General features: G+C 66.0%; 51 protein-coding genes and 1 riboswitch (2 of these 52 only partly in view). Of the genes, 25 read left to right on the forward strand and 26 right to left on the reverse strand.

The genetic code is table 11. From position 1 onward, the window contains the following. Together U1H99_RS00720 and U1H99_RS00725 are read left to right on the forward strand one after the other, a co-directional pair. Positions 1-862: the 3' portion of an ATP-binding response regulator gene (locus U1H99_RS00720; protein ID WP_323139872.1), read on the forward strand. It extends 155 nt beyond the left edge of the window; only the last 862 of its 1017 coding nucleotides appear in the window; the start codon falls outside the window, past its left edge; its stop codon occupies positions 860-862. A 51-nt stretch (positions 863-913) separates the two neighbouring features. Beyond that, positions 914-3619, forward strand: a complete 2706-nt coding sequence (locus tag U1H99_RS00725; protein ID WP_323139873.1) for a bifunctional diguanylate cyclase/phosphodiesterase — start codon at positions 914-916, stop codon at positions 3617-3619. A 188-nt stretch (positions 3620-3807) separates the two neighbouring features. Here U1H99_RS00725 and U1H99_RS00730 read toward each other — a convergent pair whose 3' ends face one another. Beyond that, positions 3808-4935, reverse strand: coding sequence for a succinylglutamate desuccinylase/aspartoacylase family protein (locus tag U1H99_RS00730; protein WP_323139874.1), 1128 nt, complete (start codon positions 4933-4935; stop codon positions 3808-3810). Between the two features lie 139 nt (positions 4936-5074). On the opposite strand from U1H99_RS00730, the gene trmB reads away from it, so the two are divergent. Continuing rightward, the gene (gene trmB, locus U1H99_RS00735) at positions 5075-5755 is read left to right on the forward strand and encodes a tRNA (guanosine(46)-N7)-methyltransferase TrmB (protein WP_323141186.1); all 681 of its coding nucleotides are present in this window, start codon (positions 5075-5077) and stop codon (positions 5753-5755) included. A gap of 3 nt (positions 5756-5758) precedes the next feature. On the opposite strand, the gene recQ is transcribed toward trmB, so the two are convergent. The 3 genes from recQ to U1H99_RS00750 form a co-directional block, all read right to left on the reverse strand. Then, positions 5759-7576, reverse strand: a complete 1818-nt coding sequence (recQ, locus tag U1H99_RS00740; protein ID WP_323139875.1) for a DNA helicase RecQ — start codon at positions 7574-7576, stop codon at positions 5759-5761. A 35-nt stretch (positions 7577-7611) separates the two neighbouring features. Continuing rightward, positions 7612-8445, reverse strand: coding sequence for an undecaprenyl-diphosphate phosphatase (locus tag U1H99_RS00745; protein WP_323139876.1), 834 nt, complete (start codon positions 8443-8445; stop codon positions 7612-7614). A gap of 140 nt (positions 8446-8585) precedes the next feature. Then, positions 8586-8792: a YkgJ family cysteine cluster protein gene (locus U1H99_RS00750; protein ID WP_323141187.1), complete on the reverse strand. Its 207-nt coding sequence runs from the start codon at positions 8790-8792 to the stop codon at positions 8586-8588. A gap of 201 nt (positions 8793-8993) precedes the next feature. Here U1H99_RS00750 and U1H99_RS00755 point away from each other — a divergent pair, with 201 nt between their 5' ends. From U1H99_RS00755 to U1H99_RS00770, 4 genes are all read left to right on the forward strand, one after another. Next, positions 8994-9662 (forward strand): TetR/AcrR family transcriptional regulator, encoded by a 669-nt coding sequence (locus tag U1H99_RS00755; RefSeq protein ID WP_323139877.1) that lies wholly within the window; start codon positions 8994-8996, stop codon positions 9660-9662. 165 nt (positions 9663-9827) lie between these two features. After that, entirely contained in the window at positions 9828-10481 is a 654-nt protein-coding gene (locus U1H99_RS00760; protein WP_323139878.1) for a protein-L-isoaspartate O-methyltransferase family protein, read from the forward strand. Between the two features lie 18 nt (positions 10482-10499). Beyond that, positions 10500-10823 (forward strand): rhodanese-like domain-containing protein, encoded by a 324-nt coding sequence (locus U1H99_RS00765; protein WP_141831368.1) that lies wholly within the window; start codon positions 10500-10502, stop codon positions 10821-10823. A 43-nt stretch (positions 10824-10866) separates the two neighbouring features. Further along, positions 10867-12225, forward strand: coding sequence for a TolC family outer membrane protein (locus tag U1H99_RS00770; protein ID WP_323139879.1), 1359 nt, complete (start codon positions 10867-10869; stop codon positions 12223-12225). 231 nt (positions 12226-12456) lie between these two features. Here U1H99_RS00770 and ribB read toward each other — a convergent pair whose 3' ends face one another. From ribB to U1H99_RS00795, 5 genes are all read right to left on the reverse strand, one after another. Further along, positions 12457-13113, reverse strand: a complete 657-nt coding sequence (ribB, locus tag U1H99_RS00775; RefSeq protein WP_323139880.1) for a 3,4-dihydroxy-2-butanone-4-phosphate synthase — start codon at positions 13111-13113, stop codon at positions 12457-12459. Between the two features lie 127 nt (positions 13114-13240). After that, positions 13241-13385, reverse strand: a riboswitch (FMN riboswitch). Positions 13386-13483: 98 nt separating this feature from the next. After that, the gene (gloA, locus tag U1H99_RS00780) at positions 13484-13897 is read right to left on the reverse strand and encodes a lactoylglutathione lyase (RefSeq protein ID WP_323139881.1); all 414 of its coding nucleotides are present in this window, start codon (positions 13895-13897) and stop codon (positions 13484-13486) included. A gap of 184 nt (positions 13898-14081) precedes the next feature. Next, positions 14082-14513, reverse strand: coding sequence for an OsmC family protein (locus tag U1H99_RS00785; RefSeq protein WP_323139882.1), 432 nt, complete (start codon positions 14511-14513; stop codon positions 14082-14084). Positions 14514-14543: 30 nt separating this feature from the next. Further along, the gene (locus U1H99_RS00790; RefSeq protein ID WP_323139883.1) at positions 14544-15842 is read right to left on the reverse strand and encodes a PQQ-dependent sugar dehydrogenase; all 1299 of its coding nucleotides are present in this window, start codon (positions 15840-15842) and stop codon (positions 14544-14546) included. Next, entirely contained in the window at positions 15839-16162 is a 324-nt protein-coding gene (locus U1H99_RS00795) for a hypothetical protein (protein WP_323139884.1), read from the reverse strand. Before U1H99_RS00795 ends, U1H99_RS00790 begins: the two co-directional genes overlap by 4 nt. A gap of 204 nt (positions 16163-16366) precedes the next feature. Between U1H99_RS00795 and U1H99_RS00800 the strand changes: the two genes are divergently transcribed. From U1H99_RS00800 to U1H99_RS00840, 9 genes are all read left to right on the forward strand, one after another. Beyond that, a complete protein-coding gene (locus U1H99_RS00800; RefSeq protein ID WP_323139885.1) occupies positions 16367-17359 on the forward strand; it encodes a DUF3667 domain-containing protein in 993 nt (330 codons plus the stop codon). 138 nt (positions 17360-17497) lie between these two features. Continuing rightward, the gene (locus tag U1H99_RS00805; RefSeq protein ID WP_323139886.1) at positions 17498-18400 is read left to right on the forward strand and encodes an NAD kinase; all 903 of its coding nucleotides are present in this window, start codon (positions 17498-17500) and stop codon (positions 18398-18400) included. A gap of 32 nt (positions 18401-18432) precedes the next feature. Beyond that, the gene (gene recN, locus U1H99_RS00810) at positions 18433-20097 is read left to right on the forward strand and encodes a DNA repair protein RecN (RefSeq protein WP_323139887.1); all 1665 of its coding nucleotides are present in this window, start codon (positions 18433-18435) and stop codon (positions 20095-20097) included. Positions 20098-20229: 132 nt separating this feature from the next. Then, positions 20230-21333, forward strand: a complete 1104-nt coding sequence (gene hemH, locus U1H99_RS00815; RefSeq protein ID WP_323139888.1) for a ferrochelatase — start codon at positions 20230-20232, stop codon at positions 21331-21333. 430 nt (positions 21334-21763) lie between these two features. Beyond that, positions 21764-22309: a nucleotide exchange factor GrpE gene (gene grpE, locus U1H99_RS00820; protein ID WP_323139889.1), complete on the forward strand. Its 546-nt coding sequence runs from the start codon at positions 21764-21766 to the stop codon at positions 22307-22309. Positions 22310-22402: 93 nt separating this feature from the next. Beyond that, the gene (dnaK, locus tag U1H99_RS00825) at positions 22403-24349 is read left to right on the forward strand and encodes a molecular chaperone DnaK (protein WP_323139890.1); all 1947 of its coding nucleotides are present in this window, start codon (positions 22403-22405) and stop codon (positions 24347-24349) included. A 162-nt stretch (positions 24350-24511) separates the two neighbouring features. Beyond that, positions 24512-25639: a molecular chaperone DnaJ gene (dnaJ, locus tag U1H99_RS00830; protein ID WP_141831390.1), complete on the forward strand. Its 1128-nt coding sequence runs from the start codon at positions 24512-24514 to the stop codon at positions 25637-25639. Positions 25640-25871: 232 nt separating this feature from the next. Then, positions 25872-26543, forward strand: a complete 672-nt coding sequence (gene can / locus U1H99_RS00835) for a carbonate dehydratase (RefSeq protein ID WP_323139891.1) — start codon at positions 25872-25874, stop codon at positions 26541-26543. Next, positions 26540-26920, forward strand: coding sequence for a nucleotide pyrophosphohydrolase (locus U1H99_RS00840; protein WP_323139892.1), 381 nt, complete (start codon positions 26540-26542; stop codon positions 26918-26920). The genes can and U1H99_RS00840 overlap by 4 nt, the downstream gene beginning before the upstream one ends. Before the next feature lie 39 nt (positions 26921-26959). Here the strand turns inward: U1H99_RS00840 and U1H99_RS00845 are convergent, their stop codons facing one another. Both U1H99_RS00845 and U1H99_RS00850 read right to left on the reverse strand, forming a co-directional pair. Then, on the reverse strand, positions 26960-27325 hold the full coding sequence (locus tag U1H99_RS00845; protein ID WP_323139893.1) for a DUF4844 domain-containing protein: 366 nt from the start codon (positions 27323-27325) through the stop codon (positions 26960-26962). Further along, positions 27325-28779, reverse strand: a complete 1455-nt coding sequence (locus U1H99_RS00850) for an NAD-dependent succinate-semialdehyde dehydrogenase (protein ID WP_323139894.1) — start codon at positions 28777-28779, stop codon at positions 27325-27327. The genes U1H99_RS00845 and U1H99_RS00850 overlap by 1 nt, the downstream gene beginning before the upstream one ends. A 232-nt stretch (positions 28780-29011) precedes the next feature. Between U1H99_RS00850 and U1H99_RS00855 the strand changes: the two genes are divergently transcribed. The 4 genes from U1H99_RS00855 to U1H99_RS00870 all read left to right on the forward strand — a co-directional run bounded on the left by U1H99_RS00855 (position 29012) and on the right by U1H99_RS00870 (position 34773). Continuing rightward, the gene (locus tag U1H99_RS00855) at positions 29012-30661 is read left to right on the forward strand and encodes a S41 family peptidase (RefSeq protein WP_323139895.1); all 1650 of its coding nucleotides are present in this window, start codon (positions 29012-29014) and stop codon (positions 30659-30661) included. 285 nt (positions 30662-30946) lie between these two features. After that, a complete protein-coding gene (locus U1H99_RS00860; RefSeq protein ID WP_323139896.1) occupies positions 30947-31714 on the forward strand; it encodes a gamma-glutamyl-gamma-aminobutyrate hydrolase family protein in 768 nt (255 codons plus the stop codon). A 153-nt stretch (positions 31715-31867) separates the two neighbouring features. Next, positions 31868-33238, forward strand: a complete 1371-nt coding sequence (locus U1H99_RS00865; protein WP_323139897.1) for a glutamine synthetase family protein — start codon at positions 31868-31870, stop codon at positions 33236-33238. A gap of 26 nt (positions 33239-33264) precedes the next feature. After that, complete coding sequence (locus U1H99_RS00870) at positions 33265-34773, forward strand: aspartate aminotransferase family protein (protein WP_323139898.1); 1509 nt, start codon at positions 33265-33267, stop codon at positions 34771-34773. A 186-nt stretch (positions 34774-34959) separates the two neighbouring features. Here the strand turns inward: U1H99_RS00870 and U1H99_RS00875 are convergent, their stop codons facing one another. From U1H99_RS00875 to U1H99_RS00885, 3 genes are all read right to left on the reverse strand, one after another. Next, positions 34960-36417, reverse strand: a complete 1458-nt coding sequence (locus tag U1H99_RS00875; protein ID WP_323139899.1) for a high affinity choline transporter 1 — start codon at positions 36415-36417, stop codon at positions 34960-34962. Between the two features lie 287 nt (positions 36418-36704). Next, positions 36705-37454 carry a LytR/AlgR family response regulator transcription factor gene (locus tag U1H99_RS00880; RefSeq protein ID WP_323139900.1) on the reverse strand — a complete coding sequence of 250 codons (750 nt, stop codon included), beginning with the start codon at positions 37452-37454 and terminating at the stop codon, positions 36705-36707. A 13-nt stretch (positions 37455-37467) separates the two neighbouring features. Further along, the gene (locus U1H99_RS00885) at positions 37468-38493 is read right to left on the reverse strand and encodes a sensor histidine kinase (RefSeq protein ID WP_323139901.1); all 1026 of its coding nucleotides are present in this window, start codon (positions 38491-38493) and stop codon (positions 37468-37470) included. A gap of 186 nt (positions 38494-38679) precedes the next feature. Between U1H99_RS00885 and U1H99_RS00890 the strand changes: the two genes are divergently transcribed. The 3 genes from U1H99_RS00890 to U1H99_RS00900 all read left to right on the forward strand — a co-directional run bounded on the left by U1H99_RS00890 (position 38680) and on the right by U1H99_RS00900 (position 42050). Continuing rightward, on the forward strand, positions 38680-40029 hold the full coding sequence (locus tag U1H99_RS00890; protein ID WP_323139902.1) for a glutamine synthetase family protein: 1350 nt from the start codon (positions 38680-38682) through the stop codon (positions 40027-40029). Between the two features lie 81 nt (positions 40030-40110). Then, a complete protein-coding gene (locus U1H99_RS00895) occupies positions 40111-40890 on the forward strand; it encodes a DeoR/GlpR family DNA-binding transcription regulator (protein WP_323139903.1) in 780 nt (259 codons plus the stop codon). Beyond that, positions 40887-42050: an MFS transporter gene (locus tag U1H99_RS00900; RefSeq protein WP_323139904.1), complete on the forward strand. Its 1164-nt coding sequence runs from the start codon at positions 40887-40889 to the stop codon at positions 42048-42050. The genes U1H99_RS00895 and U1H99_RS00900 overlap by 4 nt, the downstream gene beginning before the upstream one ends. A gap of 78 nt (positions 42051-42128) precedes the next feature. On the opposite strand, the gene thpR is transcribed toward U1H99_RS00900, so the two are convergent. Together thpR and panB are read right to left on the reverse strand one after the other, a co-directional pair. Next, a complete protein-coding gene (gene thpR, locus U1H99_RS00905; protein WP_323139905.1) occupies positions 42129-42638 on the reverse strand; it encodes an RNA 2',3'-cyclic phosphodiesterase in 510 nt (169 codons plus the stop codon). Between the two features lie 18 nt (positions 42639-42656). Continuing rightward, complete coding sequence (panB, locus tag U1H99_RS00910) at positions 42657-43538, reverse strand: 3-methyl-2-oxobutanoate hydroxymethyltransferase (protein WP_323139906.1); 882 nt, start codon at positions 43536-43538, stop codon at positions 42657-42659. Between the two features lie 92 nt (positions 43539-43630). On the opposite strand from panB, the gene U1H99_RS00915 reads away from it, so the two are divergent. Further along, positions 43631-44893, forward strand: coding sequence for an arsenic transporter (locus tag U1H99_RS00915; protein ID WP_323139907.1), 1263 nt, complete (start codon positions 43631-43633; stop codon positions 44891-44893). Here the strand turns inward: U1H99_RS00915 and folK are convergent. Genes folK through hda form a run of 4 tightly spaced genes read right to left on the reverse strand, consistent with a single transcriptional unit; the run spans position 44872 to position 48131 of the window. Further along, positions 44872-45384: a 2-amino-4-hydroxy-6-hydroxymethyldihydropteridine diphosphokinase gene (folK, locus tag U1H99_RS00920; RefSeq protein WP_323139908.1), complete on the reverse strand. Its 513-nt coding sequence runs from the start codon at positions 45382-45384 to the stop codon at positions 44872-44874. The two genes, U1H99_RS00915 and folK, sit on opposite strands and share 22 nt — an antisense overlap. Continuing rightward, positions 45384-46781 (reverse strand): polynucleotide adenylyltransferase PcnB, encoded by a 1398-nt coding sequence (pcnB, locus tag U1H99_RS00925; protein ID WP_323139909.1) that lies wholly within the window; start codon positions 46779-46781, stop codon positions 45384-45386. Before pcnB ends, folK begins: the two co-directional genes overlap by 1 nt. After that, the gene (locus U1H99_RS00930) at positions 46774-47448 is read right to left on the reverse strand and encodes an HAD family hydrolase (protein WP_323139910.1); all 675 of its coding nucleotides are present in this window, start codon (positions 47446-47448) and stop codon (positions 46774-46776) included. Before U1H99_RS00930 ends, pcnB begins: the two co-directional genes overlap by 8 nt. Further along, positions 47445-48131, reverse strand: a complete 687-nt coding sequence (gene hda / locus U1H99_RS00935) for a DnaA regulatory inactivator Hda (protein WP_323141188.1) — start codon at positions 48129-48131, stop codon at positions 47445-47447. The genes U1H99_RS00930 and hda overlap by 4 nt, the downstream gene beginning before the upstream one ends. A gap of 184 nt (positions 48132-48315) precedes the next feature. Here hda and purM point away from each other — a divergent pair, with 184 nt between their 5' ends. Next, positions 48316-49359, forward strand: a complete 1044-nt coding sequence (purM, locus tag U1H99_RS00940; protein ID WP_323139911.1) for a phosphoribosylformylglycinamidine cyclo-ligase — start codon at positions 48316-48318, stop codon at positions 49357-49359. 59 nt (positions 49360-49418) lie between these two features. Here the strand turns inward: purM and U1H99_RS00945 are convergent, their stop codons facing one another. The 6 genes from U1H99_RS00945 to U1H99_RS00970 all read right to left on the reverse strand — a co-directional run. Beyond that, positions 49419-49724 (reverse strand): alpha/beta hydrolase family protein, encoded by a 306-nt coding sequence (locus tag U1H99_RS00945; protein ID WP_323139912.1) that lies wholly within the window; start codon positions 49722-49724, stop codon positions 49419-49421. A gap of 1 nt (position 49725) precedes the next feature. Beyond that, positions 49726-51456 carry a S9 family peptidase gene (locus U1H99_RS00950; RefSeq protein ID WP_323139913.1) on the reverse strand — a complete coding sequence of 577 codons (1731 nt, stop codon included), beginning with the start codon at positions 51454-51456 and terminating at the stop codon, positions 49726-49728. Between the two features lie 23 nt (positions 51457-51479). Further along, entirely contained in the window at positions 51480-53540 is a 2061-nt protein-coding gene (locus U1H99_RS00955) for a sodium:solute symporter family protein (protein ID WP_323139914.1), read from the reverse strand. Beyond that, entirely contained in the window at positions 53537-53869 is a 333-nt protein-coding gene (locus U1H99_RS00960; RefSeq protein WP_323139915.1) for a DUF4212 domain-containing protein, read from the reverse strand. The genes U1H99_RS00955 and U1H99_RS00960 overlap by 4 nt, the downstream gene beginning before the upstream one ends. Beyond that, on the reverse strand, positions 53859-55340 hold the full coding sequence (locus U1H99_RS00965) for a sensor histidine kinase (protein WP_323141189.1): 1482 nt from the start codon (positions 55338-55340) through the stop codon (positions 53859-53861). The genes U1H99_RS00960 and U1H99_RS00965 overlap by 11 nt, the downstream gene beginning before the upstream one ends. A 77-nt stretch (positions 55341-55417) precedes the next feature. Next, positions 55418-55847: the 3' portion of a response regulator gene (locus U1H99_RS00970; protein ID WP_323139916.1), read on the reverse strand. Its footprint extends 290 nt past the window's final position; only the last 430 of its 720 coding nucleotides appear in the window; the start codon falls outside the window, past its right edge — the gene reads right to left on this strand; the stop codon is at positions 55418-55420.

Here is a 55847-nt window from a genome sequence, read left to right on the forward strand (position 1 = left end):
GGTGCGGCCGCTGATCGACGCGCGCCGCCATGCGCTGACCCTGCAGATGTCCGGCCAGCCGGCCCATGTGCAGGGCGACCGCACGCGCCTGGTGCAGGTGATCTCGAATATCCTCAACAACGCCGCCAAGTACACCGCGCCGGGTGGGCGTATCGTGCTGGACGTGGCGGTCGACGCCGACCAGGGCCGGGTGACCGTGACGGTGAGCGACAGCGGGGTCGGCATCGCCCCCGAAATGCTGCCCTACATCTTCGACCTGTTTACCCAGGCCGAACGCACGCCGGACCGTTCGCAGGGCGGCCTCGGGATCGGGCTGGCCCTGGTGAAAAGCCTGATCGCGCTGCATGGCGGCACGGTCCACGTCCACAGCGCCGGCCTCGGGCAAGGCAGCCAGTTCTCGCTGTGCCTGCCCTGCCTGGCGGCGCCGCCCGCACGCCAGCCGGCCGTTGCCGGCGCGCCGGGGCAGGTGGATGCCGGCCACCTGCGCGTGATGGTGGTCGACGACAACACCGACGCCGCCCAGATGCTGGCCGCGCTGCTCGAAATGCAGGGCCATGCGGTGAGCGTCGAATACGACGCCGGCGGCGCGCTGGCGCGGGCGCGCGTGGAGCGGCCGGACGTGCTGCTGCTCGACATCGGCCTGCCCGACATGGACGGCTACGAACTGGCGCGCCGCTTGCGCGACCAGCCCGAAAATGCGGATGCGACGCTGGTGGCGCTGACCGGCTACGGCCAGCACCAGGACCGCGAGCAGGCCGAGCAGGCCGGGTTCGACCATCACCTGGTCAAGCCGGCGGACCTGAACCAGGTCAACGAGGTGCTGGCCCAGGCGCAAGCAAGACGCCACGTCATCAGCCGGTAACGCGCGGCTTTTACACTTCGTTTCTAATCAGAAACTAAGTATAGAGATCGCATGCATCCGTCCCGCGCGCACACCGCTCCGCGTACCCACCGCTTCCTTGCCCTGCTGTGGCCCGCGCTGGCGCTGCTGGCCTGCCTCGCGTTGTGGGGCGCCGCCGTGCTGCGCGCGCAGGCCGAGCAGCAGCGTGCCTTCGACCAGGCGGTCAAGGAAGCCGATGCCTATGCCGAAGCCTACGAGCAGTACGTCACCCGTTCGGTCGCGCAGATGGACCAGATCACGATGCAGCTCAAGCACAGCTGGGAGCATGCGCACAGCCCGGCGCTGATCGAGGACATGCGGCGCGACGGCATGTTCACCGACGCCGCCTTCGTCAACGTCGGCGTGATCGGGCGCGACGGCAGCATCCGCTCGTCCAGCCGCCCCCTCGGGCGCGCCGCCGACCTGTCCGGTGCGCGTTTCTTCGTCCAGCACCGCGACAGCAATTCGACCGCGCTGCGCATCGGCACGCCGCCACCCGAACTGGAAGGGGCACAGGGCGCGATCCTGTTCACCCGGCGCCTCGACAACGCCGACGACGAATTCGACGGCGTCCTGCTGATGGCGGTCGATGCCGCCTATTTCACGGCCTTCGTCAGCTCGCCGACGCTGGGACCGGGCAGCCTGCTGGCGCTGGTCGGCATCGACAACGGCCTGCGCATCGAGCAGGACGGCGACGGCACCGTGCGCACCCGCCGCGCCGGGTCGCTGCTGCCGGCGAATGCCGACCGCTGGCCGGTCGCGCGCGGCGTCCAGCTGGTCGACGGTGCCAAGGGCGCGGGCGGCTTCGCCGACGGCCGCGCGCGCGTGCTGGGCTGGCGCCGCTCGGGTGCTTATCCTTTGGTCGCGCTGGTGGCGCTGTCGCACGAGGCGGCGCTGGCCGGCGCCCAGGCCTACTGGATCGACAGCCGCAACCAGACGCTGGTGGCCAGCGTCGTCCTGCTGGCCTTGGCCGCGGTCGCGACCATCCTGTCGCTGCGCGCCGCCGCCCGGGCGCGCGAGCAGGATGCCGTACAGCGCGCCTACCGTACCGCCACCGAGAGCGGCAACGACGGCTTCTACATGATCGCCCCTGTGCGCGACCGCAAGGGCCAGATGGTCGACTTCCGCATCGTCGACTGCAACGAGCGCGGCGCCTTCTTCTACAGCATGACGCGCGAGGAACTGGTCGGCAGCCTGGTGTCCCAGGTCGACCGCGGCGTCGATGCGCGCGAACTGGTCGCCAACTACCGCCAGGCGATGACGGCCGGTTTCCACCAGGAAGACCGGCGCATGCCCGACGACAACCGGCTCAACATCCGCTGGGGCCACCGGCGCCTGGTGCGGGTCGGCGACGGCCTCGCCGTCACGCTGCAGGACATCAGCCAGCGCAAGGAACACGAAGCGCAGCTGGCGCGCCTGGCCAACGAGGACAGCCTGACCGGCCTGCCGAACCGCCACTGGTTCCTGAACTTCGTGCCGCCGGCGCTGGCGCATGCCAAGGCCCACAACCAGGAAGCGGCGCTGCTGTTCATCGACCTCGACGAATTCAAGCAGGTCAACGATTCGCACGGCCACGCGGTCGGCGACCGCCTGCTGAAGGCCGCGGCGACGCGCCTGCTGACCCAGCTGCGCCCGAGCGACCGGGTGGCACGCTTCGGCGGCGACGAGTTCATCGTGCTGCTCAGCCCCTTCGACAGCGAGCACCAGGTGGCGGCGGTCGCCGCGCGCATCATCCAGGCCTTCGGCAAGCCGTTCACGATCGCGGACGAGCCGCACATGATCGGCGCCTCGGTCGGCATCAGCGTGTTCCCGCGCGACGGCAGCGATGCCGCCACGCTGATCCGCCACAGCGACATCGCCATGTACGCCGGCAAGAACGAGGGCAAGGGCCAGTACCGCTTCTTCGATCCGTCGCAATCGAGCACCCTCAAATCGCGCGCCCAGCTGCGCCAGCGCCTGCTGGAGGCGATCGAGAAAAAGCAGTTCGTGCTGCACTACCAGCCGCGCGTCGACACCCGGACTGGCCGCCTGCTGAGCATGGAAGCGCTGCTGCGCTGGGAGCACCCGCAACTGGGCATGATCCGTCCCGACGAATTCATTCCGCTGGCCGAGGCGAGCGGCCTGATCGTGCCGATCGGCGCCATCGTGATCGACCTCGCCTGCGCCCAGCTGGCGGCCTGGCGCGGCCAGGGGCAGCAGGGCAGCGGATGCGCGGTGCCGGTATCGATCAACGTCTCGCCCAAGCAGTTCCTGCGCGGCGGCGTGCAGCGCGAGCTGGCCGACGCGCTGCTGCGCCATGGCGTGGCGCCCGGCCTGCTGGAAGTCGAGATCACGGAATCGGCCATGATGGGCGACCAGGAAGAGATCCTGGCCGAACTGGCGGCGATCCGCGCGCTCGGCATCAAGCTTCACGTCGACGACTTCGGCACCGGCTACTCGTCGCTGTCGCAGCTGCAGCGCATGAAGATGGACGTGCTGAAGGTCGACCGCTCCTTCACCGCCGAACTGGGACGCTCGAAGGAAGGGCAGGTGTTCTTCCAGGCGATCGTGTCGATGGCCCATGCGCTCGGCATGGAAGTGGTGGCGGAAGGCGTCGAGACCCACGAGCAGCTGCAGATCCTGCGCGCGCTGGGCTGCAACGAGGTGCAGGGCTACCTGGTGGCGCGGCCGATGGCGGCGGAGGCGATCGGGCCGCTGCTGGCGAGGCGGTATTTATTCGAGGATGCACTGGCGGCCTGACGGGCACCAGCATCATTGTGCCCATTGGCCCTGAAACGTCGTCCCCGCGAAGGCAGGGACCCAAGTTTATGTGCGTGGCCGTAACGAATGTAGCGGTGCGCGTCGAAGTTGGACCCCTGACTTCGCAGGGGCGACGTGCGAGTGCAGCGTGTCGTTCTCTTGCGCAGCCTGTATCCCAGCATGTCTTGTTACTGGCCCAGCAGATTCCCGGTCCGGTTCGCGACCTCCCCCGCCACCTTACAGACGTGCATCCCACGCAGCAGGTGCCGGTGCGCCGTACGCGCAAACAGCACGCCCGACTGCGTGCAGCGCAAGGTCGTTACCTGCCCGCTGACCGGATTCACGATATCGGCCACCGCATCGCCGGCCTGCACCCGCTCGCCGAGCTTCTTGAGGAACACCAGCACGCCCGAATGCGGCGCCGCGATCGGCTCCACGCCTTCCAGCGGGGTCGGCTCGGCGATCAATGCCGGCAGCGGTGCGGGTTCGATGTCGAGTACCCCCTGGCACGCCAGGAACTGCAGCAGGGCGCGCGCATCCTGTTCGGCCAGGTCGTAGCGCACGTCCCTCTCGCCGCGCAGCTCCACCGTCACGCCGATGCAGCCCATCGGGATGGCGGCGTCCGGAAAGGCCGCGGCCAGGTCCCACCACAGGCGGCTGCAGGCTTCGTCGAAGGGTTCGCCGCCGGATTCGCGCGCCAGCAGGGTCGCGTGCGCCCCCATCAGCGCGGCCAGCGGCTTGACGTCCTCCGCCAGCGGCGTGCCGGTGTACAGGTGCAGCACCGCTTCGTTATCGCAATGCAGGTCGAGCATGACGTCGGCGTCGATCGCCATCCCGAGCAGGGTCTTTTTGAGGTCCTGGGTCGGGTTGTCGGTGTCCCACGCCGCCACCGAGCGGCGCGCGTGCTCGCGGATCAGGGCCACGTTGGCGGCGGCGTCCGCGCCCAGCCGGTCCGCCAGCGATATCTTGAGGTCGGCGGCGACGTGTTTGTAGGACCGGTTGAAATTGATGCCGTTGGCCAGGTCATAGCGGCCGAACGGCGTGTTGTGGACGACCTGCGACAGCCCGATAGGATTCGCGGCCGGGATCAGGATGATCTCGCCCCGGATGCGGCCTTCGCCGTCCAGCCGCTCGAGTTCGCGCTTGAGCACGTGCGCCACCAGCATCGCCGGCACCTCGTCGGCGTGCAGCGAGGCCTGGATGTAGACCTTTTTACCCTGCCTCCGCTCCCCTGCGGCGCTGCCGAAATGGAAGGACGTGAGCTGGAAGCTGGCGACGTTGTTTTCGGTGGCGATCGGGTGGGACTGCTGGCGCATGGGCGCATCTCCTGTGCTGAATCCACCATTATGTCGGAGAAGACCGGCGCGCGGCGCGGGGTATAATGGCGCCCGTTTTTCTTCCCACATCATTGATCCCATGTCCGCAGATACGCCCACCAACAGCCAAGGCCGTCCGATGCTCTACGACCCGACCGAGCACCGCATCCGCAGTTTCGTCACGCGGGCCGGACGCCTGTCGACCGGGCAGGCGCGCGCGCTCGAGGCATTCGGGCCGCAATTCCTGGTCGAGTACCGCAAGGAACAGTTCGACTTTCACGCGCCCTTCGGCCGCACCGCGCCGCTGATCCTGGAGATCGGCTTCGGCATGGGCGGCACCACCGCCCACATCGCCAAGGTGATGCCGGACAAGGATTTCATCGGCGTCGAAGTGCACACGCCGGGCGTCGGCAGCCTGCTGAAACTGATCGGCGAAGAGGGCATCACGAATTTGCGCCTGATCCAGCACGACGCGGTCGAGGTGCTGAACAACATGATCGCCGGCGGCTCGCTGGCCGGCGTCCATATCTTCTTCCCGGACCCGTGGCATAAGGCGCGCCACAACAAGCGCCGCCTGATCCAGCCGGACTTCGTCAAGCTGTTGTGCAGCAAGCTGCAGGCCGGCGGCTACCTTCACTGCGCCACCGACTGGGAAGACTACGCGGTCCAGATGCTGGAGGTGCTGGGCGCCGAGCCGCAGCTGAAGAACACCGCCGACGGCTATGCGCCGCAGCCGGCCTACCGGCCGCTGACCAAGTTCGAGAACCGCGGCATCAAGCTCGGCCACGGCGTGTGGGACCTGGTGTTCGAGAAGAAGTAAACCTCAGACCATCTCGGCGATGATGGCGACGATCTCGTCGCCATACGACGCCAGCTTCTTGGCGCCCACGCCCGACACCCCGCGCAATTCGTCCAGCGAGGTCGGCTTGGCCTTGCAGATTTCGCGCAGGGTGGCGTCGCCGAAGATGATGAAGGCCGCCACGTTGTGCGCGCGTGCGGTTTCCATGCGCCACCAGCGCAGTTTCTCGAAGATCGCCTGTTCCGAGGACGACAAGTCCATTTCGGCATAGCCGCGGGTCGGCGCGGCGCGCTTCTGCTTGACCGGTTTCTGGTACTGGCGCAGCTCGACCTTGCGCTCGCCCTTCAGCACCGGGCGCGCGGCTTCGGTGAGCTTGAGCGAACTGTAGGCGTCGTGGTCGACCGTGACCAGGCCGAGCGCGATCACCTGGCGCACGATGGCGCGCCATTCCTGCTCGCCGCGGTCGGCGCCGACGCCGTACACCGACAATTTGTCGTGGTGCCACTGGGTGATGCGCTCGGATTCCACGCCGCGCAGCACGTCGATGATGTGGCCGGCGGCGAAGCGCTGGTCGCAGCGGTAGATGGCCGACAGCAGCTTCTGCACCGGCACGCTGGCGTCGAACGAGGTCGGCGGCATCAGGCAGGTGTCGCAATTGCCGCAGGGACCGGAACGCTCGCCGAAATATTCCAGCATGCGCATGCGCCGGCAGCTGAGCGTTTCGCACAGGCCCAGCATCGCATCCAGCTTGGACGACAGCACGCGCTTGAAATTCTCGTCGGCGTCGGATTCGTCGATCATGCGCCGCTGCAGCACCACGTCCTGCAGGCCGTAGGCCATCCAGGCATTCGACGGCATGCCGTCGCGGCCGGCACGCCCGGTTTCCTGGTAATAGCCTTCGAGGGATTTGGGCAGGTCGAGGTGGCAGACGAAGCGCACGTCCGGCTTGTCGATGCCCATGCCGAAGGCGATGGTCGCCACCATCACGATGTTTTCCTCGCGCAGGAACTGTGCCTGGTTGGCGGCGCGCACGGCGTAGTCCATGCCGGCGTGGTAGGGCAGGGCGCGGATGCCGTTTTCGTTGAGGAACTCGGCGGTCTCCTCGACCTTTTTACGGGACAGGCAATAGACGATGCCGCAGTCGCCCGGGTGCTCGGTGCTGATGAAATCGATCAGCTGCTTGCGGCCGTTGGTCTTTTCGACGATCGAGTAACGGATGTTCGGGCGGTCGAACGACGACACGAACTGGCGCGCTTCTTCCAGTTGCAGGCGCTGGGCGATCTCGGCGCGCGTCATCTGGTCCGCGGTCGCGGTCAGGGCGATGCGCGGCACCTGCGGGAAGCGCTCGTGCAGGATCGACAGGCGGATGTACTCGGGCCGGAAATCGTGGCCCCATTGCGACACGCAGTGCGCCTCGTCGATCGCGAACAGCGAGATGTGCGAGTCCTCGAACAGGTCGAGGCAGCGCTGCGTCATCAGGCGCTCGGGCGCCACGTAGACCAGGTCGAGTTCGCCGGTGCGCACCATGCGCTCGATGCGCAGCGTCTCTTCGAAGGTCTGGGTCGAGTTCAGGAAGGCGGCGCGCACGCCGACTTCGGCCAGCGCGTCGACCTGGTCCTGCATCAGCGCGATGAGCGGCGAGACGACCACGCCGACGCCGTCGCGCAGCAGCGCCGGGATCTGGTAGCACAGCGACTTGCCGCCGCCGGTCGGCATCAGGACCAGCGCATCGCCACCGCTGGCCACGTGCTCGACGATATCGGCCTGCTGCCCGCGGAAGGCGGGGTAGCCGAATACCGTTTCCAGCACGTGCAGCGCGCGTTCTTGGATGTCGCTCGTCATGATGTTCGAATCGTCCTGCTCAAGGTGTATTTATATTAGTCGGCCCAGACCACCCAGCCGAAGTGCGCCGTGACCAGCACGACGATGCCGAACACGATACGGTACCAGGCGAAGCCCGTGAAGTCGTGCGAGCTGATGAAGCGCAACAGCCAGCGGACGCAAAGGAAGGCCGAAACGAAAGCGGCCAGGCCACCGATGCCGAACAGCGGCAGGTCGGCCGCCGACAGCTCATGGCGCGCCTTGAACACCGAGTACACGGTCGCCGCCAGCAGGGTCGGGATCGCGAGGAAGAACGAGAATTCGGTGGCGGCTTTGCGCGACAGGCCGAACAGCATGCCGCCGATGATGGTCGCGCCGGAACGGCTGGTGCCCGGGATCAGGGCGAAGCACTGGGCGCAGCCGACCTTCAGCGCGTCCAGCATGCTCATGTCGTCGACGGTCGCGATGCGGTGCGAACCGGGCAGCATCTTGTGGCGGCGTTCGGCCCACAGGATCACCAGCGCGCCGACGATGAAGGCCGTCGCCACCGGCACCGGGGCGAACAAATGTTCCTTGATCGCCTTGGCGAACAGGAAGCCGAGCGCCGCTGCCGGCAGGAAGGCGACGATCAGGTTGACCATGAACTTCTGCTGGCGCGGGTCCGAGCCGATGCCTTTCAACACTGCCGCGATGCGCGCGCGGAATTCCCACATCACCGCCAGGATCGCCCCGGCCTGGATGGCGATATCGAACACCTTGGCCTTCTCGGTGGTGAAATCGAGCAGGCTGCCGGCCAGGATCAGGTGACCCGTGGACGAAATCGGCAGGAATTCGGTAAAGCCCTCGACGAGGCCCATGATGATCGCTTTGATGGCGAGAATGATGTCCATGAAGTTTTGCTAGGTTCAGGTAAGGTTGGAGTCGGACGCGGAAGGGAATGCTGCGCGGGGCGCAAGCTTACCATGAGCAATGCAACTGCCGTCGAGTAACCCGCCACAGGTGGGGACATTTTTATTTGAAGCAAGGACCTTCAGGCAGTGAGGCGCTCGAGCTCGGATAAATAAAACATGGCTTGCTCGCGCGACGCGCCGCACATCTCCTGCGACGGCTGCAGGCTGGCACACACCCGCGGCCGGCCCGGCTGCCCGAAAATACGGCAGCCGTTGCTTTCGTCCAGTTGTACGCAGCGCACACCGGCCGGCTTGCCGTTCGGCATGCCTGGAATCGGCGAACTGATCGAAGGGGCAGTGCAGCAGGCGCCGCAGCCGGGGCGGCAACCGGAGAAGTCGGGCGGGGAAGTCATGCAGGCGAAGTGATTACGATACACACAGGCGTTGGGCAGCGTGCCAGTATACTACCGCCGGCCCTCGATGTCCTTGACTCCCCCCGGACCCGGGTCTATATTTGCTGACTCAACAGTTAGTTGTCGGACAGAAGCATGCCATGCCCTTTTGACACCAAGCCACGCTGGGAGCGCCGTAAAGAAGCGCGGCCCCAGGAGTTGCTGGAGGCAGCGATCGACCTGTTCGTCGAGCGTGGCTACGCCGCCACGCGCCTGGAAGACGTCGCGCGCCGCGCCGGCGTTTCCAAGGGCACGCTCTACCTGTATTACGAGAACAAGGAAGAGCTGTTCAAGGCCGTGGTCCGCAGCAGCATCGTGCCGGCCATCGGCGAGGCTGAGGTGTCGGTGGCCGAATTCGACGGCCACAGCGCCGACCTGCTGCGCCACCTGATCCACAACTGGTGGCAGCGGGTGGGCGCGACCAAGGCCTCCGGCATCGTCAAGCTGGTCACCGCCGAGGCCGACAATTTTCCCGAACTGGCCAAGTTCTACCAGGACGAAGTCATCAACCGCGGCACCGCGGCGATGACGGGCATGTTAGAGCGCGGCGTGGCGCGCGGCGAATTCCGCCCCATCGACGTGAAACTGATGACGCAAGTCCTGACTGCGCCGATGCTGATGCTGATTACCTGGAAGCATTCGGTCGGCCCCTGCCCGCGGGCCGAACTCGAACCGCTGGCCTTCCTCGATACTTTCCTCGACATGGCCCTGCACGGCCTGCTGCCCCAAGCAACCGGGGCCGCTGCCGCCCCGGGCGCCGCGTGAGCGCCGGCACCATGCCGGGACGCCACTGTTCTTGCGTTTCAACCCCGCCAAACTGCAGACTGTCGCAATTTCCGCTGGTCCAGGCAAGCATGTCGTTAAGATATGCTTGCTGAAGCCGTTCAACGATAAAATATCGGATTATTTCTTTTACCACCGAGTATCAAGATGAATATCGAACAAGCCCGCTTCAACATGATCGAACAGCAGATCCGTCCCTGGAACGTGCTGGACACCGAGATCCTCGACCTGCTGCACGTGGTCAAGCGCGAACAATTCGTGCCGGCCGCGTACCAGAACCTGGCCTTCGCCGACGTCGAGATCCCGCTGCCGGGTGGCGACGTGATGCTGGCACCCAAGTTCGAAGCGCGCATCCTGCAGGAACTGAACGTGAAGAAGCATGAAACCGTGCTGGAAATCGGCACCGGTTCGGGCTACATGGCGGCACTGCTGGCGCATCGCGGCGCCAAGGTGACGAGCGTGGAAATCAACCCGGACAACCGCGTGCTGGCCCAGAAGAACCTGGCCAAGTCCGGTATCCAGAACGTGACGGTGGAAGAAGGCAATGGCGCGCTGGGTTGGGACAAGGGTGCGCCGTACGACGTGATCGTGATCTCGGGTGCACTGGAAGTGCTGCCCGAAGCGATCCTGCAGCAGGTGAAAGTGGGTGGCCGCATCGCCGCGATCACCGGCCAGCCGCCGGTCATGGAATTCAGCATCATTACCCGCACCGGCGAAACGTCGTGGAACCCGGTCAAGGTGTTCGAGACGAACATCCGCTACCTGGCCGGCGCCCCGGTGCCGTCGCATTTCCAGTTCTGACGGACAGGAGGAATAACGATGCAGCACATTACCGCACCCGAGTTGGCCACCTGGCTGGCCGACCCGTCACGCCCGAAACCGCTGCTGCTCGACGTGCGGGAAAACTGGGAAGTCGAGACCTGCCACATCGAAGGCTCGACCCAGATCCCCATGAATCTGATTCCTATTCGGGTCACCGAACTGGATGACGACCGCGAGATCGTCTGCGTGTGCCATCACGGGGCGCGCAGCATGCAGGTGGCAGCTTTCCTGGAGCGTAACGGCTTCAGCAACGTAACGAATTTAACGGGCGGGATACACGCCTGGGCAGTGCAGGTCGATCCTTCGATGGCGAAGTATTGACGGCCTGATTCCAAAACTTTTGATGACTCCTGTGGAGATGGCAATGCAGAAACCCCTTATCGCCGTGCTGCTGGCTGGCGCGTTCTTCACGCTGGATGCCGGCGCAGCCGACCTGCTCCAGGTGTACCAGCAGGCACTGGCGAACGACGCCACCTATGCCAGCGCCCGCGCCTCCGCGGCCGCGGGACGCGAACTCAGCGTGCAGGGGCGTGCGGGGTTGCTGCCGACGGTCGGCATCAGCGGGGGCATCACCCGCGCCAAGAGCGATACCTCGTCCGGCATTGCCCAGGTCATCACCGACCCGAACGGCGTCCCCACGGGCGTCACCGGCGGCAACAACACCTACGGCACCACCAAGGACTACACGATCGCGCTGCAGCAGCCGCTGTTCCGCTGGGACCGGTGGCAGAGTTACGAGCAGAGCAAGCTGCAGCAATCCATCACCCAAGCGCAGTTTGCCCAGGCCCAGCAGGACCTGATCACGCGCGTGGCCCAGGCCTACTTCGACGTGCTGGCCGCCCAGGACACGCTGGCCTCGACCCGCGCCCAGAAGGTCGCCACCACCGAGCAGCTGGCCTCGGCCAAGCGCAACTTCGAAGTCGGCACCCAGACCATCACCGATACCCACGAAGCCCAGGCCGCCTATGACCTGGTGGTGTCGCAGGAACTGGCTGCCGTCAACGACCTGGAAAACAAGAAGACCGCGCTGCAGGCGATCATCGGCACGCCTCCGGCGGCACTGGCGACGCTGCGTCCCGGCGTGACCCTGAAGGCGCCGGAGCCGATCAACGTCGACCAATGGGTGTCGGCGGCCGAAAGCCAGAATTACGCGGTGACGGCGGCCGAGCTGTCGGTCGAAGTGGCCAAGCGCGAAATCTCGCGCCGCCGTGCCGGGCATTATCCGACGCTGGACCTGACGGTGGCCTCCAGCCACACCGACGCCAGCCGCACGATCCAGCCCTACAAGAACACGACCAATTCGATCGGCATCCAGTACAACATCCCGATCTTCAACGGTTTCGCCGTCACCAGCCAGGTACGCGAATCGATCGCGCTGGAAGACAAGGCGCGCAACGACCTCGAAGCCAACCGCCGCAACGCGGCGCTGACGGCGCGCCAGTCCTTCCTCGGCGTGAACACCGGCCTGGCCCAGGTCAAGGCGCTGGAAGCGGCCGAAGTGTCGAGCAACTCGGCGCTCGAATCGAACAAGCTGGGCTACCAGGTGGGCGTGCGCATCAACATCGACGTGCTGAACGCGCAGCGCCAGCTGTACCAGACCCAGACCGACCTTGCCCGGGCACGCTACAACACCATCCTGTCCGGCTTGCGCCTGAAGGCGGCGGCGGGATCGCTGCGCGAGGATGACTTGCAGCCGGTGAATGCCTTGTTACAGCAGCCTTGACCAATGACGTCATTCCCGGCACTGCCGGAAATGACCTCCCGGCACTGCCGGAAATGACTTCCCGCGCAGGCGGGAATCCAAGTTGTTTGATGTGAAAAACGGCGCCATGTGCGCCGTTTTTGTTAGCCTTAAAACCGTCGTCCCTGCGAAGGCAGGGATCCAAGTTTTGCGGTGCGCCACGAACTTAGGCCCCTGCCTCCGCAGGGGCGACGGTTCGGGCGGTGATGGCTTTTAAGCGGCCGCCCGTTCCTCGCGCTGGCGCCATTCGATCATCTCGGCGATCGTCAGGATCGGATAGCCGCGCTCGCGCGCAAAGCGTTCGATCGCTTCGCCGCGCATCATGGTGCCGTCTTCGTTCATCAGTTCGCACAGCACGGCCGACGGCTGCAGGCCGGCCATGATCGACAGGTCGACCGAGCCTTCAGTGTGGCCCTTGCGGCCCAGCACGCCGGCCGGATTGGCGCGCAGCGGGAACACGTGGCCCGGGCGCACCAGGTCGGACGGCTTGGCATCCGGGGCGATCGCGGCGCGGATCGTGGTCACCCGGTCGGCAGCCGAGACACCGGTGGTGACGCCTTCGCGCGCCTCGATCGACACCGTGAACGGGGTGCCGTACTTGCTGCCGTTTTCGGCGGCCATCGGCGGCAGCTCGAGCGCGCGCACGGTGTCGGCGGTCAGGCACAGGCAGACGATGCCGCTGCATTCGCGGATCATGACGGCCATGGTCTCGACGGTCAGCTTTTCGGCGGCGACAATCAGGTCGGCCTCGTTTTCACGGTCGAAATCGTCGAGCAGGATGACCGGGATGCCGGCCTGGGTCGCTTCGATGGCGGCGGCAATGCGGCCGTTTAGGTCGTCGCTCTGAAGAGTAAAGGTATTGATGGTCATTGAGACGCTCCTCGCAATGGGATTGTGACGTACGCCAGGGCGTACGTTTCTTGGCGAAAAACGCATCAGGGCAAAGCGAAACGGCGCGTTCCTGCATACCGTGGCGGCACGCGGGTGCGTAATGACGCTACATCTTCTTTCATCCGGACTATACCGTCGGCCCTGGCTTCTCACCAGATCTGCTGACCCTGTATCAAACTACAGGCGCTCGCGGGCTCGGCCATGATGGCCATACCGCCGGTGGGGAATCGCACCCCGCCCCGAAGACGTATTTATGGTGTCTGCCTTGCAGCAGACCAAACGATTGTAGCAGGCCCCGCAAAACGTTGCCGGGGCCTGCTGATTTTGGCTCGGCCGAGCCTGCGTGAGCTTAGTTGCTCAGGCCGCCGCCGCCGGCATTGTCGGCGCGTTCGATCAGTTCGACCTTGTAGCCGTCCGGGTCGGTGATGAAGGCGATCACGGTGCTGCCGCCCTTGACCGGACCCGGTTCGCGGCTGATGTTGCCGCCGGCGGCACGCACCTGCTCGCAGGTCTTGTAGATGTCTTCGGTCGACAGGGCGATGTGGCCGTAGGCCGTGCCCATCTCGTACTTGTCGGTGCCCCAGTTGTAGGTCAGCTCGAGTTCGGCGTGGTCCGGATTGTTGCCGTAGCCGACGAAGGCCAGTGTGTACTTATATTCCGGGTTTTCGCTGGTGCGCAGCAGCTTCATGCCCAGTACCTTGGTGTAGAAGTCGATGGAGCGCTGCAGGTCGCCGACGCGTAACATGGTGTGCAGGAGGCGCATTGTGGTCCTTGTGATGATGACGGAAAGAGGGGATTTTATGCGCTTGGACGAATTCCTGCAGGCGGATGCTGCATCGGCATGCCGGGCCGGAGACCTGGATGAAACCGGGCTCTGACCCTGCCGCGGCAGGACACCGGGGGTCGGCGCCCCGAAAGAAAAACCGGGCTCCGACCCCTGCGCCAACTTAGTTCTGCAGCTTGGCGTCGAGGGTGATGTTGGTATTGAACAGCTTCGACACCGGGCAGCCTTCCTTGGCCTTGCGCGCCGCTTCCTGGAACGCCGCTTCGTCGGCACCCGGGATGACGGCCACCAGGTCCAGGTGCACCGCGGTGATGGCGAAGCTGTCGCCGACCTTGTCCAGCGACACGGTGGCCGTGGTTTCCAGCTTTTGCGCGGTCATGCCGGCCGCGCCCAGCTGGCCCGACAGCGCCATGGTGAAGCAGCCGGCGTGCGCCGCGCCCAGCAGTTCTTCCGGATTGGTGCCCGGGCCGTCTTCGAAACGGGTATTGAAGCCGTATTGCTGCTGGTTCAGCACGCCGCTCTGGGTCGATACCGAACCCTTGCCATCCTTGAGGCCGCCACTCCAGGCGGCGCTGCCTTTGCGCTTGATCGTCATGATGCTTGTTTCTCCTGATGGGTGATTGGATTATTTGGTCGCCGGCGTGATCCGCCAGACGATGTTGCCGACGTCGTCGGCCAGCAGGATCGCGCCCTGCTTGTCGATTGCGACCCCGACCGGACGGCCGTAAGCCTTGCCGTCCTTGCTCAGGAAGCCGGTCAGCACGTCCTGGGGCGGACCGCTCGGCTTGCCGTTATTGAAAGGCACGAAGATCAGCTTGTAGCCGGCATGCGGCTTGCGGTTCCAGGAACCGTGCTGGCCGATCAGGGCGCCGTTCTTAAATTGCGGCAGCAGGCTGGCGTTGTAGAACGCCAGGCCCAGCGAGGCCGTGTGCGCGCCCAGCGCATAGTCGGGCGGAATGGCCTTGGCCACCATGTCCGGCTTTTGCGGCTTGACGCGGTCGTCGACGTGCTGGCCGTAGTAGCTGTACGGCCAGCCGTAGAAGCCACCGTCCTTCACCGACGTCATGTAGTCCGGCACCAGGTCGTTGCCGATCTCGTCGCGCTCGTTGACGGCGGTCCAGAGCATCTTGGTTTGCGGCTCGAAGTCCATCCCGTTCGGGTTGCGCAAGCCGCTGGCGTAGATGCGGCTCTTGCCGCTGGCGATGTCGTACTCCCAGATCGCGGCGCGGCCCTGTTCGATCTCCATGCCATTCTCGGCGACGTTGCTGTTGGAGCCGACCGTGACGTACAGCTTCTTGCCGTCGGGCGACGCGGCCACGTTCTTGGTCCAGTGATGGTTGATGCCCGCCGGCAGGTCCATCACTTTCGTGCCCTTGCCGGAGAGGGTGGTTTCCCCGGTCTTGTACGGGAAGCGCCACAGGGCGTCCGCATTCGCGATGTACAGGTCGCTGCCGACCAGCGTCATGCCGAACGGCGAGTTCAGGTCCTGGGCAAAGGTGGTCTTGGTGGCCGCGGTCCCGTTGGCGCCGATGCCGCGCAGCAGGATGATGCGGTTGGGCGATTCGACCCCGGCACCGGCTTTTTTCATGACCATGCCCTGCACCTTGGCCTTGATGCCGTCTTCCTTGGGCGCGTTGGCCGGCTTGTTGCTCTCGGCCACCAGCACGTCGCCGTTCGGCAGCACGTACAGCCAGCGCGGATGGTCGAGGCCGGTGCCATAGGCGGTGACCGCCAGGCCGGCTGCCGGCGTCGGCCGCGTGCCCTGGGGCCAGGGTTCGGCCGGGGCGATGTTCATGGTCGGGATCAGCGATCTTTGCGGCGCCGGCAGCTGCGGATTGGGACCGAAGCCGGGCGCATATTGCTGGGCGAGCGCGGTCGCGCTCATGGCCCCCAGCACGGCCAGCGCCAGGATGCGTGCGCTCATCGGTTTTGCCCCTTGTCGACCGGTTCCACCGAATCGTGGTCGCGCATGTCGCGGTGGCGGCCTTCCAGCGGCGTGGCCTGCCCGGTGGCGCCCGGCTTCGGCTGGACCGCCTGTTCCAGGCCCGGCGTGCCGCGGCCTTCGTAGTTTTCGGTGTCGACCAGGCCCTGCTCGATGTCAGCGGCAGCCTGGGCGATGATGCCGCGCGGCTTGATGCTCTGGCCATCCGGCGACTCGTCGCGCTCGTGCGGCTCGCGCTTGTAGCTCTGTTCCTCGATCTTGCGATCCGTGTTCACGACACGGTCTTTTTCTTCCTGCGGCATGGCAATCTCCTTGGATACACTCAGATTGCTTAAATCCTAACGCCCGCCACCAAAACCGGTCGCGCAATTGAATGCGATACACATGGTGTGAAAAAACCGCCAAGGCTGCGTCGTCTCATCCGGCGGCGTTGGCATTTGTTCAAAATGCGACTTAAATGATGCTTTTTTGCAATTAACTCGATAACATGTTGTTTTCGTGTGCCCATGACCGGAATGACCGTGAACAGCGAACTCGACCTGCACCATGCCGCCAGCAACTGCCCCAATTGCAGCGCCACCGTCTCCGGCCATTTCTGTCACCAGTGTGGCCAGGAAACCGTGCTCCATCCACCGAGCGCGCGCGAGTTCATGCACGAGTTCATCGGTCACTACGTGGCAATCGAAGGCAAGCTTTGGAAGTCGCTGGGCCTGTTATTGTTCCGCCCAGGACGCCTGACTCTGGAATACATCAAGGGGCGGCGCGTTCCTTACGTGCAGCCCTTGCGCATGTACCTGACATTCAGCCTGATCTTTTTCGCGGTCTTGAAGTTTTCCATGCATGACGTCAAATTGCATGGACAAGAAAGACCGCAGCACGGCACGCCACCTGCCGTGGCGCAGGCGAAGAAGGAAAGTGGGCAGGACCGCGAAAAGGCCGCCGGCGAGGCTGCCGCATCACCCGGCGCCGTCCACGCCGGCAAGACAGACATGGTGCTCAAGGAAGATAATCCGGGCGAGGTGGGCGACGTGGCGCGGCGCGTGAGCGAGTGGGTGAAGCCCCACAATGCGCATGTGGCCGACAGGATCACGCATTTCGGCGACCTGCCGCTGGAAGAAAAAGGCGCGCTGCTGGAAGAGTCCTTCTATCACTACGCGCCCTACGCGATCTTCTTCATGATGCCGTTCTTCGCGCTGTACCTGAAGATGCTGTACCTGGGCTCCGGGCGGCGCTATGGCGAGCACCTGCTGTTCGCACTGCACACCAACGCGTTCGCTTTCCTGGCGATGACCGTGACGGTGCTGGTGCCGGAGGGCTTCGGCCTGGTCACTTTCCTTCTGTGGATGTGGCTGGCGTTTTATCTGCCCACGGCGATGCGCACGGTGTATGGCGGCTCGCGCAAGCTCACCGCGCTGCGCTGGCTCGTGCTGATGTTCCTGCACCAGCTGACCATCGGCCTGGCGCTCCTCGGCGCGGTGGTGTTCGGCGTGCTGCACTGAACCACGGACGCCCTTGCCGGAATCCGGTTCGCCCAACTATACTGTGCTTTTGTACAGTGATGGCTGAGTTGCGATATAGCAGAAGCCGAACGAATCGGTTAATCTTCTGTGTCTCTACCACCTGCTGCCGAGAACCGTATGCCCGTACCGCCTGAATCGCAACAAACCATCGCGCTGGTCGTACGGCAAAATACCGCCGGCATCGACGAGCCGGTGCGGGCCATCGTCGACTTCCTGCGCGAGGGCGGTTATCGTCCGGTGCTCGAAGCCGATACCGCCAGCTATGTGCAAGTGCCCGGCGTGGACGCCATGACGGTGGAAGAGTTCGGCGAGCAGGCCTGCGCCGTCATCGTGATCGGCGGCGACGGCACCATGCTCGGCATCGCGCGCCGCCTGGCCGGCTACAAGATTCCCCTCATCGGCATCAACCAGGGCCGCCTGGGTTTCATCACCGACATCCCGATCGAGCGCATGCTGCCCGCGCTCGGCGAGATCCTGAGCGGCAAGGCCAAGGCCGAGGAACGGACGCTGCTGGAAGCGCGCGTGGTGCGCGACGGCGTGCAGATCCATTGCTCGGTCGCGGTCAACGACGTGGTGGTGGCGCGCGGCACCGGCGCCGGCATGGCCGAACTCAAGGTCACGGTGGATGGCGCCTTCATGTACAACCAGCGCTCGGACGGCCTGATCATTTCCACGCCGACCGGCTCCACCGCCTATGCGCTGTCGGCCGGCGGCCCGCTGCTGCATCCGACCCTGGCCGGCATCGTGCTGGTGCCGATCGCGCCGCACGCGCTGTCCAACCGCCCGATCGTGGTGCCGGACACCAGCGACATCGTGGTCGAAATCGTCAACGGGCGCGACATCAGCGTCAACTTCGACATGCAGACGTTTACGAGCCTGCAGCACGGCGACCAGATCATGATTTCGCGCTCGCCCAACACCATCACCTTCCTGCATCCGGAAGGGTGGAGCTACTACCACACGCTGCGCGAAAAGCTGCACTGGAACGAATACCCGTCCAGCGACGGCAAGCTCAAATAATCCGATCCAACTCCCTGGAGACACGTTCTTTCATGTTGCGTCTACTTTCCATCCGCGACTTCGTCATCGTCGACACGATCGAGCTCGAGTTCTCGAATGGCTTTTCGGTATTCACCGGCGAGACCGGCGCCGGCAAGTCCATCCTGATCGACGCGCTGCAGCTGGCGCTCGGCGGTCGCGGGGACGCGAGCATGGTGCGCGAAGGCGCGGCCAAGGCCGACATCAGCGCCGACTTCGCCCTGACGCCGGCCGCCAGCAGCTGGCTCGAGCAGAACGAATTCAGGATCGAGGAGGGCGGCGCGCTGCTGCGCCGCGTGATCGACAATGCCGGCCGCTCCAAGGCCTACATCAACGGCAGCGCCGCCACCGCCAGCCAGCTGCGCGAGCTGGGCGAGCTGCTGGTCGACATCCACGGCCAGCACGCGCACCAGTCGCTGCTCAAGGGGGACGCCCAGCGCGCGCTGCTCGACAACCAGGTGGCGGTGCGCGATCCGATCGCCAATGCTCAGGTGCAACTGGTCGCCAGTACCTACAAATCGTGGCGGGCGCTGGCGCGCCAGCGCGAGGAATACGAGACCAATGCCAAGAACGTGCTGCTGGAACGCGAGCGCCTCGAATGGCAGGTCGGCGAGCTGGATAAACTCGCGGTCAAGCCGGGCGAGTGGGTCGAGATCGCCAACGAACACAGCCGCCTGTCGCACGCCGCCAGCCTGATCGAAGGCGCGCAGGAAGCGCTGAGCGCGATCTCCGAATCCGAGCAGCCGATCCTGTCGCAGCTGTCCTCGCTGAACCAGAAGCTGACCAAGCTGGTCGACGTCGATGCCGGCCTGCAGGCCGTGCTCGACTGCATGGAGCCGGCGCGCATCCAGCTGCAGGAAGCCGTGTACGCCTTGAACAATTACGTCGACAAGGTCGAACTCGACCCCGAGCGCCTGGCCCAGGTCGACGCGCGCATGGATGCCATCCACAGCACCGCGCGCAAGTTCCGCGTCACGCCCGAGGACCTGCCGGAAGAACACGCCCAGCTGAAGGCCAAGCTGAAGCAGCTGGCCGACGCCAGCGACGTCGAAGGCCTGCGCCGCCAGGAAGAAAAAGCCAGGGGCGTGTACATGGAGGCGGCGCGCACGCTGTCGGCCACGCGCGCGCAAGCGGCCCAGCGCCTGTCGTCGCAGGTGTCGGAAGCGATGCAGGAACTGTCGATGAGCGGCGGCCGCTTCGTGGTCGGGCTGAATCCGTGCGAACCGGCGGCCTACGGCCTGGAACAGGTCGAATTCCTGGTGGCCGGTCATGCCGGCGTGGTGCCGCGTCCGCTGGCGAAAGTCGCCTCGGGCGGCGAGCTGGCGCGTATCTCGCTGGCCATTTCCGTGATCACCGCCAACGCGACCACGGTGCCGACCCTGATCTTCGACGAGGTCGACACCGGTATCGGCGGCGGCGTCGCGGAAGTCGTGGGGCGCCTGCTGAAGCGCCTCGGCCAGAGCCGGCAAGTGCTGTGCGTGACCCACCTGCCGCAGGTGGCAAGCCAGGCTAACCAGCATTTCCAGGTGGCCAAGGGCACCGTCGACGGCGGCAAGACCGTGTCGCGCATCGACGTGCTGGACACCAAGGCGCGCGTGGAAGAGGTGGCGCGCATGCTGGGCGGGATCGAGATCACCGAGACGACGCGCAAGCATGCGCGCGAGTTGCTGGCGTCCTGAAACGTCGCCCCTGCCTTCGCAGGGGTGACGCAGCTTGTCATCTGCGTCACTATCGCATCGATCGTAAATATCTAATCGGACCTTATGCAATGCCAATTTATAATGGCACTCCCAAGCATCCACGTCCGATCCATGCCTTTTCGTAAAGAACCATCCCACCAGCACGGCACCATCGCCAAGCACGCCATCGTGCTCGTCAACCTCGGCACGCCCGATGCGCCCACCCGCAAGGCGGTGCGCCGCTACCTGAAGCAGTTCCTGTCGGACCCGCGCGTGGTCGAGATCCCGCGCGCCGTGTGGAAGCTGATCCTGCACCTGGCGATCCTGCCGTTCCGCTCCGGGGCTTCGGCCAAGAAGTACGAGACCATCTGGATGCGCGAAGGCTCGCCGCTCAAGGTGTACACCGAACGCCAGGCCGCGCTGCTGCAGAAAATGCTGGCCACGCGCGGCCACCAGGACGTGGAAGTGGCGATGGCGATGCGCTACGGTTCGCCTGCGCTGCCAGACGTGCTGGACGACCTGAAGGCGCGCGGCTGCGAGCGCATCGTGGTGCTGCCGGCCTACCCGCAGTACTCGGGCACGACCACGGCCTCGGTGTGGGATGCCGTGTTCGATCACTACAAGCAGGTGCGGAATGTCCCCGAGCTGCGCCTGGTGCGCAATTACCATGACCATGAAGGCTATATCGAGGCACTGGCGAAATCGGTGGAAGCCTACTGGGAAGCGCATGGCCGCGGCGAGAAACTGCTGATGAGTTTCCATGGCGTGCCCAAGCGTACCCTGCAGCTGGGCGACCCTTATCACTGCGAATGCCACAAGACGGCGCGCCTGCTGGCGGCCCGCCTGGGCCTGGGGCCGGACCAGTACCTGGTCACCTTCCAGTCGCGCTTCGGCCGCGCCGAGTGGCTGCAGCCCTACACGGCGCCGACCGTGCAGCAGCTGGCGCGCGACGGCGTACGCCGCCTGGACGTCATGTGCCCGGGCTTTACCAGCGACTGCCTGGAGACGCTGGAAGAGATCAACATGGAAGTGCGCCACGATTTCGAATCGAACGGCGGCCAGGAATACCACTACATCCCCTGCCTGAACGACAGCGCGGACTGGATTACCGGGCTGGCCGAAGTCGCCGAACAGCACCTGATCGGCTGGCCGACCATCCTCACGCCGGCCCAGCAGGCCAGCCAGAAGCGCGATGCCCAGATCGGGCGCGAGTACGCGCATACGCTGGGTGCCTGAGCGGAAACGGCTGCATGGACGTAGGGTGCCTCACCCTACGAATAAGTCCATCGCCTCGACAAGCTGTTAGAATGGCACGTTTTGTGGCGCCGATCCAAGCTCGGCCAGGCAGATCACTGCCATCGCCAACAGGGTGTAAATCACGACGGCGCCGCTTATCAGATGCAATCTCATGATTGTCCCCCATGGTTCCACGCCGCCCGGCGGCCGTGTGCTGCAGGATTAATGTAGCTAGGAAACATGGTAGAACGGAAAGCTGATAAAGGATTCTGCTGGCTGGTAAATCTTGTAACAAATAACGACAAGCACACCACGATGTGAATCGCGCAATTCCCCTTGAAAGTGTAGGAGATTGCCTCATATGGGTGCCAGCGTGACAGCAGTCATTCACCAACAATCAGCCAAGTCCTTGATTCCAGGAGTTTTTTCGATGCAAGACCAAGAAAACCAAGACGTGAGCAACCAACCGGAAGCCGACGCGGCCGCTCAGGCAGCCCAGGCAGCGCCTTCCGCGGAGCCCAGCCTCGAAGAACAGCTGAGCGCCACCGAAGCCAAACTGGCCGACATGCACGATGCCTTCATGCGTGCCAAGGCCGATGGCGAGAACATCCGCCGTCGTGCCCAGGAAGACGTGAGCAAGGCGCATAAATTCGCGATCGAGAGCTTTGCCGAGGCCATGGTGCCGGTACGCGACAGCCTCGAGATGGCATTGAAAGTCGAAGCGCCGACGGTGGACTCCATCAAGGAAGGCGTCGAGATGACCCTCAAGCAGCTCACTACTGCATTCGAAAAGAATCGTCTGGTCGAAGTGATGCCGCAGGCGGGCGACAAGCTCGACCCGAACAAGCACCAGGCCGTCGCCGTGGTCCCGTCCGAACAGGAAGCGGGCACCGTGGTTACCGTACTGCAAAAGGGCTACATGATCGCCGACCGTCTGCTGCGTCCGGCCATCGTGACTGCTGCGGCGCCGAAATAAATGTTGCACAGGAGCTGAACAAGCTCTTGAAAGCAAGCGTTATTTCCCTATATTCGACACATCTGAAAACTGAGTACTAAAAAGGAAAATATTATGGGCAGAATTATCGGTATCGACCTGGGCACGACCAACTCCTGCGTAGCCATCATGGAGAACGGCCAGCCGAAGGTTATCGAGAATGCGGAAGGCGCCCGTACTACGCCTTCGATCATCGCTTATCAGGAAGATGGCGAGATCCTGGTTGGCGCGCCGGCGAAACGCCAGGCGGTCACCAACCCGAAGAACACCCTGTTCGCCGTCAAGCGTCTGATCGGCCGTAAATTCGACGAGAAAGAAGTCCAGAAGGACATCGGCCTGATGCCGTACGCGATCGTCAAGGCCGACAACGGCGACGCCTGGATCGGCGTGCGCGACAAGAAACTGGCGGCACAGCAAGTGTCGGCCGAAGTCCTGCGCAAGATGAAGAAGACCGCCGAAGACTACCTCGGCGAAGAAGTGACCGAAGCCGTGATCACCGTGCCGGCCTACTTCAACGACTCGCAGCGCCAGGCGACCAAGGACGCCGGCCGCATCGCCGGCCTGGACGTCAAGCGCATCATCAACGAGCCGACCGCGGCTGCGCTGGCTTTCGGCCTGGACAAGACCGACAAGGGCGACCGCAAGATCGCCGTGTATGACCTCGGCGGCGGCACCTTCGACGTGTCGATCATCGAGATCGCCGACGTCGAAGGCGAGAAGCAGTTCGAAGTGCTGTCGACCAACGGCGACACCTTCCTGGGCGGCGAAGACTTCGACCAGCGCGTCATCGACTACATCATCGACGAGTTCAAGAAGATCAACGGCCTCGACCTGTCGAAGGACCCGATCGCCCTGCAGCGCATCAAGGCCTCGGCCGAGCGCGCGAAGATCGAACTGTCGTCGTCGCAGCAGACCGAGATCAACGAGCCGTACATCGCGATGGCCAACGGCGCCCCGGTCCACCTGAACCTGAAGATCACCCGCGCCAAGCTGGAAGCGCTGGTCGAGGAACTGATCGCCAAGACCATCGAGCCGTGCCGCATCGCCATCAAGGATGCCGGCGTCAAGGTCTCGGACATCGACGACATCATCCTGGTCGGCGGCATGACCCGTATGCCGAAGGTGCAGGAAAAAGTGAAGGAGTTCTTCGGCAAGGATCCGCGCAAGGACGTCAACCCGGACGAAGCCGTCGCCGTCGGCGCCGCTATTCAAGGTTCGGTCCTGTCGGGCGAGCGCAAGGACCTGCTGCTGCTGGACGTGACCCCGCTGTCGCTGGGTATCGAAACCCTGGGCGGCGTGATGACCAAGATGATCCAGAAGAACACCACGATCCCGACCAAGTTCTCGCAGGTGTTCTCGACCGCCGACGACAACCAGCCGGCCGTGACCATCAAGGTGTACCAGGGCGAGCGTGAAATCGCCGCCGGCAACAAGGGCCTGGGCGAATTCAACCTGGAAGGCATCCCGCCGGCAGCACGCGGCACCCCGCAGATCGAAGTGACCTTCGACATCGACGCCAACGGCATCCTGCACGTCGGCGCGAAAGACAAGGCCACCGGCAAGGAAAACAAGATCACCATCAAGGCCAACTCGGGTCTGTCGGAAGAAGAGATCCAGAAGATGGTGAAGGACGCCGAGCTGAACGCGGAAGAAGACAAGAAGGTCAAGGAACTGGCCGAGTCGCGCAACCAGGCCGACGCGCTGGTCCACTCGACCCGCAAGTCGCTGACCGAGTACGGCGACAAGCTGGAAGGCGGCGAGAAGGAAAAGATCGAAGCGGCGATCACCGACCTGGAAGCCTCGATCAAGTCGGGCGACAAGGCCGACATCGACGCCAAGGTTGCCGCGCTGTCGACCGCTTCGCAGAAGCTGGGCGAGAAGATGTACGCCGACATGCAAGCCCAGCAGGGCGCTGCCGGTGCGCAGGCAGGCGGCCAGCCGGGTGCTGACGCCGGCGCCGGCGCCAAGCAGGACGACGACGTGGTCGATGCCGACTTCAAGGAAGTCAAAGACGCCAAGTAATACGGTAGGGTGGGCGGCTTTGCCGCCCACGCGTTCAACCGGCGTTTGCATAGTCGGTTCGACGTACCAGTAGGAACCACCGAGCCGATGCGACCCCAGGGGTGCCCGGCTCGGTTTTTTTGCATAAACAGTTGAGTAAATAAAACAGCAAGGTGCCGACAAATGGCAAAGCGTGATTTTTACGAGATCCTCGGGGTCGCCAAAGGTGCTTCGGAAGAAGACATCAAGAAGTCGTATCGCAAGCTTGCGATGAAATACCATCCTGACCGCAATCCGGACAACAAGGAAGCGGAAGAGAAGTTCAAGGAGGTCAAGGAAGCTTACGAAATGCTGAGCAATCCGGAAAAGCGCGAGGCCTATGACCGCTACGGTCACGCCGGCGTCGATCCGAACGGCATGGGCGGCGGCGGCTTCGGCGCGGGCGGTTTCGGCGATGCCTTCGGCGACATCTTCGGCGATATCTTCGGCGGCGGCGCCCGTGGCGGCCGCGGCGGCGGACCCCAGGTCTACCGCGGCGCCGACCTGCGCTACAACCTCGAGATCACGCTGGAGCAGGCAGCCGCCGGCTTCGACACCACGATCCGGGTGCCGAGCTGGGACAAGTGCGACACCTGCCACGGCAGCGGCGCCAAGCCGGGCACCCAGCCGGTCACCTGCTCGACCTGCGCCGGCCACGGCCAGGTGCGCATGCAGCAGGGCTTCTTCTCGATCCAGCAGACCTGCCCGAAGTGCCACGGCAGCGGCAAGATCATCCCGGAACCGTGCGCGGCCTGCGGCGGCGCCGGACGCATCAAGCGCAACAAGACGCTGGAAGTGAAAATCCCGGCCGGTATCGACAACGGCATGCGCATCCGCTCGTCGGGCAACGGCGAACCGGGCACCAACGGCGGGCCGCCGGGCGACCTGTACGTCGAGATCCACATCAAGCCGCACGAAGTGTTCCAGCGCGAAGGCGACGACCTGCACTGCGAGATGCCGATTTCCTTCGTGAAGGCGGCGCTGGGCGGCGAGATCGAGGTGCCGACCCTGGGCGGCAAGGTGTCCTTCACCATCCCCGAAGGCACCCAGACCGGCAAGACCTTCCGCCTGAAAGGCAAGGGCATCAAGGGCGTGCGCTCCGGCTACTCGGGCGACCTGTTCTGCCACGTGGTGGTCGAGACCCCGGTCAAGCTGACCGACAAGCAAAAAGACTTGCTCAAGGAGTTCGAGCGCCTGACCATCGACGGCGGCGCCAAGCACAGCCCGCAGAGCAAGGGCTGGATGGATAAAGTGAAGGACTTCTTCGAGTAAGAGGTCCGCGGACCAGGGGTCCAAGAGCCGCTGAATGGTGAAAGCCTTCGGCGGTTTTTTTTACGTAGAACGTCGTTCCCCACCTCGGGGCTGGCGGTGGGCTCCGTCACACGCTTTCGTAAACACAATGTTCAAGTATATATTTCTGTATTCACAGCTTTAACATTGTTCCGATTTTGCAAGCACAATGGCCGTGCTCGCATCTGTATCCGTATCAAGATAGGAGTTTATTATGGCAAAAACCCCAACCGGCCTTACCGCCGCCGATCTGTTCGAACGCAACCGCAAATGGGCGGCTTCGATGGTAGAGCAAGACGCCGGCTTCTTCTCGGACCTGGCCTCGCAGCAGGCGCCTGAATACCTGTGGATCGGCTGCTCGGACAGCCGCGTGCCCGCCAACGAACTGCTGGGCATGGCGCCGGGCGAGCTGTTCGTGCACCGTAATATCGCCAATGTCGTGGCGCACTCCGACCTGAACGCCCTGAGCGTGATCCAGTTCGCGGTCGACGTGCTGAAGGTCAAGCACATCATCCTGTGCGGCCACTACGGCTGCTCGGGCGTGGGCGCCGCCCTCAACTACACCCGCGTCGGCCTGGCGGACAACTGGCTCGGTCACGTGCGCGACGTGCGCGAAAAGCACGGCAAATACCTCGGCAACGTGGCCGGCAAGGCTGCCGCCGACCGCCTGGTCGAACTGAACGTGGCCGAGCAGGTCATCAACATCGCCCAATCCACCGTCGTGCGCGACGCCTGGGAGCGCGACCAGCCGCTGACCATCCACAGCTGGGTCTACGGCGTGCACGACGGCCTGCTGCGCGACCTCGGCATCACGATCAGCGGCCAGGCAGAGATCGAGCCGAAGCTGCAGGCGGTGCTGCAGGGCTACCTGGAAAGCCCGAAGTGAGTCTGCACGGCGGCGAACTGGCGCAGCTGCGCGACATCGTGCGCCAGTTCGTCGACGAGCGCGACTGGGACCAGTTCCATACGCCGAAGAATCTCGCATCGGCCTTGAGCGTGGAAGCGGCCGAGCTGCTGGAACACTTCCAGTGGCTGCAGCATGGCCGGATCGAGGAGCTCGGGCCCGATAAACTGGCCGAGGTGAAGCACGAGATGGCCGACGTGCTGGTGTACCTGGTGCGGCTGGCCGACAAGCTCGATGTCGACCTGCTGGCGGCGGTGCAGGAGAAGATGGTGCTGAACCGCGCCAAGTACCCGGCCGACCAGGTGCGCGGCGATGCGCGCAAGTACTACGAGTACAAGCAGGACGAGTACAAGCGCTGAACGCGTGGACGGCGAAGCCGTCCACGCTACAGCCGTAGCCTAGATACCGCCGAGGTAATAGGCAAGAACACCGTCGGAACTGTCGATCCCGACGATCGCCATCAAACGTTCCAGTTCCTCTCCGAAGTGTTCCCTGGCTTCGGTATCCTCTCCCTGCACCGCTTCCAGCGAACGCTGGAACTGCTTCAGCACCCAGAATTTACTCGGATGGGCCGCGATCCCCGCCAGCAGGCGCTCGCTCAGGCCATCCAGCTCGGCCGCCAGCCGTTCGCGTTCCGCCGACGGATTCGGCCCCGGCAAGTCCGCCAGCTTGGCGCCCGTGCGGTAGCCGCGCAGCTGGTCCAGCATGCGCGGCACCACGAACAGCGGCGCGTCCCGCACCAGTTCGAAGGGATCGCGGCGCATCACAGGCCGCCCAGGCAGAGGTACTTGATCACCAGGTAGTCATCCATCCCGTATTTCGACCCCTCGCGTCCCAGGCCCGACTGCTTGACACCACCGAAGGGCGCCACCTCGTTCGAAATCAGGCCGGTATTGATGCCCACCATGCCGGTCTCGATCTGTTCGGCGACGCGGAACACGCGGCCGATGTCGCGCGAGTAGAAATAGGAGGCCAGGCCGAATTCCGTGTCGTTGGCCTGGGCAATCGCATCGTCCTCGGTCTTGAAGCGGAACAGCGGCGCCACCGGGCCGAAGCTTTCCTCTTCCGCGATGATCATTTCCGATGTCACGTCGGCCAGCACGGTCGGCTCGAAGAAGCTGTGGCCGAGCGCATGGCGCTTGCCGCCCAACAGCAGGCGCGCGCCCTTGCCCAGCGCATCGGCGATGTGATGCTCGACCTTGTCGACCGCCTTGTCGTTGATCAGCGGCCCCTGGGTCACCTCGGGCTCGGCGCCGTTGCCGACCTTCAGCTTGGCGACCGCCGCCGCGAACTTCTGCGCGAACGCATCGTACACGCTGTCCTGCACATAGAAGCGGTTGGCGCAGACGCAGGTCTGGCCCATGTTGCGGTACTTCGAGGCCATGGCGCCTTCGACGGCGGCATCCAGGTCGGCATCGTCGAACACGATGAAGGAGGCGTTGCCGCCCAGTTCCAGCGACAGCTTCTTGACCGTCGGTGCGCACTGCTGCATCAGGGTGCGTCCGACCGCGGTCGAGCCGGTGAAGCTGAGCTTGCGGACGATCGGATTCGCGCACATCTCGGCACCGATGGCATGCGAGTCGCCGATCACGATCGAGAACACGCCTTTCGGCACGCCGGCGCGCTCGGCCAGCACCGCCAGCGCCAGCGCGGAATAGGGCGTCAGTTCGGCCGGCTTCAGCACGATCGGGCAGCCGGCCGCCAGGGCAGGCGCGACCTTGCGGGTGATCATCGCGGCCGGGAAGTTCCACGGCGTGATCGCGGCGCACACGCCGATCGGTTCCTTGGTGACGATGATGCGGCTGCCGCGCGCAGGCGATTCCAGCACGTCGCCTTCGATGCGCTTGGCCTGTTCGCCGAACCACTCGAAGAACGCCGCGGCATAGCCGACTTCGCTCTTGGATTCGGCCAGCGGCTTGCCTTGCTCGGCGGTCATGATGGCGGCCAGGTCGTCGGCGTTTTCCATCATCAAGTCATACCAGGTGCGCAGGATCCGGGCACGTTCGCGCGCGGTGGTCTTGCGCCAGGCCGGCCAGGCGGCATTGGCGGCGTCGATGGCGCGCCGGGTCTCCTGTGTGCCCATGTGGGGCACGGTGCCGAGCGCTTCGCCGGTGGCGGGGTTGATCACGTCGACGGTCTTGCCCTCAAGGGCATCGCACCATTCGCCGTCGATGTATGCCTGCTGGCGCAGCAGGGAAGGGTCTTTCAGGTTCAGCATGGAATCCTCGTCAATGGTCGGCGGGCTGTTCATGGCCACGACCTTGTTCGTTTGGGAAGTCAAAGATAGCACGCAGCGCGAAATCCGGCCGGCGCTGTCCGGTACCCGTACGGATCATCGACGCTGATTGCATTTTGGCATGCAAAGCGCGCATTCTGTCGCATATGGCTGGGCGTGGAAGCCGGGTTTGCCTAGCATGATCCCATCCGATAACGACCTGAAAGGATCCGCAATGGCACCTCACCCTGTCCTGGCCACGCTCGCCGCCCTGGCCATTAGCTTGCCGGTTGCCGTCGCCGCCCAGTCGACCGACGCGCTCGAGGGCGCTGCCCAGCAGGCGGCGCAGGGCAAGGATTACGGGCGCGCCGCCCAGCTGCTGCGCCAGGCTTTCGAGATGGACCGCACCAACCCCGGCCTGCTGGCCGGCGCCGCCGGCTACGATGCCCTCGGCGGGAATGGCGACAAGGCGCTGGCCGGGCTGCGCCAGGCGATCGATGCCGGCTACCTCGATGCCGAGGGCACGGCCGCCGACAATGCCTTTGCGTCGCTGCGCGGCGATGCGCGCTTCGGGGCGCTGCTGGCGCAGCTGCGCCAGAAGCAGCAGGTCGAGTCGAAGCTGTACGACTCGGATGCGCTGGCCTCGCCCTATGTCGAGAACCTGAGCGAGGACGAAAAGGTCGCCGGCCTGTCGAAGTTCTGGTCGGAGGTGAAGTACAACTTCGTCTATGTCGACACCCTGAAGGCCATCGACTGGGACCGCCTGTACCTGGAATACCTGCCGAAGGTGCGCGCCACCCGCTCCACCGCCGAGTACTACAAGGTGCTGATGGCCTTGTGCGCGCGCCTGAAGGATGGCCACACGAATGTCTATCCGGGCCCGGAACTGCGCAACACGACGATGGCCAAGCCGCTGCTGTCGACCCACCTGGTCGAGGGGCAGGTGCTGGTGCGCAAGGTGTTCGATCCGGCGCTGCAGGCCCAGGGCATCGTGCCTGGTACCGAGGTGCTCGAGGTCGACGGCGAGCCGGTGAAAGTGTACGCGGAGCGCGAGCTAGCGCCGTATGCCAGCGCCTCGACACCGCAGGACCTGGAGCGCCGCATCTACACCTACGGCTTCCTGTCCGGGCCGGTCGACGTGGCGCCGCGCGTGCGTTTCCGCACTGCCGCCGGCAAGACCTTCGAGGCCACCCTGCGCCGCGCGACCCTGGACGCCTACAACAAGGCGTTACCGGACACGCCGCCGTTCGTGTTCAAGACGCTGCCGGGCAACGTCGCCTACGTGGCGCTGAACAGCTTCGGCGACGACCGCGCGGCCGACGCCTTCCTGGCCGCGTTCGACCGCATCGCCGCCTCGTCGGCCTTGGTGATCGACCTGCGCAACAACGGCGGCGGCAGTTCCAACGTGGGTTACCGCATTCTCGCCACGCTGGCCGGCCAGCCCTTCCAGACCAGCCGCTGGGAAACCCGCGACTATCGCCCGAGCTACCGCGCCTGGCAGCACACGATGCCGAACTACGGCGAGCCGGCCCCGGCCTGGCCGAACGACGCCGCTCACGCCTACCGCAAACCGGTCGCGGTCCTGATCTCGAGCGCGACCTATTCGGCGGCCGAGGATTTCAGCGTCGCCTTCGACGCGATGGGGCGCGGCATCATCGCCGGCGAAGCCACCGGCGGCAGCACCGGCCAACCGCTGTTCCTGCGCCTGCCGGGTGGCGGCATCGCACGGATCTGCACCAAGGCCGATACCTATCCGGACGGGCGTAAGTGGGTGGGGAAGGGCATCCAGCCGACGCTGAAGGTGGCGCCGACGGTGCTGGATGTGCAGGCGGACCGGGATACGGTGCTGGAGGCGGCGCTGGCGGCTTTGAAGAAGCAGATTTGACGACGGCAGTGCGCTGGGTTCAGGTGTGCGCGTCGTTCCCGCCTCTGCGGGGACGACGTTAACTTGCGTCAACTTTCCCTATCCTCGCCGTTTGTGTTGGCATCCTTAAGACATTGACGATAAACTTTTGCTATCGGTTTCAGGACACGGAAACCTTTCTCACAGCAGATACTAGAACGTACTCAGTTGTATACGCGTTTTTATTGATCTGTAACAACGGCTACCCGCACCCGGATCGGTTTGCAGTATGATGGTCCGTGTGCGCCTCACTGAAAGGTAGAGACCATGCGCCCGATCGTTATCGTCCCGGCTTGTACCCGCGATTTCGGAGAACATCCGTACCACGCGGCCCAGCATAAATATGTCGACGCCGTTGTCCTCGGCGCCGATTGCGCCCCCATGATCCTGCCGTCGCTGGGGGCGTCGCTCGACCTCGACACCATGCTCGAGCTGTGCGACGGCATCATGCTGACCGGTTCGGCGTCGAACGTGCATCCAAGCTATTACTCTCAAGAAGTCCTGGACCCGTCGCTGCCGCAGGACCCAGCACGCGACGAGACCACGCTGCCGCTGATCCGCGCGGCAGTGGCGCGCGGCATTCCGATCATCGCGATCTGCCGCGGCTTCCAGGAGATGAACGTGGCGCTCGGCGGCAGCCTGCACCAGGCGGTGCAATCGGTGCCTGGCCACTTCGACCACCGCGAGAATCCGGAACTGGGCATGGACGAGCAATACGGCGATGCGCACAAGGTGAAGGTGGTCGAGGGAGGCATGCTGCACGGTATCCTGGGTGCGTCCGAGATTCCGGTGAATTCGCTGCACGGGCAGGGCGTGAACGAGCTGGCCTCCGGCCTGGTCGTCGAAGCGACTGCCGAGGATGGCCTGGTCGAAGCGTTTTCCGTCAAGGATGCGCCGGCCTTCACGCTGGCCGTGCAGTGGCACCCGGAATGGCGCATCGTCCACAACCCCCATTCGATGAAGATGTTCGGCGCTTTCGGCAACGCCTGCCGCGAGTACCACGAACGAACCAAACGGAACCGGAAATGCCCGTAGTCGCCCATGCAACATGGGCGGCCCACGAGTGGAAGAACTCCGTCCCATAGCTCCCCGTTCCTGTGCCCGCATCCACGCAGGCCGCGCACGCTTTTGCGTACTTTTTGCGTACCTTTTGCGCGCCTGCTTTTCATCGACGAACGAGGAACAATCATGGCAATCCGCGACAATTTTTCATACAACGACATGGACGAGTGGCTCAATGCAAAACGGGTCACCGAAATCGAATGCCTGGTCCCCGACTTGACCGGGGTCGCACGTGGAAAGATCCTTCCACGCGTTAAATTCACCGAAGACCGCGGCATGCGCCTGCCGGAAATCGTGCTGGGCATGACCGTCACCGGCAACTCGCCGGAAAACGACGACGCCTTCGACCGCGCCATCTCCACCACCGACCGCGACATGATCCTGAAGGCCGACCCCGGCACCATCACGATGGTGCCGTGGGCGGTCGACCCGACCGCGCAGGTGATCCACGACTGCTATTTCGCCGACGGCAAGCTGGTCGACTTCGCCCCGCGCAGCGTGCTGCGCCGCGTACTGAAGCTGTACGAGCAGAAGGGCTGGAAGCCGGTGGTGGCGCCGGAACTCGAGTTCTACCTGACCGCCAAGAACGTCGACCCCGACCTGCCGCTGGCGGCGCCGATCGGCCGCAGCGGCCGTTCCGAGACCAGCCGCCAGGTGTACTCGATCGACGCCGTCAACGAGTTCGACCCGCTGTTCGAGGACATCTACGATTACTGCGACATGATGGGCCTGGACGTCGACACCCTGATCCACGAGATCGGCGCCGGCCAGATGGAAATCAACTTCCAGCATGGCGAGCCGCTGGGCCTGGCCGACAAGGTGTTCTTCTTCAAGCGCACGCTGCGCGAGGCAGCGCTCAAGCACGACATGTACGCCACCTTCATGGCCAAGCCGATGGCCGGCGAGCCCGGCTCGGCGATGCACGTGCACCAGAGCGTGGTCGACGGCGAGACCGGCAAGAACATCTTCAGCAACCAGGAAGGCGCCCCGTCCGACCTGTTCCGCTGGTATATCGGCGGCCTGCAGAAGTACATGGCCCCGGCGATGGCGATCGTCGCCCCCTACGTCAATTCCTACCGCCGCATCGTGCGTCACACGGCCGCGCCGATCAACCTGCAATGGGGCGTCGACAACCGCACCGTCGGCCTGCGCGTGCCGGTGTCGGGCTCGCAGGACCGGCGCGTCGAGAACCGCGTGATCGGCGCCGATGCCAACCCGTATCTGGCGCTGGCGGTGACCCTGGCGTGCGGCTACCTCGGCATGCAGGAAAGGCTGGAGCCGACCCCGATGGTCGAGGGCAGCGCCTACAAGATGCCGGTCGAGCTGCCGCAGGGCCTGTCCGAAGCCTTGACCCTGCTGCGCCGCGAAGACCGCCTGCGCGACGTGCTGGGCGAACGCTTCATCGACGTCTATTCCGCGGTCAAGGAACTCGAACACCAGGAATTCATGACGGTGATCAGTCCCTGGGAACGCGAACACCTGCTGCTCCATGTTTGAGTACCTGACCACAATGGGAGTCAATCATGGCAATAGACAGCATGGTGGCCGGCGTACGCGCGCCGGACCTGGAGGCGGATGATGGGCTGACGCGGGACACGCCTGGCCGGGCCACGCCTGGCCGGGCCACGCCTGGCCGGGCTAAGCTTGGCACGGATACCGCCGAACTGCAGCGCCTCGACGCCGCGCACTACCTGCATCCGTTCACCGACCACGGCGCGCTGCGCGACCAGGGCGCGCGCGTGATGGTGCGCGGCGACGGCATCTATCTGTGGGACTCGGAGGGCCACAGGATCATCGACGGCATGTCCGGCCTGTGGTGCGTGAACGTCGGCTACGGCCGCGCCAGCATCGTCGACGCGGCGGCGCGCCAGATGACAGCGCTGCCCTTCTATAACAGCTTCTTCAACACCACCAACGTGCCGGCCGTGCGGCTGGCGGCGCGCCTGGCCGCGCTGGCGCCGGAACACTTCCGGCACGTGTTCTTCACCAGTTCCGGCTCCGAAGCCAACGACACCGCGGTGCGCATGGCGTGGCGCTACTGGCAGCTGATGGGCCAGCCGCAGCGCCAGGCCATCATCAGCCGCCGCAACGCCTACCACGGCAGCACCATCGCCGGCGCCTCGCTCGGCGGCATGGCCGGCATGCATGCGCAGGGCGCCTTGCCGATCCCCGGCATCCACCACATCGAGCAGCCGCATTTCGTGGAACTCGGGCGCGGCATGAGCGAAGCGGAGTTCGGCCTGAAGGCGGCGCGCTGGCTGGAAGAAAAGATCCTCGAACTCGGTCCCGAACACGTGGCCGCCTTCATCGGCGAGCCGGTACAGGGCGCGGGCGGCGTGATCATCCCGCCGCGCACCTACTGGCCCGAGATCCAGCGCATCTGCGACCGCTACGGCATCCTGCTGATCTCGGACGAGGTGATCTGCGGCTTCGGCCGCCTGGGCGCCTGGTTCGGCTGCGAACTGATGGGCATGCGGCCGGACCTGATCCCGTTCGCCAAGGGCGTCACCTCGGGCTACGTGCCGCTGGGCGGGGTGCTGGTGAGCGACCGCGTGGCCGACGCCCTGGTCGAGAAAGGCGGCGACTTCAACCACGGTTTTACTTATTCCGGCCACCCGGTGGCGTGCGCGGCGGCGCTGGAAAACCTGCGCATCCTGGTCGAGGAAGGCGTGATCGACAAGGTGGCGCAGGAAACCGGCCCCTACCTGAAGGCGGCGTTCGGCGCGCTGGCCTCGCACCCGCTGGTCGGGCATGCCGAGAGCCTGGGCATGGCGGCCGGGCTGAACCTGGTGCGGCGCAAGGGGGCAACGGTGCACGACTGCGAGCCGTTTGCGCGCGAGCTGGGGGTGGGGATGCTGTGCCGCGGGCACATGTTCGACAACGGCGTGATCATGCGGGCGGTGGGGGACCGGATGATCGTGGCGCCGCCGCTGGTGATCACGTGCGCGGAGATCGATGAGATGGTGGGGCGGATCCGGGCGTGCCTGGATTTGACGCTGTCGGATGTGCAACGGCGGGGGTGGTTGGGTTAAAGGCTATTCGCGAAACTTGGGTTCCCGCCTTCGCGGGAACGACGGGTTTTTGGCTAACTTAAGAATGCCAATAGCGACATTCTTAGGTTATCAGTAGCACGTCGTCCCCGCGAAGGCGGGGACCCAAGTTCGCACCGTACCCACCACAAACAAAAAAGGCCCCGATTTCAATCGGGGCCGTACCGGTTACACGCTCAACGCCGTCTTGTGCGGCTCATGCCGGTTCTTCAGCACCTGCGGCGCCAGCGACCCCACGATCATGCCGGCAAACCCCGCCAGCAAGCCCGCCAATTGCCCCGGGAAGGCCGCGCCCAGCGACGAGATCTGCGGGAAGAACACGATCCAGGTCACGATGCCGGCGGCGATCGACAGGACCGCGCCCTGGGTCGTGGCCCGCTTCCAGTACAGGCCCATCACCAGCGGCACGAAGGCGCCCACCAGGGTCACCTGGTAGGCCGAGGACACCAGTTCGTAGATCGAGGTGCCCTTCATCGCGATCGCATAGCTCAGCACCAGCACCGCGAACACCACGATGGTCACGCGCATCGCGAACAGCTGCTGGCGGTCGCTCATGCCCGGACGCAGGTTTTTAAGGATGTTTTCGGTGAAGCTGGTCGAGGGCGCCAACAGGGTCGCCGACGAGGTGCTCTTGATGGCGGAGAGCAGGGCGCCGAAGAACAGGATCTGCATAATCAGCGGCATCTTCGACATCACGAAAGTCGGCAGCACGCGCTGGTAGTCGTTCTTGGCCAGTTCCATCGCCTCGTTGCCCATCACGATCACGGCGCAGGCGACGATGAACATCGGCACGAAGGCGAACAGGATGTAGCTGGCGCCGCCGATCACGGCGCCGGCGCGCGCGGTGGGCGCGTCCTTGGCCGACATCACGCGCTGGAACACGTCCTGCTGCGGGATCGAGCCCAGCATCATGGTCACGGCCGCGCCGACGAAGAAGGCGATGTCGGTGAACTTTGCCTGTGGCAGGAAGTTCCACAGGTCCTTCTGCTGCACCATGTGCAGGACGGCGCCGGTGCCGCCGGCCAGCTCGGACGAGAACACGGCGATGATCGACATGCCCACCACCAGCACGATCATCTGGATGAAGTCGGTAATGGCCACCGCCAGGAAGCCGCCCACCACCACGTAGATCAGCACGGCCAGGGTGCCGACGATCATGCCGGCGGTTTCGGACATGGCGCCGCCGGTCAGCACCGAGAACACCAGGCCCAGCGCCGTGATCTGCGCCGCCACCCAGCCCAGGTAGGACAGGATGATGGCGGCCGAGCAGAACACCTCGATGCCCTTGCCGTAGCGCGCGCGGTAGTAGTCGCCAATCGTTAACAGGTTCAGCTTGTAGAGGCGCGCGGCGAAGAACAGGCCGACCAGGATCAGGCAGGCGCCGGCCCCGAACGGGTCTTCGACCAGCCCGTTCAGGCCACCCTGCACGAACCGGGCCGGGATGCCCATCACGGTTTCGGCGCCGAACCAGGTGGCGAAGGTGGTGGTGATCACCATCACCAGCGGCAGGCTGCGGCCGGCGACGGCGAAGTCGGCGGTATTCTTGATCCGCGTGCCAGCCCAGACGCCCAGGCCGAGGGTTCCCAGCAGGTAGATCACGACGGATGTAATCAGGATGGTGTTCACAGTGGGGCGTGCTCCGGGCGAGGGGAAATTCTGGGTGGAAAAATTCGCGATTATAGCGGCAGAAAATGCGCGTTGGAGCGAATTTATTGGGACGTGACGGGATGACAACAGCTAGGGATAGCTTAACGCTTAAATCCGGCCCGCAGCGCCAAAACGTCGCCCCTGCGCAGGCACGGGACCAAGTCATAAGCTGGCCTGCGGCGTGAGAGCAACTGCTGTGCAGCGAACTTGGGCCCCTGCCTTCGCAGGGGCGACGTGCTGAAGTCGCGGGCCGAAAAGCGGATGGCTCAGATCGCCATCTCCCGCAACACCTTCGACGCCTCCCGGCTCGCCGTCAAGCTGGTCCCATCCCGCATCTGGATCAGGAGCTGCGACTGCTCGTCCGCCTTCATCGAGTCGACGAAATCCAGGTTCACCAGCGCCGAGCGGTGGATGCGGATGAAGCGTGCCGGATCGAGCTGGGCTTCCAGCTCCGAGATCCCGATCCGCACCAGGAAAGTCTGCCCGCGCGCGGCGATCGCGGTGTACTTCGAATCCGCCTTCATGTATTCGATCTCGTTCATCGACAGCGGAAAGATGCGGCCGCGGTCGCGCACCAGGATGCGCTCGAGCCGGCCGGCCGCGCGCTGCACGGCCTGGGCCAGCGCCTCGCCCATGGCGTCCGGTGCCGGCTGCGCCGGCGCCAGGTCGAGCACGCGCGCCACGGCGGCATCGAAGCGGGCACGCGTGAAAGGTTTCAGCAGGTAGTCGACGGCGTGCAGTTCGAAGGCCGTCACCGCGTACTGGTCGTAGGCGGTGGTGAACACGATGTGCGGCGTGCAGCTCAGGCGCTTCAGCACTTCCAGGCCGGTCATCTCCGGCATCTGGATGTCCAGGAAGACGACGTCGGGCCGCAGCGCGTTGATCTGGGCCAGCGCGGCGGCGCCGTCGGCCGCTTCGCCGACCAGGCGCAGGCCGGCGTGGCCGTAGATGGCGTCGCGCAGCACCTCGCGTGCCAGCGGTTCGTCTTCGGCGATGAATACGGTCTTGCTATCCATTGATTTTTCTCCTTCAGGCAGCCGCGAGCGGGATCGACATGGTGACCACGAAGCCGGCGCCGGGCGTGGTCTCGATCGCCAGCCCGCCCCGGGCGCCGTATTCCAGCTGCAGGCGCCGCTCCACGGTGCGGATGCCGAGGCCGTTCGAGCGGCGCACCGCGGCGACGTCGGCGCCGGGGCCGTCGTCGCCCACGGTCAGCGCCAGGCGCCGGCCGGCGTCGTCGATACGGGTGCGGATCGAGAGCGTGCCGGGCCGGCTGTGCGGATTGAAGGCGTGCTTGATGCTGTTCTCGACCAGCGGCTGCAGCGACAGCGCCGGCAGCGGCAGGGAGCCGGCGGCGGCGTCGAGTTCCCATTCGACCTTCAGGCGTTGGCCCAGGCGCAGGCTTTCCAGTTCCAGGTAGTCGCGCGTAAATTGCAGTTCGTCGTCCAGGGTCACGCGGTCGCTGCCGCTCTTTTCGGTGTCCAGCACGTAGCGCAGCATGTCGGAAAACTGGAAAAGCGCCGCTTCTGCGGCGTCCGGGTTCTTGCGCGTCAGGGCGATGATCGAGTGCAGGGTGTTGAACAGGAAGTGCGGATTGAGCTTGTTGCGCAGCGCGTTCAGTTCCGACGCCAGCAGCAGGCTGTGGGCTTGCTGGACCGCCGCCGCCTGGCGCCGCGCGGCGGCGTTCGTGCGCACGGTGTGGAACACGGCGGCGATGACGACGTAGGTCATGATGAAGTACAGCGTCGGCCAGATATACCGGATCGCCGGCTGGTTGAGGCCGAACAGCATCCACAGCATCAGGTATTCGAGGAAGCCATACACCAGGGCACAGGCCGCGTGGCACAGGAACACGGCCAGCGGCGACAGCTTCCTGCGCTCCATCCAGCCGCCCAGCGGCCAGGTCAGGGCCAGCAGCAGGCCTTGCGGCGCGCTCCACAGGACATCCGAGGCGGAGTGCCAGTCGAAGCGGGCATGCTGCAGGTTTTCCAGTTGCGTGGCAAAGGTGATCAGGATCAGGTAGATGACCCAGCCGCTGACATAAAAGCGCCACATGCGGGCAGTCGGGATGGGGGAGGCGTGTGTAGATTCCATTTTGGAAAGTATGCCGCAGATCGGCGCCCGTGGGCGAGCGATGACGCCAACTGCGGAAAGCCGGCAACGAATCGCCGAAACGCGGAAACGCGCGGCATCGTAGGCGTGTATAGTGACCCGGACCGAAGCCAGGCCCATAGGATAGCGATGAGCGCCACGGTCAGCCCCGCCATGCGCGAGTTCTTGCGCGAACATAACATCCACGAAGTCGAGTGCGTGATTGCCGACATGACCGGCATCGCGCGCGGCAAGATCCTGCCGAAAGACCTGTTTTTGGCCGGCGAACACATGCGCCTGCCCAAGAGCGTGCTGTTGAACACGGTCCACGGCGACCAGCCCAACAACACGCCCTACGTCGGCGCCACCGATCCCGACATGGTCTGCGTGCCGGACGAAGCCACGCTGCGCGTCGTGCCCTGGGCCACCGAGCGGGTGGCGCTGGTGATCCACGATTGCCGCCAGTTCGACGGCCACCTGGTCGAGCTGGCGCCGCGCTCGGTGCTGCGGCGCGTGCTGGCGCGCTACAGCGGGCGCGGCTGGACGCCGGTGGTGGCGCCCGAGATGGAGTTTTATTTGGTCGCGCGCAATACCAATCCGCACGAACCGCTGAGTCCGCCGACCGGGCGCAGCGGGTTCACGGAGCAGGGGCGCCAGTCCTACTCGATCGACGCCGTCAACGATTTCGATCCGTTCTTCCTCGAGTTGACCGCCTTCTGCAAGCAGCACGAACTGGGCGTCGAGACCCTGATCCACGAAGCCGGCGCCGGCCAGATGGAAATCAATTTTGCGCATGGCAATGCGCTGGAACTGGCCGACCGCGTGTTCCTGTTCAAGCGCGCCGTGCGCGAGACGGCGCTGCGCCACGGCATCTTTGCCACCTTCATGGCCAAGCCCATGGAAACCGAGCCCGGCAGCGCGATGCACGTGCACCAGAGCGTCATCGACCGCGTTACCGGGGCCAATATCTTTTCCAACCCGGACGGCAGCGAAAGTGCGCTGTTCCACCATTTCATCGGCGGACTCGAGAAATACGTGCCGCCCGCGACCCTGCTGTTCGCACCCCACGTCAATTCGTTCCGCCGCCTGTCGCGCTTCGAGTCGGCGCCGACCAATGTCCACTGGGGCTACGACAACCGTACCTGCGGCATCCGCATCCCGAACTCCGATCCGGCCAACCGCCGCGTCGAAAACCGCGTGCCCGGCGTCGACGTGAATCCCTACCTGGCGATGGCGGCCACCCTGGCCTGCGGCTGGCTCGGCATGGTGGAAGGCTTGTCGCCGTCGGCGCCGACGTCGGAGAGTGCCGAACACGTGCACGGCCAGCTGCCGCGCAACCTGGAAGACGCCATCTTCCAGCTGCGCGGCTGTCCGGCGCTGGCCGAGATGCTGGGGCCACTGTTCGTGGAAGCCTATTGCGAAGTGAAGGAACTGGAATTCGCGACCTTTGCGCGGGTGATCAGTTCGTGGGAGCGGGAACACCTGATGCTGCTGGTTTGAATATCATTCAATGCATGTTTGTGCATGTATTTGCATGTTCGTGAATAAAACGCTATAGTCATGTGCAAAGGAGGCGAGCACATGCAACTAGCGGAAGAACGGCGGCAACACATCATCGACACGGTGCAGCAGCAGGGCAAGGTATTGGCAGCCGAGCTGGCACAGCGTTTCAATACATCCGAGGACACGATCCGGCGCGACTTGCGCGAGCTCGACGCGGCCGGCCTGCTGCGCCGGGTCCATGGCGGCGCCATGCGGCGCGGCGGCGCCGAGCCGAGCTTCGGCCAGCGCCAGGACAGCGACGCTGCGCGCAAGCAGCTGCTGGCCCAGGCGCTGGTGGCATGCGTGCGCCCCGGCGACACCGTGCTGGTCGACGCCGGCACCACCAACCTGGCCTTTGCGCGCGCGTTGCCGGACGGGCTGGCCGCGGCCATCGTGACCAACAGCCCGCAGATCGCGCTGGCGCTGGGCGAATTGCGCCAGACCCGGGTGATGCTGCTGGGCGGCCAGTATTCGGCCTATGCCGGTGCGGTGCTGGGCGCCCACACGGTGGCCGAGATCGGCCGCCTGCGCGTGGACCTGGCCGTGGTCGGCGTCTGCAGCCTCGAGGCCGAACGTGGCCTCGGTGCCAGCGATGCCGAGGAAGCCGCGCTGAAGGCGGCGATGCTGGCGGCCGGCAGCCGGCGCGTGGTCGCCGTCCTCAACGAGCGCCTGGAAGCGGCGGGTCCTTTCCTGATCGCGCCGCTGCAGCAAGTCGACCAGCTGGTGCTGGAAGCCGATGCCGCGCCCGCGCTGCTGGAACGCCTGCGCGGCACCGAAGGTGCGCCCGAAATCAAACTCGCTGGAAAGGTCCGCCCATGAAGCCGGTCGACAACATGCAGGCCGCGCAAGGCGTGAACGCCGCACGCTGGGCCATCTCCGCCATCTTCCTGCTGAACGGCGCCGGCATCGGCCTGTGGGCGGCCCACGTGCCGGTGGTGCAGGCGAGCGCCGGCATCGATACCGGCACGCTCGGTTTCCTGCTGCTGACCATCGCCGGCGGCGCGATCGCCGCCATGCCGCTGTCCGGCTGGCTGTCCGGACGCTGGGGCACGCGCCCGGTGGCGTTGGGCAGCGCCTGGCTGTTCGCACTTACCAGCGCACTGCTGATGAACGTCGACGGCGTCACCGCGCTGTTCCTGGCGGCGTTCGCGTTCGGCGCCAGCAACGGGGTGCTGGACGTATCGATGAATGCGAATGCGGCCGAAGTCGAAGCTGCGCGCGGAGTGCCGACGATGTCGTCGTTCCACGGCTTCTTCAGCCTGGGTGGCCTGCTCGGGGCGGCGCTCGGTGGCCTGGTGATCGGTGCCGGCTGGGGCGACGGCCGCGGCGCGCTGGCGGCCGGCGTGATCATCGCGCTGGTGGTGGCGCTGGCCGCCCGCTTCGTGTTCAGGGTGCCGCCGCAGGGCGCCGCCGGCCATAGCCACTTCGCGCTGCCGCGTGGACCGACCTTGTTCCTCGGCCTGCTCGGCTTGCTGTGCTTCGCGGTGGAAGGGGCCTTGGTCGACTGGAGCGCCTTGCTGCTGACCGAGCGCACCCGCGCCGAACCGGCATCGGCGGCGCTGGGCTATTCCGCGTTCTCGGTGGCGATGGCGGCCTGCCGCTTCGCCGGCGACCGCCTGGTGCTGCGCTTCGGCGCTGCACGCCTGATGGTGTTCGGGGGACTGGGGATGTTCGGCGGGCTGCTGCTGGCGGTACTGAGCACCAACTTTGCGCTGTCGGCACTGGGCTTCGCGCTGATCGGCGTGAGCGCGGCCAACGTGGTGCCCCTGATCTTCGCGGCGGCGGCGCGCATGCCCGGGATGTCGGCCGGCGGTGGCCTGGCGACGGTGGCGACCCTCGGTTATGCCGGCCTGCTGATGGCGCCCCCGCTGCTCGGCTCGATCGCGGCGCACACGAATATCGCGGTAGCGCTGGGGCTGTTGTCGCTGTCGGGACTCGTGATCGCCGCGAATGCGGGGATCGTAAAACGGATGGGATGAGGTAGGGTGGACGGGTCTCCCGTCCACGCGTTCATGCGGCTGGCGCGTATCACCGCGTGGACGGCGTAGCCGTCCACCCTACAAATATTCGCGCAGTACGGTATAACTGCCGGCTTTCGATTCCACTAGCACGTAACGGTCGACCTGCCAGTCGACCGCCGGACCGCCGGCCGGCACATCGGCACCTTTCGCGCGCCGGGCCATGGTCACGTGTGGGCGATAGGTGCGCGCTTCCGGCTGCAGCCCCAGCCCGACCAGGGCCTGCGACAGCCGCGCGTGCAGATCGAGCAAGCCAGGCGGCTCTTCCGAGGGCTCCAGCACGGCAATCCCGTTATGCCACAATGCCCCGCGTTCGAAGCGCAGCGCAAACGGCGAAAACGGCACCGCGAAACCGTCCGCCAGTTCCGGGAGGCGTGCAGCCGGCAAGTCGCCCAGGAAGTGCAGCGTCACGTGCAGCTTGTCGGTGTGCACCGGCGACGCCCCGCGCGGCCAGGTCCAGGCGTCGCGCCAGGCACGCAAGGCCTCGCGCACGGCCGGATCCGGCCACAGGGCCAGGAACAGGCGGGCGGTGTCGGGTCTGGCGTCCATCACATCACCCTTATCGACTCAGAAGCAGTGTTCCGGCGCCGGGAAGCTGCCGTCCTTGACCGCCGTCACATACGCCGTGACCGCGGCGTCGATGCTGGTCTGGCCGTCCATGAAGTTCTTCACGAAGCGCGCCTTGCGGCCGGGGAAAACGCCGAGCAGGTCGTGCATCACCAGCACCTGGCCCGAGCAGTCGGGACCGGCGCCGATGCCGATGGTCGGCACCTGCAGCATCTCGGTGACTTCCTTGCCCAGCGCCGCCGGTACCGCTTCCAGCAGCACGATGGCCGCGCCGGCGTCCTGCAGCGTCCTGGCGTCGAGCTTGAGCTGGTCGGCGCCTTCGCTGGTTTTACCTTGCACCTTGTAGCCGCCCAGCTGGTGCACGAACTGCGGGGTCAGGCCGATGTGGGCGCACACCGGGATGCCGCGCTCGACCAGGAAGCGCACGGTCTCGGCCAGCCAGGCGCCGCCTTCGATCTTGATCATCTGGGCGCCGGCGCGCATCAGAGTTGCGCAGCTGTCGTAGGCCTGCTCCTTGGTGCCGTAGCTGCCGAAGGGGAGGTCGGCCAGCACCAGCGCGTTCTTGGTGCCGCGCTTCACCGACGCGGTGTGGTAGGCGACGTCGGCCACCGTCACCGGCAGGGTCGAGTCGTAGCCGGCGCAGACCATGCCGAGCGAGTCGCCGATCAAGAGGATCTCGACGCCGCAGCGGTCCATCAGCGAAGCGAAGCTGGCGTCGTAGCAGGTGAGCATGGCAATCTTCTGGCCGGCCGCGCGCATCGCCCGCAGCGACGGAATCGTCACGGCCTTCTGCACCGGTTGCGCCGGGGCCGCCACGGGGGCGGGAACGCCCTGGTCCTGTCTCGGCGCTGCCATGTCCTTGCCCTGCAAATATCCGCTCATCGTTCTTCCTTCGTAAATCGCGTAGTGTAATGCCAAGACGGGATTCCTGCCTGGGGTCTGTACAATGCCTTACCCCAACTCAGGCCATCCCGATGTTACAGCTTCCGCTCTCGCCGTCAGTGGTATTACCGATCGCCTTGCTGTCCACTGCCGGCGTGCTGGTCCGGCCGTTCCGTGTCGCCGAAGCCTGGTGGGCCGTGCTGGGCGCGGTGCTGCTGCTGCTCACGGGCCAGGTGGCGCCGGGCGAGCTGGCGCACGCGGTCGGGCAGGGCACGGACGTCTACCTGTTCCTGATCGGGATGATGCTGATTGCCGAGATGGCGCGCATCACCGGCCTGTTCGACTGGATCGCGGCGCACGCGGTGGGCTGGGCCAGAGGATCGGCCAGCCGGCTGTTCTGCATCGTGTACGCGGTCGGCATCGTGGTCACCACCTTCATGTCCAACGATGCCACCGCGGTCGTGCTGACGCCGGCCGTGCTGGCGGCCGCACGGGCGGCCAAGCTCGAACGTCCGCTGCCGCACCTGTTCGCCTGCGCCCTGATCGCGAATGCCGCGAGCTTCGTCCTGCCGGTCTCGAATCCCGCCAACCTGGTGGTGTATGCGAGCCGGATGCCGGCGCTGCTGGACTGGTTCAGGCTGTTCCTGCTGCCGTCCGCGATCGCCATCGGCGTCACCTTCGCCGCCTTGTACTGGACCCAGCGCGCCGACCTGAACCAGCGCCTGAACGAGGACGCCGCGGTGCCGGCGCTGTCGGCGGACGCGAAAATCGTGGCCTGCGGGATCGCGCTGATGGCCGTGCTGCTGCTGGTGGCCTCGAGCCGCGGGCTCGATTTGGGCTGGCCCAGCTTTGCGGCGGGCCTGGCCACCTTCGTGGTCGTGTTCCTGCGCGCGCGCCCGGCGGCGCTGCGCGCGGCGCACGAGATGTCGTGGTCGGTGCTGCCGCTGGTCGCGGGCTTGTTCGTGCTGGTGGCGGCGCTGTCCAAGATCGGTGTCGCCGACGCCCTGGCGCACATGCTGGAACGGCTGCACGCCAGCGCGCCCCAGTGGAGCCCGTGGGCGGCCGGGATCGCAACCGCGCTGGTATCGAACATCGCCAACAACCTGCCGGCCGGGCTGATCGCCGGCGCCACCATGGCGGCCAGCCATGCGGCGCCGAACGTCACCGCCGCAACGCTCATCGGCATCAATCTCGGCCCCAACCTGTCGGTCACCGGCTCGCTGGCGACCGTCCTCTGGCTCACCGTGCTGCGCCGCGAAGGGATCGAAGTCGGCTTCCTGCAGTTCCTGAAAGTCGGCGCGATCGTGATGCCGCTGGCGCTGCTGCCCTGCCTTTACGCGGTGTCGCTCGGCTGAGCCGGCGGCAATCGTTCGATGGCCTGGCCGGCCACGCCGAGCAGCAGCGTGGCCAGGGCGCCGCGGCCGGGAATGCGCAGTTCGCGCGCGAGGTCGCGCGCCAGTTCGGCCAGCGGCACCAGCACGAACGCGCGCTCGTGCATGCGCGGATGCGGCACCACCAGCGCCGGCGCGTCGCCGATGACGAGGTCGCCGTACATGAGGAGGTCGAGGTCGAGCGTGCGCGGGGCATTGCGGTAGGGCCGCTCGCGCCCGTGCGCCTGCTCGATGCCGTGCAGGGCCGCCAGCAGGGCGTGCGGCGCGAGTTCGGTCTCGATGGCGGCGACCGCGTTGACGTAGTCGTCGCCCGAGGAATCGATCGGCGCGGTGCGGTACAGCGAGGAGGCGCGCACCAGGCGCACGCCGCACACCAGCGCCAGGCGCTCGATCGCATCGAGCACGTTCGCGCGCGCGTCACCCAGGTTGGCGCCGATGCCGATCCAGGCCAGCATCAGTCCTCGCCCGCGGCGCCGGCCGTACCCGAAGGCGCGCCGCTGTCGGCGCCGCCGGCTTCGTCGCCGGTCTTGCGCGGCGCGCGGCGGCGCGGACGCTTCTTGGCGGCGGCGCCACCGGCCGCCGGTTCGCGCGCCGCATTCACCAGGCGTTCGCGCTCGGCGACGTCGCCGCCGTAGAAGGTCGCCCACCAGTTGCCCAGTTCGGCGTCGAGTTCACCCGATTCGCAGCGCAGCAGCAGGAAGTCGAAGCCGGCGCGGAAGCGCGGGTGCTCCAGCAGCTTGTACGGGTTCTTGCCGTTGCGGCGCTCGAAGCGCGGCTGCATGGCCCAGATGTCGCGCATGTCGGTGGCGATGCGGCGCTGCAGGGCCAGGTTCTCGGTCTGGTTGTCGAGCACGTCGTCGGCTGCCAGGTGCAGGGCCGGGATCGGCGCCTCGCCAGCAGTGCGGTAGGCGTTCCACTTTTCCAGCACCTGGTGCCACAGCAGCGACGCGAACAGGAAGCCCGGCGACACGCCCTTGCCGGCTTTTACGCGCGCGTCCGTGGATTCCAGGGCGAGGGTGACGAACTTCATGCCGATCGGCTGTTCCAGCACCACGTCCAGCAGCGGCAGCAAGCCATGGTGCAGGCCCGACGAGCGCAGCTCCTTCAGGCAGGCCAGCGCGTGGCCGGACAGCAGCAGCTTGAGCATTTCGTCGAACACGCGCGCCGCCGGCACGTTGTCGATCAGCGGCGCCATCACCGGAATCGGCGCGCGCGTGGCCGGCTCGATCGTGAACTGCAGCTTGGCGGCGAAGCGCACCACGCGCAGCATGCGCACCGGGTCTTCGCGGTAGCGCGCTTCCGGCTGGCCGATGATGCGCAGGACCTTGTCGCGGATGTCGGCGATGCCGCCGTGGTAGTCCAGCACCGACTGCGTGGCCGGGTCGTAGTACATGGCGTTGATGGTGAAGTCGCGCCGCTCGGCATCCTCGTGTTGCGGACCGAAGTTGTTGTCGCGCAGGACGCGGCCGTGCTCGTCCTTCGGCGCGTTGGCGCTGCCGTTGCCGCGGAAGGTGGTCACTTCCAGCAGCTCCTGGCCGAACATCACGTGCACGATCTGGAAGCGGCGGCCGATGATGAAGGCGCGCCGGAACAGCTTTTTCACTTCTTCCGGGGTGGCGTCGGTGGCGATGTCGAAGTCTTTCGGCTTCACGCCGAGCAGCAGGTCGCGCACGGCGCCGCCGACCACGAAGGCCTTGTAGCCGGCTTCCTGCAGCGTCTGGGTCACGCGGATCGCGTTCGGCGACAGCAGCTTGATGTCGATGCCGTGGTCGTCCGGGCCGAGGATGTCGGGCTGGGTGGGGTCGCGCTCGTCTTTCACACCAAGGATCTTACGGATGAATTTTTTAATCATTGAACAAATGGAGTAAAGGCCAGCCGAGGGCGGTTGCGTGTTGGGCCAGTTTGGCGCTCGGGTTGGTCGCCACCGGATGCGAGACGACGGACAGCAGCGGGATATCGTTGTGCGAATCGCTGTAGAAATAGCTGCGCTCGAAGCCGTCGAACGGGCGGCCCAGGCCGTCCAGCCAGGCGTGCATGTGGGTCACCTTGCCCTGGCCCTGGGTCGGCGTGCCCGCCAGGCGGCCGGTCGGGTGGCCTTGCGCGTCGAGTTCGGGGCGCGCGGCGATCAGGTGCTCGACGCCCAACGCTGCGGCGATCGGCGTCGTGACGAAGGCGTTGGTGGCGGTGATGATCGCCACCAGGTGGCCGCCATCAAGGTGCTCCTTGAGCAGCTTGATGGCGGCTGGCTTGATGGCCGGCCGGATCACTTCCGCCATGTAGTCGGCCTGCAGGCGCTGCAGGGTGGGCGGCGCGAAGCCGGCCAGGGTACCGAGGGCGAACTCCAGGTATTCCACCGGGTTCAGGGTGCCGGCCTGGTACTGGGCAAAAAAGGCGTCGTTGCGGCGCTGGTAGTCGACGGCGTCGACGACGCCATGGCGTACCAGGAACTGGCCCCATTCGTAGTCGGAATCGATCGGCAGCAGGGTGTGGTCGAGGTCAAACAGCGCGAGTGTATTCATTCTTTGGGTTCGGTGTGCTGGTTTCCCTGGTGCAAAAGGTCACGCAGCAGGGGCAGCGTGACCGGACGCTGGGTCTCGAGCGAATAGTGGTCGAGCGCGTCCAGCATGGTCGACAGGGAACGCATGTCGCGCTTGAAATGCGACAGCAAATAGGGTAACACGCTGGCCGACAGCGTCAAACCGCGCGCCTCGGCAGCCTGGGTGAGGGCGGCGATCTTTTCGTCGTCGGACAGGTCGTGGATCTGGTAGACCAAACCCCAGCCCATGCGCGTGCGCAGGTCTTCGCGCACCGGCAGCACCGCCGGCGGCAGCGGCCCGGCGCACACCATGTAGGTGCCGTGCTCGCGCACCTGGTTGTACAGGGCGAAGGCGTCGATCTGGCGTTCGGGCGTGAGCTGGTCGATATCGTCCACCAGGTACAGGGTGACGCCGGGCGCGTGCACGAAGGCGTCCGGCTCGGCGTCGGCGGGGATGTAGCGCGATCCCCTGGTGGCGGCCAGGCCCTGCAGGATATGGGTCTTGCCGGCGCCGGTTGCGCCCCACAGGTAGCAGAAATGCTCGCGCGAGGCGCGTTGCGCGAACTGGTGCATCAAGTGCGCCATTTCGGCATTTGCGCCTATCTGGAAGGTGTCGAGGCTCTGCGCCGGCTCGGCGGCGCCTAAATCGAGCACCAGCTGTTTCATGGCTTGCATTTCATCCGGGCTGAGGGGGAAAAGGCATTTTGTTCTTGTTAATGACGTCGTGGCCAAGCCGGTTTGCTAAAATAGCGGATTGACCAGTTGGCCGTTCCCGGCAGTGACTCGGGGCGCTCAGTTCTGTTCAGTTGATCTACCGCTATCTATTTTACCGCCTCCGCTGCCAAATACCATGAGCCAACCATCTAATGTTTCTCTCTCCTACCGCGATGCCGGTGTCGATATCGATGCCGGCGACGCCCTGGTCGAAGCGATCAAGCCCCTTGCCAAGCGCACCATGCGCGAAGGCGTGCTCGGTGGTATCGGCGGTTTCGGCGGCCTGTTCGAGATCAGCAAGAAGTTCAAGGAGCCGGTCCTGGTCTCCGGTACCGACGGCGTCGGCACCAAGCTGAAGCTGGCTTTCGAGCTGAACCGCCACGACACGGTCGGCATCGACCTGGTCGCCATGAGCGTCAACGACATCCTGGTGCAGGGCGCCGAACCGCTGTTCTTCCTCGATTACTTTGCCTGCGGCAAGCTGGACGTGGCCACCGCCACCGCCGTGGTATCGGGCATCGCCCGCGGCTGCGAAGAGTCGGGCTGCGCGCTGCTGGGCGGCGAGACCGCCGAGATGCCGGGCATGTACCCGGACGGCGAATACGACCTGGCCGGCTTCGCCGTCGGCGCGGTCGAGAAGTCGCAGATCATCGACGGCAGCAAGATCGTCCCCGGCGACGTGGTGCTGGGCCTGGCCTCGTCGGGTATCCACTCGAACGGCTACTCGCTGGTGCGCAAGATCATCCAGGTCGCCAAGCCCGACCTGGAAGCCGACTTCCACGGCCGCAAGCTGGCCGACGTGCTGATGGCCCCGACCCGCCTCTACGTCAAGCCGCTGCTGGCGCTGATGCAGACGATGGAAGTGAAGGGCCTGGTGCACATCACCGGCGGCGGCCTGGTCGAGAACATCCCGCGCGTGCTGCAGGATGGCCTGACCGCCGTGCTGGACGCCAAATCGTGGACCATGCCGCCGCTGTTCCAGTGGCTGCAGCAGCACGGCGGCGTGGCCGACGCCGAGATGCACCGTGTGTTTAACTGCGGCATCGGCATGACCGTGATCGTGTCGAAAGAGAATGCCGACGCCGCCATGGCGCAGTTGCAGGCGGCCGGCGAGACCGTCTACCGCATCGGCGAGATCCGCGCCCGCGCCGACGGCGAAGCGCAGACCATCGTGGCTTGATGCCGCGCTGGTAATAAACAAGAAGACGGGCGCCGCGGCGCCCGTTTTTCATGGGGCGGTCACGGCATCGCCGCGTCCTTGCCGATGTTCTTGTCGAGAAATTTTTCGACCCGGCCCCAGAAGTCGATACGGTCCTTCGAGAGGCTCCAGCCATGGCCTTCGTCCGCGTATTCGATCCAGTCGACCTGCTTGTTGGTCTGCTTGACCGCGTCGTAGAACTGGCGGCCGTGGTACAGCGGCACGCGCAGGTCGGCGCCGCCGTAGGCCAGCAGCAGCGGCTGGCGGATGCGCGCCGCCTGCCGGATCGGCGAGGTGGCGGCAAATTGGGCGGCATCCTTGACCGGGTCGCCGATCAGTTCCGGCATCCTACTGCCGCCATTCTTCCGACACGTTCGACTGCACGCCCCAGTGGCCGTTGTACAGCAGCCCGATGTCGGTCACGCCGGCCCAGTCCACCCCGCAGCGGTACAGGTCCGGATCGCGGGCCAGGCCCATCAGGGTCGCGTAGCCGCCGTAGCTGGCGCCGGCGATGCAGATGCGCCTGGGGTCGGCGATGCCTTGCGCGATCGCCCAGCGCGCGCCGTCGGCGATGTCGTCCTGCATCGCCAGGCCCCATTGCTTCCAGCCGGCCATGAAGTGCTTCACGCCGAAGCCGGTGGTGCCGCGGAACGACGGCTCCAGCACCGCATAGCCGCGCGACGCCAGGAACTGCGATTCCGGATCCCAGCCCCAGGTGCTGCCGCGCACGTACGGACCGCCATGCACCAGCACCACCAGCGGCAGTTTGGCATCCTTGGCGGCGCCGGCCGGACGGGTCAGCAGGGCCGGGACGTCGAGGCCGTCGCGTGCCTTATAGTGCAGCACTTCCTGGCGGCCCATGCGGCGGCTGTCGATCCCGGGGTGGGCCGTGCCGAGCCGGTCCAGCTTTCCGGTCTGCAGGTTGTACAGCAGGTAAGTGGCAGGCTGGACGTCCGAATAGGCGCGCACCAGCGCCCACTGCGCATCGGGCGCGGCCGGCAACGACACCGAGTCGATGGTCGACGGCAGCAGCTTGTCGATCTTGTCCTGCAGCGCCTGCATCGCCGGATCGAACCAGGCCGTGCCCTCGGCATCGGTTTCGTAGCGCACGCCCAGCAGCTTGCCGCGCCGGGTGAGCAGGCGGCCGGCAAAGTCGTAGCCGGCGGTTTCGACCAGCGCTTCCGGCTTGATCTTGCCGGTGGCGTAATCGAAGGCGTACAGCGCCAGCTTGTCCTTGCCGCCGCGCGCGGTCACGTACAGCGTGCCGTCCGGACCGAAGCCGAGCGGGGAAAAGGCGCCGCGGCCGCCGGTGTAGGCGTTGTAGCTGGCCAGGGTGCGCCAGCGGCCATCGGCCGGGTCCAGGTAGTAGATGGTGGTAACACCGTCGTGCCGGCCGACGGCCAGGCGCGGCTTGCCCTCGTGGTCGAGCATCCAGCTGCGCACCGGCCCCGGCGCCGCCACCGTGGTGGTCCTGCCGCTCAGCGTGTCCAGGCGCAGCAGGTCGACGGTGCGCACTTCGCCGCGGGTGTCGAGTACCGGGCTGGTCACGTACAGGAATTCGGAATCCTGGGCACCGGCGCCGTGCATCAGGAAGGTATGCCAGGGCAGCAGCGGGCGCTTGGCGCGGCTCATGCCCTCGCTCACGAAGGCTTCGCCGCGGCGGGTGGCCAGCTGGCGCAGGCCGGCGCCGTCGCGGTTGACCGCGTACAGGCCGGCGCCCAGGTTTTCCTCGCCCGGCGCGGTGGCGCGGTCGGTCACGTCGAAGGCGAGGCGCTCGTCGTTGACCCAGACCACGCGGCCGATGTCGGCGTCGCTGTAGGCGGCAACCACCTTGCTCTTGTTGTCTTGCAGGTCGATCACCGCCAGCATCAGGCGCTGGCCGGCGCCGCCGGTGCGCGCCGCCAGGTAGCGGCCGCTGGGCGACAGGATGGCGCCGCCAAAGCTGGCATTCTCGAAGAAGCTGGACAGCGCGGGCAGGGCGGTGCCATCCGGCGCGGCCTCGACAGGGATGCAGAACGGCAGGGCGAGGCACAGCGCCAGCGCAGCGCTGCGGCGCAGGACGGCATTCGACAATGGCATGGCTTTCCTTGGCAAGATGATTTTCATTCGGGCGCGCGGAGATGCTCGACCAGCCCCATGCTGGCAGTCGACGGCGGCCGGCTCAGGAGGCTGGCGATCACCAGCACCGCCAGCCCGGCCGGCACCCCGAACACGCCGGCTGAAATCGGCGCGATATGGAACCAGGCGGCGTCGGCGCTGCCGCCCAGGATCGGGTTAGTGTGCAGCATGTAGTACACGCACACCAGGAAACCGCCGATCATGCCGGCGATCGCGCCCTGGTGGGTGGCGCGTTTCCAGAACACGCCCGCCACCAGCGCCGGGAACAGCGTCGAGCCGGCCAGCGAGAAGGCCGCGCCCACCAGCGACAGGATGTCGGCCGGCTTCTGGGAAGCGACGTAGGCGGCAATGAAGGCGACCGCCAGCAGCAGCAGTTTCGAGATCGTGACCCGCTTCTGGGTCGAGGCGCCCGGATCGACGATCTTGAAATAGATGTCGTGCGACAGCGCGTTCGAGATCGCCAGCAGCAGGCCGTCGGCGGTGGACAGCGCCGCCGCCAGCCCGCCGGCCGCCACCAGCCCGGAAATCACGTAGGGCAGGCCGCCGATTTCCGGCGTGGCCAGTGTCAGCACGTCGCCGTCGATCGCGATCTCGGCCAGCTGCACGATGCCGTCGCCATTGACGTCGACGATGCTGATCAAAGGGTTGGCCTTGTCCACGTTGGCCCAGTACGAGACCCAGGTCGGCAGCTTGGAAAAGTCGGTGCCGACCAGCGAGGTATAGATGTCGTACTTGGCCAGCACCGCCAGCGCCGGCATCGTCAGGTAGATCAGCAGGATGAAGAACAGCGCCCAGAACACCGACACCCGGGTCTCGTTCACCGAAGGCGTGGTGTAGGCGCGCATCAGCAGGTGGGGCAGGGCGGCGGTGCCGAACATCAGGCAGAACACCAGCGCCAGGAAGTTGTTGCGGCGGATGTCCGATTCCTCCGGCGTCTTGCCGGGAAAGGGATCGGCGTGCGGCTCGGGCGGCTGGGCGCGCGCCAGGTTGGCGGCGCGTTCCTCGGTCCACAGGCGCGCCGCCTCGTCCGCCGTGCGCGGGTAGGACAGCAGTTCGCGCTCGGCGGTGCGGATTTCTCCCAGCGGCGCATTGCGGCTGCGCGCCACGTCCAGGCGGCGCTGGGCCTCGACCTTGCCCGCTTCCCACGAATGCGGCAAGCCCTTGATGCGCGCCGCGTACTCGTCGGCGCGCGCGCGGAAGGCTGTGCGCACCTGCTGCTCGCGCGGATCGCGCGCCAGCTGGGCTTCGCGCTGGGCCAGCTTGGGCAGGACCGAGCCGTAGGCCACCTGCGGCACCGGGTTGCCGGCGAACTTGGCCGACAGCCACATGGTCGGAATCAAAAAGGCGACCAGGATGATGATGTACTGCGCCACCTGGGTCCAGGTGATGGCGCGCATCCCGCCCAGGAACGAGCACACCAGGATGCTGGCCAGGCCGAGGAAGATGCCGACCGAGAAATCGACGCCGGTGAAGCGCGAGGCGATCAGCCCGACCGCGTAGATCTGCGCCACCACGTAGGTGAACGACACGATGATGGTGGCGCCGACCGCCATCGCCCGCACCGTGGTGCCGCGCCCGTCGCCGTTGCCGCCGTAGCGCGCCGCCAGGAAGTCCGGGATCGTGTACTGGGCAAACTTGCGCAGGTAGGGCGCGATCAGGAGCGCCACCAGGCAGTAGCCGCCGGTCCAGCCCATCACGTAGGCGAGGGCGTCGAAGCCGTGCAGGTACAGGGTGCCGGCCAGGCTGATGAAGCTGGCCGCCGAGATCCAGTCGGCCGCCGTCGCCATGCCGTTGAACAGCGCCGGCACCCGCCGCCCTGCCACGTAGTACTCGGACACGTTGGAGGTGCGCGCCACCACGCCGATGGTGGCATACAGCACGATGGTGCCGAACATGTACAGGTGGCCGATCCACTGGCGCGGCATGCCTTCGCGCTCGAGGATGCCGAGCGCCACCAGGAACAGCGCCAGGCAGGCCGTGAACCACAGGTAGTAGCGCGACAGGCGGCGGAAATAGCGTTTGCCGTCGGTGTTGGTGCCGCTCATGCGGCCTCCGCCAGCAGGCGCGCGAAGCGGCGGTCGAGCACGCGCATGCGCCATGCATAGGCGCCGATGACCGCCAGGTAGATCAGCGAGCTGCCCTGCGCCGCCAGGTAGAACGAGAGCGGCCAGCCGAACACCGACAGGTGCGCCAGGTCGCGCGCGAAGAACACGGTGCCGAACCAGGTCGCCAGCCACAGGCCCAGCAGGATGGCGGTCAGGCGCCGGGTGCGTGCCCAGTGCTGCGTCCGTGCGGCGGCGACCCGGGCGCGCGCGGCGGACCGGTCCGGATCGGAGGGCGAGGGCGTGGGCATGGCGGTGGATTCAATCGGCATCGGGTGCGGGAAGTTCGGGAGGCGGGAAGGTCAGCCGGAACAGGCTGCCCGGGAATTTCTTGTGCGTGCTGCGCGGGTTGTTGAAGATCTCGATGTCGGCGCAGTGCTGCTGGGCGATCTCGCGCACGATGGCCAGGCCCAGGCCGGAGCCGGGCGCGCTGGAGCCGAGGATGCGGTAGAAGCGCTCGAACACGCGCGGGCGCTCGCCTGGCGCAATGCCGGGGCCGGTGTCCTCGACTTCCAGCAGCGCCTGGCCGGCGCTGGCGCGCACGCGCACGGTGACGCTGCCGCCGCTGGCGGACGGCGTGTAGCGCAGCGCATTGTCGATCAGGTTCGACAGCAGCTCGCGCAGCATCAGGGCGTTGCCGGCGATTTCCAGTGGCTCGTCCGGCGCCTCGTAGCCGAGGTCGATCTCCTGCGCGAACGAGGCCGGCACCCAGTCCAGCACCACCTCGCGCGCCAGCACGCCGAGGTCGAGCGGGGCCAAGCCGACGCCGGCATGCGGCTGGTTTTCGGCGCGCGCCAGCGCCAGCAGCTGGTTCACCAGGCGCGTCGCCGATTCCGAACTCTTGGCCAGCTGCTCGAGCGAGCGGTGGATCTCGCCGGGATCGACCTGGCGCAGCGCCAGCTCGGACTGCATGCGCATGCCGGCCAGCGGCGTCTTCATCTGGTGCGCGGCGTCGGCGATGAAACGCTTCTGGGCGTCGATCGTGTGGGCCAGGCGCGCCAGCATGTCGTTCAGCGAACCGACCAGCGGCGAGATCTCTTCGGGTACCTGGCGCGAATCGATCGGCGACAGGTCGTCCGGCGGGCGCGCGCGGATGCGTTCCTGCAGCTGGGCCAGCGGCGACAGCCCGCGCGACAACGCGAACCAGACCAGGGCCAGGATCACCGGCAAAATGATGAACTGGGGCAGGATCACGCCCTTGATGATCTCGTTGGCGAGCTGGGCGCGCTTGTCCAAGGTTTCGGCGACCTGCACCAGCGCCAGGCTCGGTCTTGGTTGCGCCAGCGGCTGCAGGTTGATCCAGGCATAGGCCACGCGCACCGGGGCGCCGTGCAGGCTTTCGTTGCGAAAGTGGACGCGGCCGCTGCGCTCGGGCTCCTCGCCCAGCGGTAGCGGCAAATCGCGGTCGCCGTCGACCACCTCGCCGCGCGGGCCGGTCACCTGGAAATAGATGCTGTCGACGTCGTCGGCGCGCAGGATGTCGCGCGCGCTGCCGGGCAGGCGCGCCACGATGGTGCCGTCCACTTCCTTGACCTGCTGGGCCAGCACCGTGACGCTGTCTTCCAGTGCATGGTCGAAGGGTTGGTTGGCGATCGACTTCGCCACCAGGTAGGTAATGGCGATGCTCATCGGCCACAGCAGCAGCAGCGGCGCCAGCATCCAGTCGAGGATCTCGCCGAACAGCGAATGCTGGATGCTTTCCTCGGGCTCGGGGTGGGGCGGGACGTAGGGCGCCTCAGCCATCGCACCGGGCAGCGTATGCCGGGCCGGATTCTCGGGCAGCGTGCCGGCCGCCCCGGCGCGCAGGAGCCGCGGCCGCTTCACTTGCCGGCGTGGGCGGCCGCGGCGTCGTCGGACGCCTTGCGCGCGCTGTCGGCATGGCGCTCGAGGCAGTAGCCGAGGCCGCGCACGGTGGCGATGCGCACGCCGCCGGTCTCGATCTTCTTGCGCAGGCGGTGCACGTAGACCTCGATCGCGTTGTTGGAGACTTCCTCGCCCCATTCGCACAGGTGGTCGACCAGCTGTTCCTTGGACACCAGGCGCCCGGTGCGCGACAGCAGGATCTCGAGCAGGCCGAGTTCGCGCGCCGACAGGTCGAGCATCTGGTCGTTGATGTAGGCGCTGCGCCCGACCTGGTCGTACACCAGCGGGCCGTGGCGGATGACGGTGGAGCCGCCGCCCTGGCCGCGCCGGGTGAGGGCGCGTACCCGCGCCTCGAGTTCCGACAGGGCGAACGGCTTGGGCATGTAG

This window comes from Massilia phyllosphaerae (assembly GCF_034659755.1).
Taxonomy (GTDB): Bacteria; Pseudomonadota; Gammaproteobacteria; order Burkholderiales; family Burkholderiaceae_D; genus Telluria; species Telluria phyllosphaerae.

What these genes read in the sequence shown, in the direction of transcription:
- U1H99_RS00725 (WP_323139873.1), top strand. Translation starts at nt 914, where the DNA reads ATGCATCCGTCCCGCGCGCACACCGCTCCGCGTACCCACCGCTTCCTT.
- U1H99_RS00730 (WP_323139874.1), bottom strand. Translation starts at nt 4,935, where the DNA reads ATGCGCCAGCAGTCCCACCCGATCGCCACCGAAAACAACGTCGCCAGC.
- trmB (WP_323141186.1), top strand. Translation starts at nt 5,075, where the DNA reads ATGCTCTACGACCCGACCGAGCACCGCATCCGCAGTTTCGTCACGCGG.
- recQ (WP_323139875.1), bottom strand. Translation starts at nt 7,576, where the DNA reads ATGACGAGCGACATCCAAGAACGCGCGCTGCACGTGCTGGAAACGGTA.
- U1H99_RS00745 (WP_323139876.1), bottom strand. Translation starts at nt 8,445, where the DNA reads ATGGACATCATTCTCGCCATCAAAGCGATCATCATGGGCCTCGTCGAG.
- U1H99_RS00755 (WP_323139877.1), top strand. Translation starts at nt 8,994, where the DNA reads ATGCCATGCCCTTTTGACACCAAGCCACGCTGGGAGCGCCGTAAAGAA.
- U1H99_RS00760 (WP_323139878.1), top strand. Translation starts at nt 9,828, where the DNA reads ATGAATATCGAACAAGCCCGCTTCAACATGATCGAACAGCAGATCCGT.
- U1H99_RS00765 (WP_141831368.1), top strand. Translation starts at nt 10,500, where the DNA reads ATGCAGCACATTACCGCACCCGAGTTGGCCACCTGGCTGGCCGACCCG.
- U1H99_RS00770 (WP_323139879.1), top strand. Translation starts at nt 10,867, where the DNA reads ATGCAGAAACCCCTTATCGCCGTGCTGCTGGCTGGCGCGTTCTTCACG.
- ribB (WP_323139880.1), bottom strand. Translation starts at nt 13,113, where the DNA reads ATGACCATCAATACCTTTACTCTTCAGAGCGACGACCTAAACGGCCGC.
- gloA (WP_323139881.1), bottom strand. Translation starts at nt 13,897, where the DNA reads ATGCGCCTCCTGCACACCATGTTACGCGTCGGCGACCTGCAGCGCTCC.
- U1H99_RS00785 (WP_323139882.1), bottom strand. Translation starts at nt 14,513, where the DNA reads ATGACGATCAAGCGCAAAGGCAGCGCCGCCTGGAGTGGCGGCCTCAAG.
- U1H99_RS00790 (WP_323139883.1), bottom strand. Translation starts at nt 15,842, where the DNA reads ATGAGCGCACGCATCCTGGCGCTGGCCGTGCTGGGGGCCATGAGCGCG.
- U1H99_RS00795 (WP_323139884.1), bottom strand. Translation starts at nt 16,162, where the DNA reads ATGCCGCAGGAAGAAAAAGACCGTGTCGTGAACACGGATCGCAAGATC.
- U1H99_RS00800 (WP_323139885.1), top strand. Translation starts at nt 16,367, where the DNA reads ATGACCGGAATGACCGTGAACAGCGAACTCGACCTGCACCATGCCGCC.
- U1H99_RS00805 (WP_323139886.1), top strand. Translation starts at nt 17,498, where the DNA reads ATGCCCGTACCGCCTGAATCGCAACAAACCATCGCGCTGGTCGTACGG.
- recN (WP_323139887.1), top strand. Translation starts at nt 18,433, where the DNA reads ATGTTGCGTCTACTTTCCATCCGCGACTTCGTCATCGTCGACACGATC.
- hemH (WP_323139888.1), top strand. Translation starts at nt 20,230, where the DNA reads ATGCCTTTTCGTAAAGAACCATCCCACCAGCACGGCACCATCGCCAAG.
- grpE (WP_323139889.1), top strand. Translation starts at nt 21,764, where the DNA reads ATGCAAGACCAAGAAAACCAAGACGTGAGCAACCAACCGGAAGCCGAC.
- dnaK (WP_323139890.1), top strand. Translation starts at nt 22,403, where the DNA reads ATGGGCAGAATTATCGGTATCGACCTGGGCACGACCAACTCCTGCGTA.
- dnaJ (WP_141831390.1), top strand. Translation starts at nt 24,512, where the DNA reads ATGGCAAAGCGTGATTTTTACGAGATCCTCGGGGTCGCCAAAGGTGCT.
- can (WP_323139891.1), top strand. Translation starts at nt 25,872, where the DNA reads ATGGCAAAAACCCCAACCGGCCTTACCGCCGCCGATCTGTTCGAACGC.
- U1H99_RS00845 (WP_323139893.1), bottom strand. Translation starts at nt 27,325, where the DNA reads ATGCGCCGCGATCCCTTCGAACTGGTGCGGGACGCGCCGCTGTTCGTG.
- U1H99_RS00850 (WP_323139894.1), bottom strand. Translation starts at nt 28,779, where the DNA reads ATGCTGAACCTGAAAGACCCTTCCCTGCTGCGCCAGCAGGCATACATC.
- U1H99_RS00855 (WP_323139895.1), top strand. Translation starts at nt 29,012, where the DNA reads ATGGCACCTCACCCTGTCCTGGCCACGCTCGCCGCCCTGGCCATTAGC.
- U1H99_RS00860 (WP_323139896.1), top strand. Translation starts at nt 30,947, where the DNA reads ATGCGCCCGATCGTTATCGTCCCGGCTTGTACCCGCGATTTCGGAGAA.
- U1H99_RS00865 (WP_323139897.1), top strand. Translation starts at nt 31,868, where the DNA reads ATGGCAATCCGCGACAATTTTTCATACAACGACATGGACGAGTGGCTC.
- U1H99_RS00870 (WP_323139898.1), top strand. Translation starts at nt 33,265, where the DNA reads ATGGCAATAGACAGCATGGTGGCCGGCGTACGCGCGCCGGACCTGGAG.
- U1H99_RS00880 (WP_323139900.1), bottom strand. Translation starts at nt 37,454, where the DNA reads ATGGATAGCAAGACCGTATTCATCGCCGAAGACGAACCGCTGGCACGC.
- U1H99_RS00885 (WP_323139901.1), bottom strand. Translation starts at nt 38,493, where the DNA reads ATGTGGCGCTTTTATGTCAGCGGCTGGGTCATCTACCTGATCCTGATC.
- U1H99_RS00890 (WP_323139902.1), top strand. Translation starts at nt 38,680, where the DNA reads ATGAGCGCCACGGTCAGCCCCGCCATGCGCGAGTTCTTGCGCGAACAT.
- U1H99_RS00895 (WP_323139903.1), top strand. Translation starts at nt 40,111, where the DNA reads ATGCAACTAGCGGAAGAACGGCGGCAACACATCATCGACACGGTGCAG.
- U1H99_RS00900 (WP_323139904.1), top strand. Translation starts at nt 40,887, where the DNA reads ATGAAGCCGGTCGACAACATGCAGGCCGCGCAAGGCGTGAACGCCGCA.
- thpR (WP_323139905.1), bottom strand. Translation starts at nt 42,638, where the DNA reads ATGGACGCCAGACCCGACACCGCCCGCCTGTTCCTGGCCCTGTGGCCG.
- panB (WP_323139906.1), bottom strand. Translation starts at nt 43,538, where the DNA reads ATGAGCGGATATTTGCAGGGCAAGGACATGGCAGCGCCGAGACAGGAC.
- U1H99_RS00915 (WP_323139907.1), top strand. Translation starts at nt 43,631, where the DNA reads ATGTTACAGCTTCCGCTCTCGCCGTCAGTGGTATTACCGATCGCCTTG.
- folK (WP_323139908.1), bottom strand. Translation starts at nt 45,384, where the DNA reads ATGCTGGCCTGGATCGGCATCGGCGCCAACCTGGGTGACGCGCGCGCG.
- pcnB (WP_323139909.1), bottom strand. Translation starts at nt 46,781, where the DNA reads ATGATTAAAAAATTCATCCGTAAGATCCTTGGTGTGAAAGACGAGCGC.
- U1H99_RS00930 (WP_323139910.1), bottom strand. Translation starts at nt 47,448, where the DNA reads ATGAATACACTCGCGCTGTTTGACCTCGACCACACCCTGCTGCCGATC.
- hda (WP_323141188.1), bottom strand. Translation starts at nt 48,131, where the DNA reads ATGAAACAGCTGGTGCTCGATTTAGGCGCCGCCGAGCCGGCGCAGAGC.
- purM (WP_323139911.1), top strand. Translation starts at nt 48,316, where the DNA reads ATGAGCCAACCATCTAATGTTTCTCTCTCCTACCGCGATGCCGGTGTC.
- U1H99_RS00945 (WP_323139912.1), bottom strand. Translation starts at nt 49,724, where the DNA reads ATGCCGGAACTGATCGGCGACCCGGTCAAGGATGCCGCCCAATTTGCC.
- U1H99_RS00950 (WP_323139913.1), bottom strand. Translation starts at nt 51,456, where the DNA reads ATGCCATTGTCGAATGCCGTCCTGCGCCGCAGCGCTGCGCTGGCGCTG.
- U1H99_RS00955 (WP_323139914.1), bottom strand. Translation starts at nt 53,540, where the DNA reads ATGAGCGGCACCAACACCGACGGCAAACGCTATTTCCGCCGCCTGTCG.
- U1H99_RS00960 (WP_323139915.1), bottom strand. Translation starts at nt 53,869, where the DNA reads ATGCCGATTGAATCCACCGCCATGCCCACGCCCTCGCCCTCCGATCCG.
- U1H99_RS00965 (WP_323141189.1), bottom strand. Translation starts at nt 55,340, where the DNA reads ATGGCTGAGGCGCCCTACGTCCCGCCCCACCCCGAGCCCGAGGAAAGC.